General features: G+C 67.8%; 59 protein-coding genes (2 of these 59 only partly in view). 35 read left to right on the top strand and 24 right to left on the bottom strand.

The annotated features are described in order from the left end of the window. The 6 genes from G154_RS17635 to G154_RS17610 form a co-directional block, all read left to right on the top strand. Positions 1-1700: the 3' portion of an AAA family ATPase gene (locus G154_RS17635; protein ID WP_019510513.1), read on the top strand. It extends 1063 nt beyond the left edge of the window; 1700 of the gene's 2763 nt are visible here — the last part of the coding sequence; its start codon lies off the left edge, out of view; the stop codon is at positions 1698-1700. A 97-nt stretch (positions 1701-1797) separates the two neighbouring features. Further along, positions 1798-2556 carry an SDR family oxidoreductase gene (locus G154_RS17630; protein ID WP_023986130.1) on the top strand — a complete coding sequence of 253 codons (759 nt, stop codon included), beginning with the start codon at positions 1798-1800 and terminating at the stop codon, positions 2554-2556. 13 nt (positions 2557-2569) lie between these two features. Further along, positions 2570-3118 carry a sigma-70 family RNA polymerase sigma factor gene (locus G154_RS17625; protein ID WP_019510511.1) on the top strand — a complete coding sequence of 183 codons (549 nt, stop codon included), beginning with the start codon at positions 2570-2572 and terminating at the stop codon, positions 3116-3118. Next, positions 3118-3834 carry an SDR family NAD(P)-dependent oxidoreductase gene (locus G154_RS17620; protein ID WP_019510510.1) on the top strand — a complete coding sequence of 239 codons (717 nt, stop codon included), beginning with the start codon at positions 3118-3120 and terminating at the stop codon, positions 3832-3834. Before G154_RS17625 ends, G154_RS17620 begins: the two co-directional genes overlap by 1 nt. A gap of 40 nt (positions 3835-3874) precedes the next feature. Next, positions 3875-4282 (top strand): cupin domain-containing protein, encoded by a 408-nt coding sequence (locus G154_RS17615; RefSeq protein ID WP_031601639.1) that lies wholly within the window; start codon positions 3875-3877, stop codon positions 4280-4282. Positions 4283-4465: 183 nt separating this feature from the next. Next, positions 4466-5008 (top strand): YceI family protein, encoded by a 543-nt coding sequence (locus G154_RS17610; protein ID WP_019510507.1) that lies wholly within the window; start codon positions 4466-4468, stop codon positions 5006-5008. An 81-nt stretch (positions 5009-5089) separates the two neighbouring features. Here the strand turns inward: G154_RS17610 and G154_RS17605 are convergent, their stop codons facing one another. Together G154_RS17605 and G154_RS17600 are read right to left on the bottom strand one after the other, a co-directional pair. After that, positions 5090-7138: an NADPH-dependent 2,4-dienoyl-CoA reductase gene (locus tag G154_RS17605; protein WP_019510506.1), complete on the bottom strand. Its 2049-nt coding sequence runs from the start codon at positions 7136-7138 to the stop codon at positions 5090-5092. Further along, positions 7135-7692 (bottom strand): PadR family transcriptional regulator, encoded by a 558-nt coding sequence (locus G154_RS17600; protein WP_019510505.1) that lies wholly within the window; start codon positions 7690-7692, stop codon positions 7135-7137. The genes G154_RS17605 and G154_RS17600 overlap by 4 nt, the downstream gene beginning before the upstream one ends. Positions 7693-7955: 263 nt before the next feature. Between G154_RS17600 and fdxA the strand changes: the two genes are divergently transcribed. Beyond that, entirely contained in the window at positions 7956-8276 is a 321-nt protein-coding gene (fdxA, locus tag G154_RS17595; protein WP_019510504.1) for a ferredoxin, read from the top strand. 17 nt (positions 8277-8293) lie between these two features. Continuing rightward, a complete protein-coding gene (gene dapC, locus G154_RS17590; protein WP_031601638.1) occupies positions 8294-9382 on the top strand; it encodes a succinyldiaminopimelate transaminase in 1089 nt (362 codons plus the stop codon). A gap of 16 nt (positions 9383-9398) precedes the next feature. Here dapC and G154_RS17585 read toward each other — a convergent pair whose 3' ends face one another. Further along, the gene (locus G154_RS17585; protein WP_234713100.1) at positions 9399-10202 is read right to left on the bottom strand and encodes an endo alpha-1,4 polygalactosaminidase; all 804 of its coding nucleotides are present in this window, start codon (positions 10200-10202) and stop codon (positions 9399-9401) included. Positions 10203-10235: 33 nt separating this feature from the next. Next, on the bottom strand, positions 10236-11789 hold the full coding sequence (locus G154_RS17580; RefSeq protein WP_019510501.1) for a CdaR family transcriptional regulator: 1554 nt from the start codon (positions 11787-11789) through the stop codon (positions 10236-10238). Positions 11790-11873: 84 nt separating this feature from the next. Here G154_RS17580 and pruA point away from each other — a divergent pair, with 84 nt between their 5' ends. Both pruA and G154_RS17570 read left to right on the top strand, forming a co-directional pair. Next, positions 11874-13514, top strand: a complete 1641-nt coding sequence (gene pruA / locus G154_RS17575; protein WP_019510500.1) for an L-glutamate gamma-semialdehyde dehydrogenase — start codon at positions 11874-11876, stop codon at positions 13512-13514. Continuing rightward, positions 13514-14461 (top strand): proline dehydrogenase family protein, encoded by a 948-nt coding sequence (locus tag G154_RS17570; RefSeq protein WP_019510499.1) that lies wholly within the window; start codon positions 13514-13516, stop codon positions 14459-14461. Before pruA ends, G154_RS17570 begins: the two co-directional genes overlap by 1 nt. Positions 14462-14473: 12 nt before the next feature. Here G154_RS17570 and G154_RS17565 read toward each other — a convergent pair whose 3' ends face one another. Both G154_RS17565 and G154_RS17560 read right to left on the bottom strand, forming a co-directional pair. Beyond that, positions 14474-14968, bottom strand: coding sequence for a hypothetical protein (locus tag G154_RS17565; protein WP_019510498.1), 495 nt, complete (start codon positions 14966-14968; stop codon positions 14474-14476). A gap of 121 nt (positions 14969-15089) precedes the next feature. Further along, positions 15090-15629 carry an NUDIX hydrolase gene (locus tag G154_RS17560; RefSeq protein ID WP_019510497.1) on the bottom strand — a complete coding sequence of 180 codons (540 nt, stop codon included), beginning with the start codon at positions 15627-15629 and terminating at the stop codon, positions 15090-15092. A 23-nt stretch (positions 15630-15652) separates the two neighbouring features. Between G154_RS17560 and G154_RS17555 the strand changes: the two genes are divergently transcribed. Together G154_RS17555 and G154_RS17550 are read left to right on the top strand one after the other, a co-directional pair. Next, positions 15653-17053 (top strand): acyl-CoA synthetase, encoded by a 1401-nt coding sequence (locus tag G154_RS17555; protein WP_019510496.1) that lies wholly within the window; start codon positions 15653-15655, stop codon positions 17051-17053. A gap of 170 nt (positions 17054-17223) precedes the next feature. Continuing rightward, positions 17224-17562 carry a VOC family protein gene (locus tag G154_RS17550; RefSeq protein ID WP_019510495.1) on the top strand — a complete coding sequence of 113 codons (339 nt, stop codon included), beginning with the start codon at positions 17224-17226 and terminating at the stop codon, positions 17560-17562. A gap of 129 nt (positions 17563-17691) precedes the next feature. Here the strand turns inward: G154_RS17550 and dapD are convergent, their stop codons facing one another. Continuing rightward, a complete protein-coding gene (gene dapD, locus G154_RS17545) occupies positions 17692-18636 on the bottom strand; it encodes a 2,3,4,5-tetrahydropyridine-2,6-dicarboxylate N-succinyltransferase (protein ID WP_019510494.1) in 945 nt (314 codons plus the stop codon). Between the two features lie 34 nt (positions 18637-18670). Between dapD and dapE the strand changes: the two genes are divergently transcribed. Beyond that, positions 18671-19738, top strand: a complete 1068-nt coding sequence (gene dapE, locus G154_RS17540; RefSeq protein WP_019510493.1) for a succinyl-diaminopimelate desuccinylase — start codon at positions 18671-18673, stop codon at positions 19736-19738. Between the two features lie 108 nt (positions 19739-19846). Further along, on the top strand, positions 19847-21433 hold the full coding sequence (locus tag G154_RS17535) for an ABC-F family ATP-binding cassette domain-containing protein (protein WP_031601636.1): 1587 nt from the start codon (positions 19847-19849) through the stop codon (positions 21431-21433). Positions 21434-21445: 12 nt separating this feature from the next. Here the strand turns inward: G154_RS17535 and G154_RS17530 are convergent, their stop codons facing one another. Together G154_RS17530 and G154_RS17525 are read right to left on the bottom strand one after the other, a co-directional pair. Further along, on the bottom strand, positions 21446-22228 hold the full coding sequence (locus G154_RS17530) for a type VII secretion target (RefSeq protein ID WP_019510491.1): 783 nt from the start codon (positions 22226-22228) through the stop codon (positions 21446-21448). Positions 22229-22296: 68 nt separating this feature from the next. Continuing rightward, the gene (locus G154_RS17525; RefSeq protein ID WP_019510490.1) at positions 22297-23517 is read right to left on the bottom strand and encodes a hypothetical protein; all 1221 of its coding nucleotides are present in this window, start codon (positions 23515-23517) and stop codon (positions 22297-22299) included. A gap of 60 nt (positions 23518-23577) precedes the next feature. On the opposite strand from G154_RS17525, the gene G154_RS17520 reads away from it, so the two are divergent. The 7 genes from G154_RS17520 to G154_RS17490 all read left to right on the top strand — a co-directional run bounded on the left by G154_RS17520 (position 23578) and on the right by G154_RS17490 (position 29226). Beyond that, positions 23578-24132 carry a TIGR00730 family Rossman fold protein gene (locus tag G154_RS17520; RefSeq protein WP_019510489.1) on the top strand — a complete coding sequence of 185 codons (555 nt, stop codon included), beginning with the start codon at positions 23578-23580 and terminating at the stop codon, positions 24130-24132. A gap of 9 nt (positions 24133-24141) precedes the next feature. Beyond that, positions 24142-25914 (top strand): long-chain-acyl-CoA synthetase FadD6, encoded by a 1773-nt coding sequence (gene fadD6, locus G154_RS17515; RefSeq protein WP_019510488.1) that lies wholly within the window; start codon positions 24142-24144, stop codon positions 25912-25914. A 102-nt stretch (positions 25915-26016) separates the two neighbouring features. Next, positions 26017-26841, top strand: coding sequence for a dihydropteroate synthase (gene folP, locus G154_RS17510; RefSeq protein ID WP_192817336.1), 825 nt, complete (start codon positions 26017-26019; stop codon positions 26839-26841). 163 nt (positions 26842-27004) lie between these two features. Continuing rightward, positions 27005-27913 (top strand): glucosyl-3-phosphoglycerate synthase, encoded by a 909-nt coding sequence (locus G154_RS17505; protein WP_174241791.1) that lies wholly within the window; start codon positions 27005-27007, stop codon positions 27911-27913. 44 nt (positions 27914-27957) lie between these two features. Further along, complete coding sequence (locus G154_RS17500; protein ID WP_023986126.1) at positions 27958-28314, top strand: DivIVA domain-containing protein; 357 nt, start codon at positions 27958-27960, stop codon at positions 28312-28314. 11 nt (positions 28315-28325) lie between these two features. Continuing rightward, the gene (locus G154_RS17495; protein ID WP_110807276.1) at positions 28326-28892 is read left to right on the top strand and encodes a DNA-3-methyladenine glycosylase I; all 567 of its coding nucleotides are present in this window, start codon (positions 28326-28328) and stop codon (positions 28890-28892) included. Between the two features lie 166 nt (positions 28893-29058). After that, the gene (locus G154_RS17490) at positions 29059-29226 is read left to right on the top strand and encodes a DUF3117 domain-containing protein (protein ID WP_019510482.1); all 168 of its coding nucleotides are present in this window, start codon (positions 29059-29061) and stop codon (positions 29224-29226) included. A 32-nt stretch (positions 29227-29258) separates the two neighbouring features. Here G154_RS17490 and glgA read toward each other — a convergent pair whose 3' ends face one another. After that, positions 29259-30422 carry a glycogen synthase gene (gene glgA / locus G154_RS17485; protein ID WP_023986125.1) on the bottom strand — a complete coding sequence of 388 codons (1164 nt, stop codon included), beginning with the start codon at positions 30420-30422 and terminating at the stop codon, positions 29259-29261. 155 nt (positions 30423-30577) lie between these two features. Here glgA and glgC point away from each other — a divergent pair, with 155 nt between their 5' ends. Further along, positions 30578-31792 (top strand): glucose-1-phosphate adenylyltransferase, encoded by a 1215-nt coding sequence (glgC, locus tag G154_RS17480; RefSeq protein ID WP_023986124.1) that lies wholly within the window; start codon positions 30578-30580, stop codon positions 31790-31792. After that, complete coding sequence (locus tag G154_RS17475) at positions 31783-32988, top strand: sensor domain-containing diguanylate cyclase (protein WP_019510479.1); 1206 nt, start codon at positions 31783-31785, stop codon at positions 32986-32988. The genes glgC and G154_RS17475 overlap by 10 nt, the downstream gene beginning before the upstream one ends. On the opposite strand, the gene G154_RS26525 is transcribed toward G154_RS17475, so the two are convergent. From G154_RS26525 to G154_RS17445, 7 genes are all read right to left on the bottom strand, one after another. Next, positions 32985-33182, bottom strand: a complete 198-nt coding sequence (locus tag G154_RS26525; RefSeq protein WP_131701320.1) for a hypothetical protein — start codon at positions 33180-33182, stop codon at positions 32985-32987. The genes G154_RS17475 and G154_RS26525 overlap by 4 nt on opposite strands. A 20-nt stretch (positions 33183-33202) precedes the next feature. Next, positions 33203-33865, bottom strand: coding sequence for an isoprenylcysteine carboxylmethyltransferase family protein (locus G154_RS17470; RefSeq protein ID WP_019510478.1), 663 nt, complete (start codon positions 33863-33865; stop codon positions 33203-33205). Next, positions 33862-35469, bottom strand: a complete 1608-nt coding sequence (locus tag G154_RS17465) for an ABC transporter permease (RefSeq protein WP_019510477.1) — start codon at positions 35467-35469, stop codon at positions 33862-33864. Before G154_RS17465 ends, G154_RS17470 begins: the two co-directional genes overlap by 4 nt. Beyond that, entirely contained in the window at positions 35469-36362 is an 894-nt protein-coding gene (locus tag G154_RS17460; protein WP_031601633.1) for an ABC transporter ATP-binding protein, read from the bottom strand. The genes G154_RS17465 and G154_RS17460 overlap by 1 nt, the downstream gene beginning before the upstream one ends. Next, a complete protein-coding gene (locus tag G154_RS17455; protein WP_019510475.1) occupies positions 36359-37018 on the bottom strand; it encodes a TetR/AcrR family transcriptional regulator in 660 nt (219 codons plus the stop codon). The genes G154_RS17460 and G154_RS17455 overlap by 4 nt, the downstream gene beginning before the upstream one ends. A gap of 102 nt (positions 37019-37120) precedes the next feature. After that, positions 37121-37996 (bottom strand): type IV toxin-antitoxin system AbiEi family antitoxin domain-containing protein, encoded by an 876-nt coding sequence (locus G154_RS17450; RefSeq protein WP_019510474.1) that lies wholly within the window; start codon positions 37994-37996, stop codon positions 37121-37123. Between the two features lie 157 nt (positions 37997-38153). Next, entirely contained in the window at positions 38154-38795 is a 642-nt protein-coding gene (locus tag G154_RS17445; RefSeq protein ID WP_019510473.1) for an O-methyltransferase, read from the bottom strand. 175 nt (positions 38796-38970) lie between these two features. Here G154_RS17445 and sigE point away from each other — a divergent pair, with 175 nt between their 5' ends. The 4 genes from sigE (at position 38971) to tatB (ending at position 42192) form a co-directional block, all read left to right on the top strand. Continuing rightward, positions 38971-39741: an RNA polymerase sigma factor SigE gene (gene sigE, locus G154_RS17440; RefSeq protein WP_023986123.1), complete on the top strand. Its 771-nt coding sequence runs from the start codon at positions 38971-38973 to the stop codon at positions 39739-39741. A 90-nt stretch (positions 39742-39831) separates the two neighbouring features. Further along, positions 39832-40227, top strand: a complete 396-nt coding sequence (gene rseA / locus G154_RS17435) for an anti-sigma E factor RseA (RefSeq protein ID WP_019510471.1) — start codon at positions 39832-39834, stop codon at positions 40225-40227. Between the two features lie 71 nt (positions 40228-40298). Continuing rightward, complete coding sequence (locus tag G154_RS17430; RefSeq protein ID WP_019510470.1) at positions 40299-41789, top strand: S1C family serine protease; 1491 nt, start codon at positions 40299-40301, stop codon at positions 41787-41789. Position 41790: 1 nt separating this feature from the next. Continuing rightward, positions 41791-42192 (top strand): Sec-independent protein translocase protein TatB, encoded by a 402-nt coding sequence (tatB, locus tag G154_RS17425; protein WP_019510469.1) that lies wholly within the window; start codon positions 41791-41793, stop codon positions 42190-42192. 16 nt (positions 42193-42208) lie between these two features. On the opposite strand, the gene G154_RS17420 is transcribed toward tatB, so the two are convergent. From G154_RS17420 to G154_RS17405, 4 genes are all read right to left on the bottom strand, one after another. Continuing rightward, positions 42209-43351 carry an Mrp/NBP35 family ATP-binding protein gene (locus tag G154_RS17420; RefSeq protein WP_019510468.1) on the bottom strand — a complete coding sequence of 381 codons (1143 nt, stop codon included), beginning with the start codon at positions 43349-43351 and terminating at the stop codon, positions 42209-42211. Positions 43352-43426: 75 nt separating this feature from the next. Beyond that, complete coding sequence (locus G154_RS17415; protein WP_019510467.1) at positions 43427-44740, bottom strand: lytic transglycosylase domain-containing protein; 1314 nt, start codon at positions 44738-44740, stop codon at positions 43427-43429. Positions 44741-44889: 149 nt separating this feature from the next. Further along, positions 44890-45447: a DUF1003 domain-containing protein gene (locus tag G154_RS17410; RefSeq protein WP_019510466.1), complete on the bottom strand. Its 558-nt coding sequence runs from the start codon at positions 45445-45447 to the stop codon at positions 44890-44892. Between the two features lie 37 nt (positions 45448-45484). Beyond that, on the bottom strand, positions 45485-46777 hold the full coding sequence (locus tag G154_RS17405; protein WP_019510465.1) for a CBS domain-containing protein: 1293 nt from the start codon (positions 46775-46777) through the stop codon (positions 45485-45487). Between the two features lie 25 nt (positions 46778-46802). Between G154_RS17405 and G154_RS17400 the strand changes: the two genes are divergently transcribed. After that, positions 46803-47762, top strand: a complete 960-nt coding sequence (locus G154_RS17400) for a CoA ester lyase (protein ID WP_023986122.1) — start codon at positions 46803-46805, stop codon at positions 47760-47762. A 4-nt stretch (positions 47763-47766) separates the two neighbouring features. On the opposite strand, the gene G154_RS17395 is transcribed toward G154_RS17400, so the two are convergent. After that, a complete protein-coding gene (locus tag G154_RS17395) occupies positions 47767-48162 on the bottom strand; it encodes a DUF4190 domain-containing protein (protein ID WP_019510463.1) in 396 nt (131 codons plus the stop codon). Beyond that, entirely contained in the window at positions 48159-48869 is a 711-nt protein-coding gene (locus G154_RS27310) for a DUF4190 domain-containing protein (protein ID WP_019510462.1), read from the bottom strand. Before G154_RS27310 ends, G154_RS17395 begins: the two co-directional genes overlap by 4 nt. A 127-nt stretch (positions 48870-48996) precedes the next feature. Here G154_RS27310 and G154_RS17385 point away from each other — a divergent pair, with 127 nt between their 5' ends. The 6 genes from G154_RS17385 (at position 48997) to G154_RS17360 (ending at position 54516) form a co-directional block, all read left to right on the top strand. Further along, positions 48997-49497 carry a general stress protein gene (locus G154_RS17385; protein WP_019510461.1) on the top strand — a complete coding sequence of 167 codons (501 nt, stop codon included), beginning with the start codon at positions 48997-48999 and terminating at the stop codon, positions 49495-49497. Positions 49498-49647: 150 nt separating this feature from the next. Beyond that, a complete protein-coding gene (locus G154_RS17380) occupies positions 49648-51015 on the top strand; it encodes an ABC transporter substrate-binding protein (protein ID WP_019510460.1) in 1368 nt (455 codons plus the stop codon). Continuing rightward, entirely contained in the window at positions 51012-51914 is a 903-nt protein-coding gene (locus G154_RS17375; protein ID WP_019510459.1) for a carbohydrate ABC transporter permease, read from the top strand. Before G154_RS17380 ends, G154_RS17375 begins: the two co-directional genes overlap by 4 nt. An 8-nt stretch (positions 51915-51922) precedes the next feature. Beyond that, complete coding sequence (locus G154_RS17370) at positions 51923-52747, top strand: carbohydrate ABC transporter permease (RefSeq protein ID WP_174241790.1); 825 nt, start codon at positions 51923-51925, stop codon at positions 52745-52747. A gap of 3 nt (positions 52748-52750) precedes the next feature. Next, positions 52751-53923 carry an ABC transporter ATP-binding protein gene (locus G154_RS17365; RefSeq protein ID WP_019510457.1) on the top strand — a complete coding sequence of 391 codons (1173 nt, stop codon included), beginning with the start codon at positions 52751-52753 and terminating at the stop codon, positions 53921-53923. Next, positions 53923-54516: a suppressor of fused domain protein gene (locus G154_RS17360; RefSeq protein ID WP_019510456.1), complete on the top strand. Its 594-nt coding sequence runs from the start codon at positions 53923-53925 to the stop codon at positions 54514-54516. Before G154_RS17365 ends, G154_RS17360 begins: the two co-directional genes overlap by 1 nt. A 65-nt stretch (positions 54517-54581) precedes the next feature. On the opposite strand, the gene corA is transcribed toward G154_RS17360, so the two are convergent. Continuing rightward, complete coding sequence (gene corA / locus G154_RS17355; RefSeq protein ID WP_019510455.1) at positions 54582-55688, bottom strand: magnesium/cobalt transporter CorA; 1107 nt, start codon at positions 55686-55688, stop codon at positions 54582-54584. Between the two features lie 121 nt (positions 55689-55809). Between corA and G154_RS17350 the strand changes: the two genes are divergently transcribed. Beyond that, on the top strand, positions 55810-56515 hold the 5' portion of the coding sequence (locus G154_RS17350) for an NADP-dependent malic enzyme (protein ID WP_019510454.1). Its footprint extends 464 nt past the window's final position; 706 of the gene's 1170 nt are visible here — the first part of the coding sequence; the start codon lies at positions 55810-55812; its stop codon lies beyond the right edge, outside the window.

Raw genomic sequence — 56515 nt, 5'->3', positions numbered from 1 at the left:
CCAACGCCGCGGCAGAGCCCGATGATGCGGTAGCGGCGGAACTGGAGGCGTCGGCAGACCGTGCGCAGCGGCGCGGTGGCATGGCGGCCGCGGCCGCGTTCTTGGAGCGCGCGGCGGTGCTGACCAGGGATCCGCACCTTCGCGGAGCCCGTGCCATCGCCGCGGCCCAGGCCAAACGCGAGGTGGCCGAGTCGGATTCGGCCTTCACCCTGCTGGCGATGGCGGACTCCGCGCCGCTGGATGCGGTGCAGAAGGCCCGGGTGGACAGGATGCGGGCGCAGATGGACTTCGCCCGTAGCCGGGGCGGAGCATCGGGCGCGCCACCGGTAGGCGAGGCCGCATTGGGACTACTGACCGCCGCACGTGGTCTGGCCGGCCTCGACGACGAACTCGCCAGAGAAACCTACCTGGAGGCGCTCGCGGCGGCGATGTACGCCGGGCGGCTTGGGCCACCGACGTTGCTGACGGAGGTGGCCACCGGCGGCGCCGAGGCCGCACGCAACGCCCGTGAGCCGGCACGGTCGATCGATCGTCTCCTCGCCGGCATGTGTGCGCGCATCATCGACGGTCCCGGTGCCGGATCGGCGGAACTCGTCGCCGCATTGGAGATGTGGAATGCCGATGCGGAGCAGAACCCGGCCCGCCGGCTCTATTGGCCGTTCCCGGTGATCCAGGAATCGGCCGCCCACGAGTTGTGGGACGACGCGGTGCTCGACCGCATCGCCACCGACACCGTGCGACGCGCCCGTGACGCCGGTGCCTTGGCGGCGCTGCCGCCGGCACTGGGTTACCGGGCCGGCGTGCACTTCTACCGAGGTGAGTTCGGCGCTGCCGCGGATGTTCTGGAGGAGTCCGCGGCGCTCGCCATCGCCATGGGTCAGGTGCCGGTGCGATATCACTCGCTGAATGTGGCGGCCTGGCGAGGCGTACCGACGGAGGCCCTCGGGCTCATCGAGAGTGCGGCCGCCGACGGTGCGGCGCGCGGTGAAGGCCGGCTGATCGGACTGGCGTCGTTCTGCGGCGCGGTGCTGCACAACGGCCTCGGTCGGTACGCGGAGGCGTTGGCCGCCGCCCGACACTGTTGCGAGTACGAAGATCTCGGGTTCCACAGCTGGTGCCTGTACGAACTGATCGAGGCCGCTGTGCACGTCGGTGACCGGACGACCGCCGCCGCGACGCTCCCGAGTTTCGTCGAACGTGCCACCGCCGGCGGCACCCGGTGGGGCTGGGGTGCGGTGGCGGCCGCGCAGGCACTGCTGGCCGATGATGCCGACGCCGACGCGATGTTCCTCGATGCGATCGAGCTGTTGGATCGCGCCGGTATCACGCTGCTGCTGTCCCGGGTGCGGCTGTCCTACGGCGAGTGGCTTCGCCGTGCGAACCGCCGCACCGACGCCCGGTATCAGCTCGGTGCCGCTCATGACCTGTTCACCGCGATGGGCGCGCAGGCCTTTGCGGAGCGCACGCGGCGCGAGCTGGTGGCGGTCGGTGACAAGGTGCGCACCCAGTCGTTCGGGGCGGGGGACGCGCTCACTGCACAGGAGGCGCAGATCGCCGGGCTGGCCGCCGACGGGCTGACCAACGCCGAGATCGGCGCCCAGCTGTTCATCAGCACCCACACGGTGGAGTGGCATCTGCGCAAGGTGTTCGTGAAGTTGGGTATCAGGTCGCGCCGGCAGCTGCGCACCGCCACCCGTTGACCACGTGGTCGCGCAGACTACGGACTTTCAAGGGCTCGGTGCGCCACCGCATCGCGACAGTCTGGTTCCGGACAAATACTCGGAACTGGAGGAACTTGTGAAAATCGTGGTTATCGGTGGCACCGGGCTGATCGGCTCACGGGTGGTCACCGAACTCCGCAGGCAGGGCCACGACGTGCTGTCGGCATCCCCGGCGTCGGGGATCGACATCCTGACCGGCGCGGGGTTGGCCGATGCGCTGACCGGCGCCGATGTCATCGTCGATGTCGCCAACTCGCCGTCCTTCGAGGATGCGCCCGCGCTGGACTTCTTCACCCGTGCCGGTGAGAACCTGCTCGCTGCAGGCAGGGCCGCGGGGGTCTCGCATTACGTCGCACTGTCGGTGGTGGGGACCGACCGTCTTCAGGACAGCGGCTACTTCCGCGCGAAATTGGCCCAGGAGAAGTTGATTCGGGACGGGGGGATTCCCTTCACCATCGTGCGGGCCACCCAGTTCTTCGAATTCGTCAGCCGCATAGCGGATTCGGCCACCCAGGGTGGGTCGGTTCGGATCACCTCGGCGGCGAGCCGACCGATGGCCGCCGACGATGTCGCGACGGCGGTGGCCGGTGTCGCGGTCAGTGCACCCGCCGACGCCATCATCGAGGTGTGCGGACCGGAACTCATCGGACTCGACGAGCTGGTGAGCCTGCAGCTGCGGGCGACCGACGATGACCGCGAGGTCGTCACCGATCGCGCGGCGCCCTACTTCGGGGTGGTGCTCGAGGAGACCACGCTGGTTGCCGGTGCCGAGGCGACGGTTTTCCGAACCCGGTTCGCCGACTGGCTGGCCGATTTTGCGCCGGTGCACCGGTAGGGGGCCGGCCGATATGACACTGACATCGGTACCCGACCCATACCTCGCGGTACGTTTTGCGGCGGAGACCCGACCGCTGTTGGAGATGCTGCAACGCGGTGCCCGACGGTTGACCCGCTCCGAGGCCGACGCCGAGGATTTGTTCCAGGACACCTTGTTACACGCCTACGCGGGGTATCCGAGATTCCAGCCCGGAACCAACCTCAAGGCGTGGTTGTTCAAGATCATGTACAACCGGTGGGTCAGCAACCACCGTGCCCAACAACGTCGACCCACCGAGACACCGGTCGACGAGATCACCGACCGGATGCTGGCACGTGCGGGTGCCCATGTGTCGGCCGAGGCCGAGGTGCTGAGCGCGCTGGCGCATCCCGAGCTCAGCGATGCGCTCGGTGAACTGCCGGACGGCTTCACCAACGTGTTGTTCTACGCGTTCGTCGAGGGCTACACCTACGCCGAGATCGCCGCGATCATGGACATCCCGGTGGGAACGGTGATGTCGCGCGCGTCGCGTGCCCGGCAACGGCTTCGCCTGGCGCTGGTCGACCAGGAGGTCGCCTGATGGAACTGGCAGGGCAACGGGCACTGGTCACCGGGGGCACCGCGGGTATCGGGCTGGCGTCGGCACGGCTACTCGCCGAGGCCGGTGCCGCCGTCGTCATCACCGGGCGCGACGCCGATCGCGGTGTGGCGGCAGCGGATCAGTCGGGCGCGCATTTCGTACAAGCCGATCTCGGCGCGTCCAGTGGGGTGGAGCATCTGATCCAGACCGCGGGGGAGGTCGACATCCTGGTCAACAACGCGGCGTACTTCCCGGCTGCGCTGACCGTCGACCAAGATCCGGACTCCTTCGACGAGACGTTCGGCATCAATGTCCGCGGACTGTATTTCCTCACCGCGGGGATCGTCCGCGGCATGCTGGACCGTGGCCGCGGCAGCATCGTCAACATCACCACGATGGTCGCCACCAAGGGCGTCGCTCGGGCGTCGGCATACAGCGCGTCGAAGGCGGCGGTGGAGTCGCTGACCCGTACCTGGGCCGTCGAATTCGGCGCCTCGGGCGTCCGGGTGAACAGTGTGGCACCGGGACCGACGAGAACCGAAGGGGTGCAGGCGGAGTGGGGCGATTCCAATGAGGAGTTGGGTCGCTCGATGCCGTTGGGCCGCACCGCGGACCCGATGGAGATCGCGCAGGCGGTGTTGTTCCTCGCCTCGCCGCGATCGAGCTTCATCACCGGTTCGACCCTGCACGTAGACGGCGGCGGTGCCGCCCTGTGACCCGGCGGCGGTGCTGCCTTATGACTACCGAGGAGTGAAGGTGACCGTGAAGTACGACCCAGGTTGGGAAGATGCCCTCACCGTGGTGGGTGAGGCGATACCGCCGGCCATAGCGCAAGGCGCACATGCCATGACGGTGGTCATCGAGTATCCGCCCGGCAGTGCCGGGGCGCCGCCGCACAAGCACCCCGGCGGACCCGCTTTCGGCTATGTGCTCGACGGGGAGGTGCTGTTCGAGTTGGAGGGATCGGCGCCACGTGTCGTGCGAACCGGTGAGACGTTCTGGGAGCCCGGCGGTGATGTCATCCACTACAGCGATGCCAACAACCGGGACGATATCCCGTGCCGGTTTCTCGTCACGATGTTCTGCACGCCGGGAACGCCGATGCTCGTACTCGTCGACACCGACGAGTTGGCGGCCCGGGCGCACTTGCGCGTCACGGAGTGAGAACGATGGCCAGGATCCTGCTCCAGACCACGATTCCGCTCGATGCGCAGGATTGGCCGGTCGAGCGCTTTTCCCTGCTGGCCTACGTGCTGCGGGCCGCGGGGAATTAAATCGGACCGCGGTCCGTTTATCTCCCTGAGAGGTGTCCGGAGAGCCGGCCCGACGACGCGAGGAGACGACATCATGACCGCAGCCACCGACCTGACCACCGGGACCTGGGCAATAGATCCCGTGCACTCCTCGGTGAACTTCTCGGTCCGCCACCTGATGGTCAGCAAGGTGCGCGGCACCTTCGACTCGGTTGCCGGCGCCATCACCGTCGCCGAGGATGGCACGCCGTCGGTCACCGCCACGATCGACATCGCCTCGATCAACACCCGCAACGAACAGCGTGACGCGCACCTGAAGGCGGCCGATTTCTTCGACGCCGAGCAGTTCCCGACGGCCACGTTCACCTCGACCGGCGTGCGCGCCGACGGGGACGATTACGTAGTCGACGGCGATTTCACGCTCAAGGGTGTCACCAAGCCGGTGACGCTGAACCTTCAGTTCAACGGCGTGAACCCGGGTATGGGCCACGGTGCGGTCGCCGGGTTCGAGGCATCGGTGGTGCTCAACCGCAAGGACTTCGGGATCGACTTCGACGCCCCGCTGGAGACCGGCGGCGCCGTCGTCGGCGACAAGGTGACCGTCACCCTGGAGATCGAAGCCCTCAAGCAGGCCTGATTCCTGCCGCGAGCGTGCGGAAACTCTGTGCTGGACACGGCGTGTCAGGGTGCAGACACGCACGCTCGCGGGGAACGGGAGTCAGAGGCGGGCGGCGAGTTCGGTGCCCTGACGGATCGCGCGCTTGGCATCCAACTCCGAGGCCACGGCCGCCCCGCCGATGACGTGCGGCTCGACACCGCGTGCCCGCAGGCCGTCCTCGAGATCGCGGACAGATTCCTGTCCGGCGCAGATCACCACATTGTCGACGGCCAGCACCCGAGGTCGCACATGCTCGGATCCGAAGCTGATGTGCAGGCCCTCGTCGTCGATGCGCTCATAGTTCACGCCCGAGAGCTGTTCGACACCTTTGGCTTTCAACGACGCGCGGTGCACCCAACCCGACGTCTTGCCCAACCCGCGGCCCTGGGGCCCCTTGCTGCGCTGCAACAGGAACACCTGGCGCACGGGCGGCAGCGGCACCGGCGTGGTCAACGCGCCGCGCACCGCGGGCGCCTCGAACGGATCGAGTGCGCCCCACTCGGCCTTCCACTCCTTGACGTTGAGCGTGGGGGACTGGTCGGTGACGAGGAACTCGCTCACGTCGAAACCGATCCCGCCGGCCCCGATCACCGCCACCGCGTTGCCCACCGGTGCGCCCGCAAGCACCTCGGCGTAGGTCAGCACCATCGGATGCTCGATCCCGGGAATGCCCGGCACACGCGCGGTCACCCCGGTGGCCAGCACCACATCGTCGAATCCGGTCAGTGTCTCCACCGTCGCCCGCACGCCCAGACGCACGTCGACACCGTGCACCTCCAGCATCCGGGTGTAGTAGCGCACGGTCTCGTTGAACTCCTCCTTGCCCGGCACCCGCCGGGCGAGGTCGAACTGGCCACCGATCGTCGACCCGGCCTCGAAGAGGGTCACACGGTGCCCACGCTGCGCGGCGCTCACCGCGGCCGACAGCCCGGCCGGTCCGGCTCCGACGACCGCGACGGAGCGGGCCCGCCGGGTCGGTCCCAGGATCAGCGTCGTCTCATGCCCCGCCCGCGGATTGAGCAGACACGACACCGTCTTGTGCACGAACGCGTGGTCCAGGCAGGCCTGATTGCAGGCGATACAGGTGTTGATCTGGTCGGCGGCATCCTCGGCGGCCTTGCGCACCCAGTCCGGATCGGCGAGCAACGGGCGCGCCATCGAGATCAACTGCACGTGCGACTCGGCGAGGATCTGCTCGGCCGCCTCGGGCATGTTGATCCGGTTCGACGCCACCACCGGGACACCGACATGTTCGGCCAGCGCGCTGCTGGTGCCGGCGAACGCCCCGGATGGCACCGAGGTGACGATCGTCGGGATCCGGGCCTCGTGCCAACCGATTCCGGTGTTGATGATCGTCGCGCCGGCCTCCTCGACCTCGGTCGCCAGCGCCACGATCTCCGCCCAGGTCTGGCCGTCGGAGACATAGTCGGCCATCGACAGCCGGTAGACGATGATGAAATCGTCTCCCACCGCCTCACGCACCCGGCGGACGATCTCGACGGCGAAACGTCGCCGTTTCTCCGGCGTCCCACCCCAGGCGTCGGTGCGCTTGTTGGTACGCGGCGCGAGGAACTGGTTGATCAGGTAACCCTCGCTGCCCATGATCTCGACGCCGTCGTAGCCTGCGGATCGCGCCAGCAGCGCGGCGTGCACGAAATCGCCGATGGTGCCCTCGACATTGCGCAATGCCCGCGGCCGGAACGGGTTGATGGGCGCCTTGATCGAGGAGGCACTGACCGAGAGCGGATGGTAGGCATAGCGTCCGGCGTGCAGGATCTGCAGCGCGATCTTGCCGCCCTCGGCGTGTACGGCCGCGGTGATCTTCCGGTGCCTGCGCGCATCGGACTCCGAGCGCATCTCGGCGGCGAACGGCAGCAGCCACCCCGTGCGGTTCGGGGCGTACCCGCCGGTGATGATCAGGCCGACCCCGCCACGGGCGCGTTCGGCGAAGTAGGCGGCCAGCCGGTCGGTATCGCGGGCACGATCCTCCAGGCCGGTGTGCATGGAGCCCATCACCACCCGGTTGCGCAGCGTGGTGAAGCCCAGATCCAACGGCGAGAGCAGGTTCGGATACGTCGCTTTCGGATACGTCGCTTTCGGATACGTCATTGCACACCTCCGAGTGCCGACACGACTTCTGACAACCATTCGATGGCGCCCTCTTCGGCGCGGATACCACCGCGCAGGACGAGGTACTGGTGCAGCTCGGCGCCGGTGAGCCGGGCCGGGTCGGGGAACTGGCGCTTCTCGAAACCGCGGTAGGTGTCCAGCAGTGCCGCCCGCTCGGCACGCAGCGCGACCGCCTGCGCCCGGACGGCCTCGATATCGCCGTAGCCGCAGCCTCGGATCTTGACCGCCAGGTCGCGGGTGCGGTTGTCCGCCACGGTCGAGCCCCGTCCGGACAGTGGCGCGGCGATCCAATGCGCCAGCTCGGCCCGGCCCGCCGGGGTCACCGAGTACACCTTCTTGTCCGGGCGACCGCGCTGCGCGACCTCGCGGACCTGCACCCACCCCTCGGACTCCATGGTGCGCAGCGACCGATAGATCTGCTGATGTGAGGCCGACCAGAAGTACCCGATGGAGCGGTCGAAGCGGTGGGCCAGCTCGTAGCCCGAACCCACCTGTTCGCACAGCGAGACGAGGATGGCGTGCGGCAAAGCCATGAGCGAAGGCTAGACGGTACCGGTGGTTCTATGCAACAAGTTGCAGAGCCGCAATGCTGCGCGTGGTGACTAGGCCTTCTGTATGTGCGACGTCTAGTATCAGTAACCGCGCGCCGCCGCGGTGAGGGTGGCGTGTGAAGTTAGGGCACACTGAGACGCACGTCCAGTTACGGGCCGTTCATACTGGCCCGCGGGCGTTCGCTGAGCGTGCCCACCCAGTACTGAAACCCGGACCAGCAGCCCACTGGACAGGAGAAACATCAGTGACGTACGTCATTGCCGAGCCCTGCGTCGACGTCAAAGACAAGGCGTGCATCGAGGAGTGCCCGGTCGATTGCATCTACGAGGGTGGCCGGATGCTCTACATCCACCCGGACGAGTGCGTCGACTGCGGCGCCTGCGAACCGGTGTGCCCCGTCGAGGCCATCTACTACGAAGATGACGTGCCCGACCAGTGGAGCAGCTACACGCAGAGCAACGCCGACTTCTTCAGTGAGCTCGGCTCGCCCGGTGGCGCGTCGAAGGTCGGCCAGACCGACAACGATCCGCAGGCCATCAAGGACCTCGAGCCCAAGGGCGAGTGACCGCGTCACGATCGGCCATATCGGCCACGTTGCCGGTGTTCCCCTGGGACACGCTGGCTGACGTCACCGCAGCGGCGAAGGCACACCCCGACGGCATCGTCGACCTCTCGGTCGGCACGCCGGTCGACGAGGTGGCCCCGGTCATCCGCGATGCGCTGGCCCAGGCCAGTGGCGTGCCCGGATACCCGACGACCGCGGGCACATCGGCGTTGCGTTCGGCGATCCACGCCGCGCTGGCGCGTCGGTTCGGCATCACCGATATCGCGGCGGAGGCCGTCCTGCCGGTGATCGGCAGCAAGGAGCTCATCGCCTGGCTGCCCACATTGCTCGGCGTGGGCGCCGAGGACACCGTGGTGATCCCCGAACTCGCCTATCCGACCTATGACGTCGGCGCCCGGCTGGCGGGTGCGCAGGTCATGGCGGCGGACTCGTTGACCCAGATCGGTCCGCAGGTCCCGGCGTTGATCTACCTGAACTCGCCGAGCAATCCCACCGGCAAGGTCTTGGGAGCCGACCACCTGCGCAAAGTGGTGGGCTGGGCGCGCGAACGCGGTGTGCTGGTCGCCTCCGACGAGTGCTACCTCGGCCTGGCCTGGGACGCCGAACCTCTGTCGGTGCTGCATCCCTCGATATGCGGCGGCGACCACACCGGCCTGCTGGCCATCCACTCGTTGTCCAAGACGTCATCGCTGGCCGGATACCGCGCCGGATTCGTCGCGGGCGATCCGGCGGTGGTCACCGAGCTGCTGGCGGTGCGCAAGCATGCCGGGATGATGGTGCCCGGACCGGTGCAGGCGGCCATGGTCGCCGCACTGACCGATGACGAACACATCGCCGTGCAGCGCGAACGCTACGCGCGCCGGCGGGCCCTGCTGCTACCCGCGCTGCTGGCGGCCGGCTTCACGGTCGACCATTCCGAGGCGGGCCTGTACCTGTGGGCCACCCGTGGGGAGCCGTGCCGCCAGACCCTGGCATGGCTGGCGCAGCGGGGAATCCTGGTGGCACCCGGCGAGTTCTACGGCCCGGCAGGCGCCCAGCACGTGCGCGTCGCACTGACCGCCACCGACGAGCGCATCGCCGCGGCCGTGCAGCGGCTGGGGCAGTAGCCCCTGGGCGCGCGACTCACGGGCACTGCTGATACACGTGGCCTGCCGCACCCGGCGGGGTGAGGTCGCGGTCGCGAAGAATGGTCAGTGGGGCTCGATCCGGCGCGGCGCACACCGCCGCGAACGGGGCGGGCAGGTTGTCGACGTACTCGATCTGCAGCACGTGCGGTCCGTACGGTCCGGTGTAGGCATTGCACTCGTCGTAGGCGGCGCACTCCTCGGTGACGGCGAAGTCGAAACCCAGCTGTCCGCGCCCGATCCCGGCCAGTTCGGCGGCATTCTTCTGCCCGATCGCCAGTCCGCGGCCGTGGGCCAACGCGATATAGCTGCGGGCCAGCTCCATCGCGCCGGCCCTCTCGATGGCGGGAAAGCGGGTGAAGGTATCCAGGTTGTCGATCTCGACGGCATCGAATCCGTTGGCCGCGCAGCGGTTCAGGCCGGGGGTGAGCACCTGCAGGATGGTGGTGCGCTGCGAGGGGGTAGACGGATCGAGGATGTACTCGTCGGGCCAGTCGGCATCGGCGACGGGCGTGCCGGACTCATCGCGCAACAGTGCCGAACCACGGTCGCCGGACCAATCCGCTCCCGGCTGGGTCTGAAAACCGTTGAGATAGCAGATGTTGTATGCCCCGGCCAACGGCTGCGCGGTGGAATCGCGCACCACGACTGCCAGAGCCGGGACGTCCGACGCTCCGCCCAGTTGGTAGTCGAACCCGCCCGTGGTGGGCGGGAGCGCGGCCGGCGCCGCGGACGCGTGCGGCCCGACGACCGTGGTCGACACGGCCAAGCTCGATACGGCGACGGCCAGCAAGCGTCTCACCCTGGCAATCCTGCCCCACGACGGTCGTCCCGGTCAGGCCGTGGCGCGCAGGCTCAGCGTCATCAGCAGGCGCACGTCGGGCTCGGCCAGGGACGCGCCGAGGATTCCCTCGATGCGGCGCACCCGGTAACGCACGGTGTTGGGGTGCACGTGCAGCGCCGCGGCGGCGGACGCGACATCGCCGAAGCTGTCCAGATACACGGTCAGGGTGTGCGCCAGCACCGGTTCGTCGGCGCGCAATGCCCTGATCCGCGGATCGACGAGGCGCCCGTCGGCGGCGATCATCGTGACGATCTCGTCGAGCAGAACGGTGGTGCGCGCCTCGGCCGGGGAGGTGATCGCCGCCAGGCTGCCCGGCCTGCGCGCAGCGCTGTCGAGCACTCGATCGACCTCGGCTCGCGCGGCGGCCGCACCGGCCAGACCCTCGAGCTGCGCGGCGGTCACCGCCCGTAGCTCCAGGCCCAACTCGGTCCGTAGCGCGGACACCGTGCTGCGCACCCACGAGGGCAGGCCCTTGCCCGCATCCGGGAACAGTACGTACACTCGGCCACCGGCCGCGGCGACCTGGGCGTCGGGTCGAAAAGCGCTGGCGCTCAGGGCAAGGACGTCGGCCAGCCGGGTGCCCTCGGTGGTGGAATCGATGCCGATGACGGCCGCCCGCCCGGTGGCCGGGATACCGAGCTCGCGACTGATCGCCTCGATCTCGGGCGGGTCCCCGGTCAGCCCGAGCATGTCCTGGACCAGCACCGCGTGACCGGATGGTTTGGCCGTCAGCCGGGTGATGAGCCGACCCGCCAATACCGCGGCGCCACGCAGCACCTCCTCGGTATCCTCGGCCAGCGGCCGATCACCCTGCTGCAGCCAGATGGTGCCGAGAAATGCCGGTGCGCGCCGGGTGTCGCCGGTGGCAGCGAAGATCCCGATGGCCAGCCGCGGCCGCAGCCCGAGCTCGGGGCGTTCGGCGACCCGGACCGGATCGGGCTTGGCATGCAGCGCGTCGAAGATGCCGCGCCGGGCGATCCAGGCCAGGTGTTCCGGCGGACCCGCGCGGCCGAGGATCGACAACCGGCGCAACTCGTCGGCCTCCTCGTTGGACGCCGAATAGGCCAGCACATGCGATTCGGCGTCCTCGATGCTGACCATGCCGCGGGTGCGCTCGGCGATCGATTGGGCCAGGCCGAACAGGTCGGTGCCCGAGTCGTGTGCCGAACCCGCGCCGTGATGGTCGAAGACGTGGTCGACCAACCGGTACAGCCGTTCCCAGCGGGCGCGGGGTTCGACCGCCACCACCGCGATACCCGCGCGGGTGGCTCGCCGAATCACCTCGGGACTGGGGTGCTTGGCGAAGATGGCGACGGGGGAGCGCCCGTGCTGGTCGAGCCAGCGGATGGTATCGGGGTGGTCGATGCCGAGAAGGAAGAAGACGTCGGCGGATCCGAAGGCCGGGGCCACGCCGAGCTGGATGTCCTCGCGGTCCAACAGTGCGGCCGAGGCCACCGGCAGATCCAGGCCGCGCGGCGCCTCGACGAGCGACACCAGGGTGGCATCCAATGCCAGCAGCAACTGGCCGAGACGGACGCCACTCATGCTGTCCGATCGTACTATCGAGCGGAGGATGTGTTGGCCGTTCGGCCAAAAGATTCCGTACCTCGCCACGTCATCCTGAGGGTCATGAACGCCATCACCGGCATCGCGCAGGTGCCCGCACCCACCAACGAGCCCGTGCACGAGTACGCACCCGGTTCCCCCGAACGCACCCGGCTGACCGCAGCGCTGAACGAACTGTCCGGCAACGCGATCGACCTGCCCCACGTGATCGCCGGTGTCCATCGGATGGGCGGCGGCGAGTCCATCGATGTGGTGCAGCCGCATCGACACCGCGCGCGGTTGGGCACCATGACCAACGCCGGGCACGCCGAGGCGCAGGCTGCCATCGAGGCCGCCGAAGATGCAAAGGCGCAGTGGGCGCACCTACCCTTCGAGGAACGGGCGGCGGTGTTCCTGCGGGCGGCCGACCTGCTGGCCGGACCGTGGCGGGAGAAGATCGCGGCGGCAACCATGCTGGGCCAGTCCAAGACGGCGTATCAGGCCGAGATCGACGCGCCCTGCGAACTCGTCGACTTCTGGCGGTTCAACGTGGCGTTCGCGCGGGAGATCCTTGCCCAGCAACCCGTGAGCGGTCCCGGAGTGTGGAACCGTACCGATCACCGGCCGCTGGAGGGTTTCGTCTACGCGATCACCCCATTCAACTTCACCGCCATCGCGGCCAACCTACCCACCGCGCCCGCTCTCATGGGTAACACGGTGATTTGGAAACCCGCACCCACCCAGACGTTCTCGGCATACCTCACCATGCAGCTGCTGGAGGCAGCGGGACTGCCGCCCGGCGTGATCAACCTGCTCACCGGTGACGGGCAGGCCGTATCGGAGGTGGTGCTGGCCGACCCGCGGCTGGCAGGCATCCACTTCACCGGATCCACGGCGACGTTTCGACACCTGTGGCGGCAGGTCGGCACGCACGTCGAGCGCTACCGCAGCTATCCGCGCCTGGTGGGCGAGACCGGCGGCAAGGATTTCGTGCTGGCCCATTCCAGCGCCCGGCCGGATGTGCTTCGCACCGCGCTGATCCGGGGCGCCTTCGATTATCAGGGCCAGAAATGCTCGGCGGCATCGAGGGCGTATGTGCCGCGGTCGGTCTGGCAGCAGATGGGCGATGACCTGCTGTCGGCCACCGAGGCGCTGCGCTACGGCGATGTCACCGATCTGAGCAACTATGGCGGCGCGCTGATCGATGCCCGCGCCTACGCCAAGAACACCCGCGCCCTGCAGCGGGCCAAGAGCACACCCGGGCTGACCATCGCCGTCGGCGGCGAATATGACGACAGCGAAGGGTATTTCGTGCGGCCGACGGTGCTGCTGGCCGACGACCCCAGCGACGAGTCGTTCGCCACGGAGTACTTCGGACCGATTCTTGCCGTCCACATCTATCCCGATGGGGAGTTCGACCGCATCCTGACCGTGGTGGATCAGACCGCGCCGTACGCGTTGACCGGCGCGGTGATCGCCGATGACCGCACCGCCATCGTCACCGCCCAGGATCGCCTGCGGCATACGGCGGGCAACTTCTACGTCAACGACAAACCCACCGGTGCGGTGGTCGGCCAGCAACCGTTCGGTGGCGGGCGCGCCTCGGGCACCAACGACAAGGCCGGATCCCCACTGAATCTGCAGCGCTGGACGTCACCGCGATCCATCAAGGAGACGTTCGTGCCACCCACCCGGCATGAGTATCCGCACATGGGAGACCTGTGATGAGTGTGTTCACCCGGGTGGCGCGCCCGGCGATCCTGGCCGCCGGCCGGCGCGACGGTCTACGCCGCACCGCGCAACGATTACCGATCACCCGTGCGGTGGTGCACCGATTCGTGCCCGGTGACACCGTGCAGGACGCCATGGCATCGGTGGCAGACCTCCGGGATTCCGGCCGGATGGTGTCCATCGACCATCTCGGTGAGGATGTCGACGATATCGCGACCGCCCAGGCCACCGTGCGGGCCTATCTCGGCCTCCTGGATGCGCTGCACGCCCGCGCCGAGACCGCCTCGGCGATAAGGCCGTTGGAGATATCGCTGAAACTGTCCGCCCTCGGACAGGCCCTCGAACGCGACGGTGAGAAGGTGGCGCTGGAGAATGCCAGGGTCATCTGCGAGCGGGCCGCCGCGGCCGGGGTATGGGTGACCGTCGATGCCGAGGAGCACACCACCACCGACTCGACACTGACGATCGTGCGCGATCTCCGGGCCGACTTCGGGTGGGTGGGCACGGTGCTGCAGGCCTATCTGAAACGCACCCCGGCCGATTGCGCCGATCTGGCGGATTCTCGGATCCGGCTGTGCAAAGGCGCTTATGACGAACCGGCCTCGGTGGCCCATCGCGATGCCGGGGAGGTCACCGAGTCCTATCTGCGGTGCCTGCGGATCCTGATGAAGGGACCCGGCTATCCGATGGTCGCCTCTCACGATCCGGCGATCATCGAGAGGGTGCCCGGTCTGGCGGCCGAATACGGCCGTGGCAACGATGATTTCGAGTATCAGATGCTCTACGGCATCCGCGACGATGAGCAGCGCCGGCTTGCAGGCGGCGGCGGACGGGTTCGGGTGTACGTGCCCTTCGGCTCGCAGTGGTACGGCTACTTCGTGCGTCGCCTTGCCGAACGACCCGCCAACCTCATGTTCTTCCTGCGCGCATTGCGGGACTGATCGTCAGCGGTGTCAGGGCGCGGGGAATGCCGCGGCCGGAATCAGCACGTTACCGCGGCACGGGCCACTGAGGATGTCGGTGTACCAACTGCCCTGCAATGAACCGTCGGGCTGCGGTGTGTAGGTGACCCACGACTGTGCGGGGCTGTATAACCGCGGTAACCCCTCACCGCGGAAGCACTCCCACTGCCAGTTGTAGCTGAAGGTCCACTTGCCTGCGCTCCAGGTGTAGCGCTGCGGTTGCGGGATGGTGGGATTCGACGGTGCCGGCCCGTCCACGACGGTCGCCACACAGGCGGTGCCGCAGGCGGTGGCGAATGTGTAGAGCGCCGTCAGGTCACCCTCCGGCTGGCGCGCCGCGACGCTGGTGCCGTTCTTCTGCGACGCGTAGCTCACGACCTGATAGCGACCGTTCCACCACTGGGCTGCAGCGCCGGCCGAGGGTGCGGGAAAGAGGCCGGCCACCATCAGGGCGGCAAGCGCGGCGCACAGTCGACGGACCAACATCCCTTTCCCATTTCAGTCGTGGAATCAGCTCTGTCCAACCGTAACTGCGGATTCTGACAAAAATGCGGATCGTCATATCCGCTGCGTCAATTAGAGACCACATTGTGACGCAATTCCGGTGTCAATTCCGTTCGGACAGCAGGACCATGGCCCATGCCGCAATGGTCTGCGCGTCGGTGATCGCGCCGCCGCGGATCATCTCCTCGATCTGGGCGGCCGTGAACCACTCGCTGCGCATGTCCTGCTCTTCGTGCTCACGCTCATGAGCGCCTTCGTGCAATCCGGTGGCCAAGAAGACCCAGCCGCGTTGGCTGCTCATCCCGGGGGCCACGTCCAGCATGCCCAGCCGCACCAGGGATTCGGCCCGCAGCCCGGTCTCCTCTCGCAACTCGCGAGCGGCCAGTTCCTCGGGTTCCAGGTCGGCCAGATCCGGTGCGGTCCCTTGCGGGAATTCCCAGCGCCGCAACCCGATCGGATATCGATACTGCTCTACCAGGTGGAACCGGTCCGAGTCGCGGGCGATCACGAGTGCGTACGTGGGCTTGTCGATGACGCCATAGATGCCCTCGCTGCCGTCGGGCCTGCGGATGGCATCCTCGCGCACCGTCATCCAGTTGTTGCGGTATACCTCACGACTGGACAGTCGTTCGATGCGGGCCATGGCCCAAGAGTAACCTCGCATGGGTGTTGCTGACCTCGTTGGACCCGGCCGCGGTCGCCGCCGGGCACGACCTTGCCGACGCCGTGCGCATCGATGGTGTGAGCCTGAGCCGCAGCGACCTGGTGGGCGCGGGAACCTCCGTCGCCGAACGGGTCGCGCGAGCACAGCGGGTCGCCATCCTGGCCACCCCGACGGCCACCACGGTGCTGGCTGTCGTCGGGTGTCTCATCGCGGGTGTGCCGTTCGTCCCGGTGCCGCCCGACGTCGGTGCCACCGAACGCGCGCATTTGCTGTCCGATTCGGGTGCGCAGGCCTGGCTCGGTGAGCTGCCCGCCGAAACCGAAGGCCTGCCCCATATTCCGGTGCGCATGCACGCGCGGTCCTGGCATCGCTACGCCGAGCCTGCGCCGCAGTCGACGGCGATCATCATGTATACGTCGGGAACCACCGGGCTGCCCAAGGGCGTGAAGATCAGCAGGCAGGCCATCGCCGCCGATATCGACGGACTCGTGCAGGCCTGGCAGTGGACAGCCGAGGACACCCTGGTGCACGGGCTGCCGCTGTTTCACGTGCACGGTCTGGTCTTGGGTCTGCTGGGCTCGCTGCGGATCGGAAACCGGTTCGTGCACACGGGGAAACCGTCACCGGCCGGTTACGCCGAGGCGCGCGGTTCGCTGTACTTCGGGGTGCCCACGGTGTGGTCGCGGATCGCCGCCGACGAGCGGGCCGCGCGCGCACTGGCAGGGGCGCGGCTGCTGGTGTCCGGCAGCGCGGCCCTTCCGGTGCCGGTGTTCGAGGAGTTGGTCCGGCTGACCGGGCATGCGCCCGTCGAGCGGTATGGCAGCACCGAATCGCTGATCACGCTGAGCACCAGGGCCGACGGTGAGCGGCGTCCCGGATGGGTCGGGCTGCCGCTGGACGGGGTGCAGACCCGCCTTGTCGACGAGGACGGTGCGCTCGTGCCGCACGACGGCGAGACGATCGGGCACCTGCAGCTCAAGGGTCCCACCGTGTTCACGGGCTATCTCAACCGCGAGGATGCCACCGCCGAGGCCTTCGATCCCGAGGGTTGGTTTCGTACCGGTGACGTCGCGGTGATCGATGCCGATGGCATGCATCGCATCGTCGGCCGCGAGTCGGTGGATCTGATCAAGTCCGGTGGATACCGGATCGGTGCCGGTGAGATCGAGACCGTCTTGCTCGGGTATCCCGGCATCGACGAGGTGGCGGTCGTCGGGCTGCCCGATGCGGATCTGGGACAGCGCATCGTCGCCTTCGTCGTCGGGGATGTCGAGCCGCAGCAGGTGATCGACTTTGTGGCCGAACAGCTTTCGGTGCACAAGCGGCCGCGTGAGGTGCGCATCGTCGAGAGTCTGCCGCGCAATGCGATGGGCAAGGTGCTCAAGAAGGAGCTGGCCAAGTGACCCGAGAGTCGACCGAATGTCGCGGGAGACGGGCGTGAGTGAGGATCGCAGCGAGGGACGAGCGAGGACCAGAGCGAACGCGGGAGTCGACCGATGTCGCGGGAGACGGGCGTGAGTGAGGATCGCAGCGAGGGACGAGCGAGGATCGGAGCGAACGCGGGAGTCGACCGATGTCTTTGACGTTTGACGAGATCTGCATCGACGCCCATGACCCGGAGGCGCTCGGCCAGTGGTGGTCACGGGTGCTGGACTGGCCCACACACACCGACGCCGACGGCGATGTGGTGCTGACCCCGACACCCGGCCAGGGCCCGAAGTGGCTGTTCCTTGCCGTCGACGACGACAAGGTGGTCAAGAATCGCATCCATCTGGACTTCCGGCCCGACGATCAGGCCGCCGAGGTGGCCCGGGTGCTCGCGCTGGGCGCCACCCATGTCGACATCGGTCAGGGCGAGCAGAGCTGGGTCGTGCTGGCCGACCCGGAGGGCAACGAGTTCTGCATCCTCTGATCCCCGGCGAGCAGACGTAGAACTGCTGCTTTCAGCGCGAAATCGACAGTTTTACGTCTGCTCGCGGGTTTACGTTCCCCCGCAAGCGGGAGGTGCCCCCAGCTCGCGGGAGAAATCCGGTCGCGACGATCAGTTGGCGTGCAGCGCCTCGTTCAGCGTGATGCCGGTGCCGTCGCGCTTGACGACCTCCACCGCGCCGGACACCGAGTTGCGGCGGAACAGCAGGTTGTTCGACCCGGACAGCTCCTTGGCCTTGATGGTCTGGCCGTCACCGGTGGTGACCTTGGTGCCGCCGGTGACATACAGCCCGGCCTCGACGACGCAATCGTCGCCCAGCGAGATGCCCACACCGGCATTGGCGCCCAGCAGGCAGCGCTTGCCGATCGAGATGACCTCTTTGCCGCCGCCGGACAGCGTGCCCATGATGGACGCGCCGCCGCCGACATCGGAACCGTCGTCGACGACCACACCGGCGGAGATACGTCCCTCGACCATCGAGTTGCCCAGCGTGCCCGCGTTGAAGTTGACGAAGCCCTCGTGCATCACGGTGGTGCCGGGGGCCAGGTGCGCCCCCAGACGGACGCGGTCGGCATCGGCGATGCGCACCCCCGCGGGCAGCACGTAGTCGACCATCCGCGGGAACTTGTCGACCCCGTAGACCGCGACCGCGCCGCGGTTTCGCAGCTTGGCGCGCACCAGTTCGAAGCCCTCGACCGCGGCCGGGCCGAAGTTGGTCCAGACCACATTGGCCAGCAGTCCGAAGATGCCGTCGAGGTTGGCCTCGTGCGGCTTGGTCAGCCGGTGGCTGAGCAGGTGCAGCCGCAGGTAGGCGTCATAGGTGTCGACGGGCTTGTCGTCCAGATCGGCGATGCTGGTGCGCACCGCCACGACCTCGACATCGCGATCGGCATCCGGGCCGGTCAGTGCGCCGAGGGACTCGGGCAACTCGGCCACCGACAGTCGCACGGTGCCGGTGCTGCCGTCGCCGGTCAGCTCGGGGGCGGGAAACCAGGTGTCCAGTACGGTTCCGTCGGCGGCGATGGTGGCCAGGCCGACGCCAGATGCGGCAGTCACGTCGCCCTACGTTACTGGACTACGGTTGACCGTCATGGGGCTAGACCTGCGCGCCGACCCGATCACACTGACCGCCGCCCTGGTGGACATCCCCAGCGAGTCGCGTCACGAGCAGCGCATCGCCGACGAGATCGAGTCCGCACTCCGGGCGCAGGCCCCGCACTTCGAGGTCATCCGCTCCGGCAACGCGGTGTTGGCGCGCACGAACCTGGGCCGCAGCTCCCGGGTGCTGCTGGCCGGGCACACCGACACCGTGCCCGCGGCCGACAATGTGCCAAGCCGTCGCGACGGTGACCTGATGTACGGCTGCGGCACCTCGGACATGAAATCCGGGGACGCGGTGTTCCTGCACCTCGCCGCCACCATCGCCGAGCCCGCCCATGATCTGACCCTGGTCATGTACGACTGCGAGGAGATCGAGTCGAGTGCCAACGGACTGGGCCGCATCGAACGCGACCTACCCGCCTGGCTGGCCGCCGATGTGGCGATCCTTGGGGAGCCCTCCGGCGGTTTCATCGAGGCGGGCTGCCAGGGAACCATCCGCGTCGTGGCCACGGCCGCCGGAACCCGAGCGCACTCGGCACGATCATGGCTGGGCGACAACGCCATCCACAAACTCGGCGCCGTGCTCGACAGGCTTTCCCGGTATCAGGCCCGCAGCGTGGACATCGATGGCTGCGTGTACCGCGAAGGGTTGTCGGCTGTGCGGATCGACGGCGGTATCGCGGGCAATGTCATCCCCGACGCGGCGTCGGTGACCATCAACTTCCGCTTCGCGCCCGACCGCAGCGTCGAGCAGGCGGTGGCGCACGTGCACGAGGTGCTCGCGGGCCTCGACGTGACCTGCGAGACCACCGACGCGGCCGCCGGCGCGCTGCCCGGACTGGCCAACCCCGCTGCGGCGGCACTGGTCGCCGCGGCCGGGGGACAGGTGCGCGCCAAGTACGGCTGGACCGATGTGTCCCGCTTCGCCGCGCTGGGCATCGCCGCGGTGAACTACGGGCCGGGCGACCCGAACCTGGCGCACAAGGTCGACGAACATGTCGACATCACCGCGATCACCGCGACCACCGAGACGTTGCGGGCGTACTTAACCGCTTGACCCGATGGGTAGCATGATTTTCGTGCTGGGAATCGACGACATCTCCGGGTAAGTCCCCGAGATTTCTGCTGTCGTCCACCATCCTCTTCGTCTCCGTGGAGTTCCCGCATGTCTATTGTGCTGTCCCATCTTTCGTTCAACTGGCCCGATGGCACCGTCGTGTTCGACGAGCTGTCGTCTGCGTTCGGCCGTGGCCGTACCGGCCTCGTCGCGCCCAACGGCGCGGGCAAGACCACCCTGTTGCGGCTCATCGCCGGAGAACTGACACCGACCGCCGGCAGCCTCACGGTCGACGGGGTGCTCGGCTACCTGCCGCAGAATCTGCCATTCCTGGCCCGGCACACGGTGTCCGACGTCCTCGGCATCACCGCGGTGCTGACGGCGCTGGATGCGCTGGCCGCAGGCGATGCGAGCGAGCAGGTGTTCGCCGCGATCGGTGACGACTGGGACATCGCCGAACGGTCGCGCGCCCAGCTCGACCGGCTCGGCCTTGCGGACCTGGAGCTGGACCGGCCGCTGTCCACACTCTCCGGTGGGCAGGTGGTCTCACTCGGGCTGACCGCGCAGCTGCTGCGCCACCCTGATGTGCTGTTGCTCGACGAACCCACCAACAATCTGGATATCGATGCGCGGCAACGTCTCTACGCGGCTCTCGACGATTTCGGCGGATGCCTGCTCGTGGTGAGTCACGACCGGGTGCTGCTGGACCGGATGGACGGTATCGCCGAACTGCGGAACGGTGAGGTGTCGCACTTCGGTGGCGGTTTCACCGACTACCAGATCGCGGTGCAGTCGGCACAGGAATTGGCCGAGAACAACATCCGCAATGCCGAACAGGAGCTCAAACGGCAGAAGCAGCAGATGCAGCAGGCCAGGGAACGCGCCGACAAGCGGGCATCCACCGCCAAACGCAATCTCAAGGATGCCGGCCTGCCGAAAATTGTTGCGGGCAAGTTGAAAAGGGATGCCCAGCAGTCCGCGGCCAAGGCCGACGATGTGCACGCACGGCGCATCGGCGACGCCCGAAGTCGCCTCGACGATGCCGAGCGTGCCTTGCGTGAGGATGACCTGGTCGCCCTCGATCTGCCGGAGACCGAGGTAGCCGCCGGCCGGGTGTTTTTCAGCGGAACCGGCTTGTCGTCAAGGGTTTTCGCGGATATCGATCTGGACATCCGTGGCCCGGAGCGCATCGCACTGACCGGTGGCAACGGGGCCGGAAAGTCGACGTTGCTGCGCATCATCGCCGGTGATCTCGAACCCGGTGGCGGCGTCGTGCAGCGTGGCGACGGACGGATCGCCTACCTGTCCCAGCGTCTGGACCTCCTCGAGGAGCGGGCCACGGTGGCCGACAGTCTGGCGGTCTCCGCGCCCGGTCTGTCGATCACCCGGCGGCGGCACCTGTTGGCGCAGTTCCTGTTCCGGGGTGACCGCATCGACCTGCCGATCGCCGCGCTGTCCGGTGGCGAGCGGCTGCGGGCAACCCTGGCGTGTGTGCTGTTCGCCGAGCCCGCGCCCCAGCTATTGCTGCTCGACGAGCCGACCAACAATCTCGATCTGGCCAGCGTCGCGCAGCTGGAGTCCGCCCTGAACGCCTACCGCGGCGCCTTCGTCGTGGTCAGCCACGACCGGACCTTCCTGGACAACATCGGCATCCAGCGGTGGTTGCGGCTGGCTGACGGGGTGTTGGCGACGTAGTCGACGGCCGGCCTAATCCACCTGGGGACGCGTCGGCGCGGGCTGCGCCGGGGCGGGGGCCTCCACCGGCGCCCGCCCGGAACCGTCCTGCCCGCCCTGCGCGTCGGTGGCTTCGGTGCGCTCGCCGGTCTCACCGCGTTCGGCCCGATCGGTCTCCTGGGCCGTATCGGCCTTCTCGGCGACGGCCTTCTCTGCGTCCTTCAATTCGTCGCCGGACGGTAGTTTCACGCCCGCGCCGCCGGCAGCACCCGAGGCACCGGCACCGCCGGCCGCCTGGACGGCCTGCTGGACACCCTGCATGATCTGCTGCGGAACCTGTTGCAACCCTTGGGCCAGGCCCTGCAACGGTGCGGTGACGGACTGGGCGAGCTGGCCGACCTGCTGGCCGACCTGACCCATGATCTGGCCCATCTGGCCCATCGCGTCGGCCCCACCGGCGCCCGCCGCGCCGGCGGCACCCGCCCCGCCGGCACCGGGCTGCCCGCCGTCCAATGCGTCGGCGGCTGCCCGCAATCGTCGGCCGCCTTCCTTGTCGCCACCGGCGTAGGCCCTGGCCGCCTGCTGCAACAGATCCGAGATCGTCGATGCCGAGGTGGAAGTGGCGCCCATGGCACCGCCGCGCCCGCTCAGTGCCGTTCCCAACGCGGTGCTGACCGACGCCGCGATGGCGCCGTGGCTGTTGTTCAGGCCGGTGCCGTCGAGAGCGGGCAGCCCGACCAGCCCCGAGTTGACGTCCGAATGCGTCTGCGCATAGTTACGCACCCCGTCGGTCTGGACGGAAAACTGATCGGTCATGAGCGGCCCCCGTTCGATATCGCCATAATTCTATGGCGGCACCACGGCGGTGAGCTGCACGAATCTGGTCAGCTCCGACCGGCCTGCCGCGCCGCGTCGCGGGCGGCCGCACCCCAGCCCAGGCCATCCCACCGCGCGGCCACAGATTCGAGTCCGGCGATATCGCCTGACGACAGCGCCTGCGCATGCTCGGCGGTCAGCCTGCCGAACACACATTCACACGACACACCGGCGACCGCCTCGGCGGCGCGGGTGTCACCGAGACGGACCGCATCGTGCAGCGCCCGCAACGCCACCGCGTGTTGCCCGCCGCGCAACGCCGCGCGCGCCGCCTCGCGGGCGGCCCGCACCGCGCCCGGCTGATCCCGTCGGGCCGCCGCCGTCCAGGCCTTGGCGAGCGCCAACTCCGGGGCGAACAGCATGGACTTCAAACCGTGCCGGGACTCTGCCCGCGACAGGGCCTTGGCGGCGTCGACCGCCCGCCCCTGCTGAGCGTGCGCCTGCGCCAACAACATCCACGCCAGCTGCCCCCACGAGTATCCGGTCGTCGACAGCGCCGGCGCCGCTTCCCGCAACGCCTCGACCGCCTCATCGAGCACCCCGCGTGCCAGTGCGATATCGGCGCGCAGCACCAGCGCGATCGCCCGCGACGGCCCGGTATCGCAGACCAGCCCGTCGGCCACGTCGTCGGCGGCACCGATGTCACCGGTCAGCAGCCGCGCGGTGATCTGGCCATAGGTCGAGGTGAAGCGCAGCACTCCGGGGTGCCCGGCCGCGCCAGCCCGGGCGGCCAGTCCATCGACCTGGTCGAACCGGCCCATCCTGGCCGCAGACAGCCCGGCGGCCGCCGCGGCCCAGCCGACCGCACGATCCTCGGCGTGGTCGCAGGACAGCACCGACTCGGCGATGTCCAGCGCCCGCTGTGGGCTACCGGCGTTCATCGCGAACGTGCACAGCAACGCATCGATCGTCACCGCCGAAGACAGCCGGCCACGGATCGCCCGCAGGAATGCCGTTGCTCGTTCTGGCTGGTCGAGCATCCAGAACTGATTGGCCGCCCGCGGCAGCGCCCACGCGATGAGGTCTGCGTCGCCGAGACCAGCGGGATCCACCCGCGCCAAGACCGTGTCGGCATCGGTGCCGCGGCCCTGCCAGGCCAGCGCCTGGGCCAGGATCAACAGGGCGGGTAACGACGTGCCGTCGGCCAGCGCGCTGCGCGCCTGTTCCTCCGCAACGGCCAGGTCACCACGGGCCAGCGCCGCAGCGGCAGCGTCGACCAGATCCGGCACAGCCGCAGTCTAGGGCGAATGTCGATGGAACCTCGGCGAAACCGTCGGTACGTTCTACCCGTGCCCGAAACCCGCCCCTGGGCCGTCTGCGTGTACTGCGCATCCGGCCCCACCCATCCCGAACTGCTCAAACTCGCCGGCGAGGTCGGACGGTCCATCGCCGACCGGGGCTGGACCCTGGTCTCCGGTGGCGGCAACGTCTCGGCGATGGGCGCCGTCGCCGACGGTGCCCGCCAGCACAACGGAGCCACCATCGGGGTCATCCCGAAGGCGCTCGTCCACCGCGAACTTGCCGACGTCGACGCCGACGAACTGGTCGTGACCGACACCATGCGGGAACGCAAGCAGGTCATGGAGGAGCGTGCCGATGCCTTCATCGCGCTGCCCGGCGGGATCGGCACGCTCGAGGAGTTCTTCGAGGCATGGACGGCCGGCTACCTGGGCATGCACGACAAGCCCATCATCATGCTCGACCCGTTCGGCCACTACGACGGTTTGCTGACCTGGCTGCGCGGCCTTGTCGCGACCGGTTACGTCAGCGAAGGTGCGCTGGACCGATTGGTGGTCACCGCCGATGTTGAGACGGCTCTCAGCGCATGTAGCCCGAATCACTAAGGTGTGGTCATGAGTGACGACACGACGCGCACCAGCGTGGGACTGCTGGAAATCGCCACCAAACTCCCAGGCTTCCTCCGCGATGCGCCTGCCATTGCCCGCGGCGTCCTGACCGGCATGAGTGCCCGGCCTTCGGCCAAGACGTCCATCGGCAAGGTGTTCCAGGAACGCGCCGCACAGTACGGCGACAGGGTGTTCCTGAAATTCGACGATCAGCAGATCACCTATCGCAAGGCCAACGAGACGGTCAACCGATACGCGGCGGTGCTGGCGGCCAAGGGTGTCGGCCACGGCGACGTGGTCGGCATCATGCTGCGCAACTCGCCCGACTCGGTGCTGTTGATGCTGGCGACGGTCAAGTGCGGTGCCACCGCGGGCATGCTGAACTACCACCAGCGCGGCAACGTGCTGGCGCACAGCATCGGTCTGCTGAACGCCAAGGCGATCATCGCCGAGTCCGATCTCGTCGAACCGATCACCGAGAGTGGGGTTCAGACAACCGGTCTGACCACTCTGGAGGAGATGCGCCAGGCCGCCACCACCGCGCCCACCACCAATCCGGCGACCACCGCCGCGGTGCTGGCCGGGGACAAGGCTTTCTACATCTTCACCTCCGGCACGACCGGTATGCCCAAGGCCAGCGTCATGACGCACTACCGCTGGCTGCGCGCGTTGGCCGGCTTCGGCGGACTGGGGCTGCGGCTCAACAGCAGCGACACCCTGTACTGCTGCCTGCCGCTCTATCACAACAATGCGCTGACGGTCTCGGTCGGTTCGGTGCTGAACGCGGGAGCCGCACTGGCCCTTGGCAAGTCGTTCTCGGCATCACGCTTCTGGGATGACGTCATCCGGTTCGACGCCACCGCGTTCGTCTACATCGGCGAGATCTGCGGATATCTGCTCAACCAGCCGCCCAAGCCCACCGACCGGGCGCACAAGGTGCGCGTCATCGTCGGCAACGGGTTGCGGCCGGCCATCTGGGACCAGTTCGTCGAGCGGTTCGGCATTCCGCGGGTCTGCGAGTTCTACGCGGCCAGCGAGGGCAACACCGCCTTCGTCAACGTCTTCAACGTGTCCAAGTCCACCGGTATCTGCCCCAGCCCGGTGGCCTACGTCGAATACGACCTGGAATCCGGCGAACCCGCCAGGGGCCCCGACGGGCGGCTGCGCAAGGTCAAGCGCGGCCAGCCGGGTCTGCTGCTGTCCAAGGTCAGCAGTTTCCAGCCGTTCGACGGTTACACCGACAAGTCCGCCTCGGAGAAGAAGCTGGTCCGCGACGCGTTCAAGGACGGCGACGTGTGGTTCAACACCGGCGATCTGATGCGCGCGCAGGGATTCGGCCACGCCGCCTTCGCCGACCGGCTCGGGGACACCTTCCGCTGGAAGGGCGAGAACGTCGCCACCACCGAGGTGGAGGCCGCCATCTCGGCCGACAGCCAGGTCGAGGAGGCAACCGTCTTCGGCGTCGAGGTGCCCGGGGCCGGCGGGCGCGCGGGCATGGTGGCGCTGCAGCTCAAGGACGGCCAGGAATTCGACGGCGCGGCGCTGGCCAAATCGGTCTACGCGCACCTGCCGGGGTACGCCGTGCCGCTGTTCGTCCGGCTCGTCAAGGAGTTGGCGCACACCTCGACGTTCAAGAGCCAGAAGGTCGAGCTACGCAAACAGGGCTACGGCGAGGAGGTCGAGGACCCGCTGTACGTGCTGGCCGGCAAGGACGAGGGTTACGTGCCGTTCTACCCCGAGTACGTCGACGAGGTCGTCGAGGGCAAGCGTCCCAAGTAGGTGATTCGGCGCGCGCCGGGGGCAGTCCTCGCGCACGGCTAGCCTGGTCGTGTGCAGCGGACCTTCCTCGGCCGCCCGGTCGCCGGTGACCGGGCCCTGATCATGGCGATCGTCAACCGCACACCCGACTCCTTCTACGACCGCGGGGCCACCTTCTCCGACGAGGCGGCCAAGGAGGCCACCCACCGCAAGATCGCCGATGGCGCCGACATCATCGATATCGGCGGGGTCAAGGCCGGGCCCGGTCAGACCGTCGATGCGGACGAGGAGATCGCCAGGGTCGTGCCGTTCATCGAATGGCTGCGCGGTACCTACCCCGATCAGCTGATCAGTGTCGATACCTGGCGTGCCGCGGTGGCCAAACAGGCCTGTGCGGCGGGCGCCGACCTGATCAACGACACCTGGGCCGGTGCCGATCCGGGCCTGCCCGAGGTCGCCGCCGAGTTCGACGCCGGGCTGGTCTGCTCACACACCGGTGGCGCGGTTCCGCGCACCCGGCCGTTCCGGGTCCACTACGGCGTCACCGAGCGCGGTGTGGTCGACGATGTCATCGCCGAGGTGACCGCCGCGGCCGAACGGGCGCAGGCGATCGGTGTCGCCAGAGATCGGATCTTGATCGATCCGACCCACGATTTCGGGAAAAACACTCATCACGGTCTTAGTTTGTTGCGCCACGTAAAAGATCTTGTAAACACGGGATGGCCGGTCCTGATGGCCCTGAGCAACAAGGATTTTGTCGGGGAGACTCTGGGTGTGGGACTGACCGAACGCCTGGAGGGCACGCTGGCGGCGACGGCCTTGGCCGCCGCCGACGGAGCCGCCATGTTCCGGGTGCACGAGGTCGGCCCCACTCGACGCGTACTGGAGATGGTCGCGTCGATACAGGGATCGCGTCCGCCGACGCGCACGGTGAGGGGACTGGCATGACGTACAGCGAGCAGCCGAACGCGAGATTGCACATGACACCCAGCGAGCAGCCGAAGGTGGGCTTGCGCATGACACCCAGCGAGCAGCCGAAGGCGGATCGCGCATGACTCTGATATCTGAGCTGACACCAGAACTGACCGATATCGACAAGACTGATGCGGTGGTGGGACACCCGTGGTTCGCAGACCACAGCTTCGGCCGTCCTGCGTGGACGGTCGAGGAACTCATCGAGGCCAAACGGGGCCGCACCATCTCGGTGGTGCTCCCGGCGCTCAACGAGGAGGAGACCGTCGCATCGGTGGTCGAGACCATCACCCCGCTGCTGGGCAACCTGGTCGACGAGCTGATCGTGCTGGACTCCGGTTCCACCGACGACACCGAGATCCGCGCGGTGGCCGCTGGTGCCCGGGTGATCAGCCGCGAAACCGCCCTGCCCGAACTGGCGCCGCGGTCCGGCAAGGGTGAGGTGCTGTGGCGCTCACTGGCCGCCACCACCGGTGACCTGGTGGTCTTCGTCGACTCGGATCTGATCGATCCCGACCCGATGTTCGTCCCCAAGCTGTTGGGTCCGCTGTTGACCGTCGACGGCGTGCACCTGGTGAAGGGTTTCTACCGGCGCCCGCTCAAGGTCAGCGGCAGTGAGGACGCCAACGGCGGCGGGCGGGTCACCGAACTGGTCGCGCGCCCGTTGTTGGCCGCCCTGCGCCCCGAGTTGACCTGTCTGTTGCAGCCGCTGGGCGGCGAGTACGCAGGCACCCGTGAACTGCTGACCTCGGTGCCGTTCGCACCCGCCTACGGTGTGGAGATCGGCCTGCTGGTCGACACCTACAACCGGTACGGGCTGGACGGTATCGCGCAGGTCAACCTGGGGGTGCGGACACACCGCAACCGCCCGCTGACCGAACTGGCCAGCATGAGCCGACAGGTGATCGCCACCCTGCTCAACCGCTGCGGGATCGAGGACTCCGGGATGGGGCTGACGCAGTTCTTCGCCGACGGCGACGACTACACGCCCCGCACGTCGGGGGTGTCGCTGGCCGACCGGCCCCCGATGAACACACTGCGCCCGTAGGTCGTCGCACAGGCTTGTCACACCGGTAGGGCAGTATCGATATCGTGACGCTGATATTGATGTACCTGGTGGTGCTGATCCTGGTCGGCGCGGTGTTGTTTGCCATCGGAAGTGTGCTGTTCGGTCGCGGTGAGCAGCTGCCGCCGCTGCCGAAGGCCACGACGGCGACGGTCCTGCCCGCCTCGGGTGTCACCGGCGCCGATGTCGACGCGGTGAAGTTCACCCAGACCCTGCGCGGATACAAGACCAGCGAGGTCGACTGGGTGCTGGACCGCCTCGGTGCCGAACTCGAGTCGGTGCGTGGCGAGTTGGCGGCATTGCGGGCCGCCTACGGTGTCGAGGACCCGACCACGTTCCCGGCCGAGCACGAGGCCGCCCACGCGCGCAGCGAGCAGTCGTGACCGCCGCGGAGGTGGACACCCGGGTTCGATGCGGTTGGGTGCCAACGGATTCGGCGCCGAATTCGGTGCTCTACCGGGAATACCACGACACCGAGTGGGGCGTGCCGTTGCGCGGCGAGCGTGCCTTGTTCGAGCGCGTCAGCCTCGAGGCGTTCCAGAGCGGGCTGTCCTGGTTGACCATCCTGCGTAAGCGTGACGGGTTCCGCCGCGCCTTCGCCGGGTTCGACCCCGAACAGGTCGCGCGCTTCACCGATGCCGATATCGCGCGCCTGATGGATGATGTCGAGATCGTGCGCAACCGCGCGAAGATCGAGGCCACCATCAACAACGCGCGTGTCATCGGCGATCTCGACGTCGACTTCTCGGATTTGCTGTGGTCTTTCGCGCCGGCCCGGCGGCCCCGCCCGGAGGTGATGGCCGACGTCCCAGCGGTCACTGCGGAATCGACCGCGATGGCCAAGGAACTGAAGCGTCGCGGCTTTCGCTTCGTGGGGCCGACGACGGCCTATGCGCTGATGCAGGCGACCGGGATGGTCGACGACCATATAGCGACGTGCTGGGTGCCCGGTGCAGGCTAGCTCGCCTCGATCCGGTCACGTTCCGTCAGTTTTGCCGGGTCTTTTCACACCGCGCCGTCGCGATAGGGAACAATAGGATGAGTTCACTGGCAATTCTGTGCCGGCACACGCCGGTCTTGATCGGGTCCGTTTCACAGCGGGCCGGCTCACGCGGAGGGAGCACACGATGGCGGCGATGAAGCCCCGGACTGGAGACGGTCCATTGGAAGCGACCAAGGAGGGGCGCGGCATCGTGATGCGGGTACCACTGGAAGGCGGTGGACGGCTCGTCGTAGAGCTGACCCCCGCTGAGGCGGCCGCCCTCGGCGACGAACTCAAAGGCGTCACCAGCTAGGGCTACGCCCTCGGTATCGCGCTGACCGTAGGTCAGCGCGATACAGCTTCGTAGATGCGAAGCGTCTGCTCGGCGATCTGCGCCCAGGAGAATTCCTCGATGCACCGCTGTCGACCGGCTGCGCCGTAGCGCCGGGCGCGCTCGGGATCGGCGACGAGGGCGTTGACGGCACGGGCCAAGCCGTCCTCGAAACCGCGGGCATCCGCGGCGTCGTAGTGGACCAGCAGCCCGGTGCTGTTGTCGGCGACGACCTCGGGGATGCCGCCGACATCGGAGGCGACGACCGCGGTCCCGCAGGCCATCGCCTCCAGGTTGACGATTCCCAGCGGCTCGTAGACCGACGGGCAGACGAAAGCGGCTGATGCGGAGAGAATTTCGCGGATCTTGGGTACCGGCAGCATTTCGCGCACCCAGAACACCCCGGATCGCGCGGCGCCGAGCTCCTGCACGGCCGCGCTGACTTCGGCGGCGATCTCTGGAGTGTCCGGGGCACCCGCGCACAGCACCAATTGAATCGCGGGATCGAACTTGTGGGCGGCGGCGACCAGGTGTGCCACGCCCTTCTGCCTGGTGATGCGCCCGACGAATGCCACGATCGGGCGGGACGGATCGACGCCGAGCTCGGCGAGTACCGAGGCGCCCGGTTCGGGCGCGGCCGGATACCAGACCTCGGTGTCGATCCCGTTGCGCACCACGTGCACCCGGTCGGAGTCCAGCGCCGGGTAGGTGGCCAGAACGTCGTTGCGCATCCCGGAGCTCACGGCGATCACCGCGTCGGCCGCCTCCACGGCGGTGCGCTCCACCCAGGAGGACACCCGGTATCCGCCGCCGAGCTGCTCGGCCTTCCACGGCCGCATCGGTTCCAGCGAATGGGCGGTCAGCACGTGCGGAATGTCGTGGAGCAGCGCCGCGAGGTGCCCGGCCATGCCGGTGTACCAGGTGTGCGAATGCGCCACCGTTGCAGACGCGGCGGCGTTGGCCATCACCAGATCCGCCGACAGCGTGGACAGCGCGGGATTGGCCGACTGTAGTGCGGGGTCCGGCTGGGCGACGATCGCGGTATCGCGCGGAGCGCCCATACAGTGCACGTCCACCTCGCACAATCGGCGCAACTGCGAGACCAGCTCCGTCACGTGCACACCGGCTCCACCGTAGATCTCCGGCGGATACTCCCGAGACATCATCGCCACCCGCATGGTGTGCACGGTAACGGGCAGGGGCGGGCCGGCGCACCCCTGTGCGCTTTCTGGACATCGCGTGGATGTCGCGACGGGCCCAAACACCTTGACATGCAGCCTGTTGTTCGGGCGATTGGCTAGCCGCACCGCGGTCAGCCCGATAGGTTGGGACCATGAGGGAAGCGCCACATGTGCTGGGCATCGTCCTCGCTGGGGGGGAGGGTAAGCGCCTTTACCCTTTGACGGCGGACCGGGCGAAGCCCGCGGTGCCTTTCGGCGGCGGATATCGGTTGATCGACTTCGTACTGTCCAATCTGGTGAACGCGCGGTTCCTCCGCATCTGTGTACTCACGCAATACAAATCGCACTCGCTGGACAGGCATATCTCGCAGAACTGGCGACTGTCCGGATTGGCCGGTGAATACATCACCCCCGTTCCGGCGCAACAGCGTCTTGGACCGCGGTGGTACACCGGATCGGCCGACGCGATCTATCAATCGCTGAACCTGATCTACGACGAGGACCCGGACTACATCGTCATCTTCGGTGCCGACCACGTCTACCGGATGGATCCCGAACAGATGCTCGCGCATCACATCGAGAGCGGTGCCGGCGCGACAGTCGCCGGCATCCGGGTCCCGCGGTCGGAAGCGTCGGCGTTCGGCTGCATCGATGCCGACGAATCGGGTCGCATTCGCAGCTTCATCGAGAAGCCCGCCGACCCGCCGGGCACCCCGGACGATCCGGAACAGACCTTCGCCTCGATGGGCAACTACATCTTCACGACCAAGGTGCTCATCGACGCGATCCGCGCCGATGCCGACGAGGACCATTCCGACCACGACATGGGCGGGGACATCATCCCGCGACTGGTGGCCGACGGGATGGCTGGCGTCTACGACTTCGACGACAACGAGGTGCCCGGCGCCACCGAACGTGACCACGGGTACTGGCGTGACGTCGGAACGCTGGACGCGTTCTACGACGCCCACATGGACCTGGTTTCGGTGCACCCGGTGTTCAACCTGTACAACAAGCGCTGGCCGATTCGCGGGGGCTCGGAGAACCTGGCGCCCGCCAAGTTCGTCAACGGCGGTTCCGCTCAGGAATCGGTGGTCGGTGCGGGAAGCATCATTTCCGCGGCGTCGGTGCGCAACTCGGTGCTGTCGTCGAATGTGGCCATCGAAGACGGCGCGATCGTCGAGGGCAGCGTGCTGATGCCCGGGGTGCGGATCGGTCGGGGCGCGGTGGTGCGGCGAGCGATCCTGGACAAGAACGTCGTCGTCGGCCCCGGCGAGATGGTCGGTGTCGACCTGGACAAGGACCGCGAGCGATTCTCCATCAGCTCCGGCGGTGTGGTGGCCGTCGGCAAGGGTTTGTGGATCTGACCGACCGAGGCGCGTCGTTCCTCGACACGCTCTGCCGAACGGTCCGGACGGCACTGGATTGTCGGCATGCGATGGTGCTCGGCGATCGGACCGACATCCCATCGAGCGCGGTGTTCATCGACGACGCGTCGGGTCAGGGGTACCCGGTGCCGAGCGCGCTGGGCGAGGCCAGGTTCGTCGCCGCCGTGCCGGTGATCATCGATTCGACCGCCGAGCGCGCGCTCTGGGTCGCCGACCCGCAGCCGCGCACCATCACCGCCGGTCTGCGGGACCAACTCGAGGCGTTCGGATCGTTGGCCGCCCATCACCTGCAGCTGACGGCCGCCGCGGGCCTGTACCGGCTGGTTGCCGAGAACTCGGCGGACACGCTCATCCGCGGCAGCATGGACGGCATCCGCCGCTACGTCTCGCCCTCGATCCGCTCGCTGCTGGGCTACGAGGCCGCCGAGTTGGTCGGTGAACGGGCCAGCGATATCACCCACCCCGATGACGTCGGCGCCTTCGGGCGCAAGATGCTGGCGATGCGAGAGGGTCAGGTCGACAGCTTCACCACCGAGCACCGGATGCGGCACAAGGACGGCGGCTGGGTGTGGATCGAGGCATTCGTCCGCGTCACCCGGGATGCCGTTACCGGTGAGCGTGACGGTTACGTGGTGTCGGTGCGCGACACGTCGCGCCGTAAAGAGCTCGAAGAACAATTGGTGCACAACGCCTCCCATGACCCGCTGACCGGCCTGCCGAACCGGGCGCTGCTCTACCAACGTCTCGCCGAACACATCGAGCGGGCCGCACCGTTCGCGCTGCTGTGCATCGATCTGGACGGGTTCAAGCAGGTCAACGACCAACTCGGGCACAGTACGGGCGATATCGTCCTGACCACGGTGGCGAAGCGGCTGGTTGCCGGCGTGCGGACCGGCGATACGGTGGCGCGCCGAGGCGGTGACGAGTTCGTGGTCATCCTGTGTGACGCACCGCTACCCGAATCCGCAATGGCACTGGGACGCAGGCTCATCGACACCGTTTCGGCCCCGATGACGGTCGGCGATTGGACCGGTGCCGTGGGTCTGAGCGTCGGGATCGCCATCGCCCGCGCGGCGGACGACGCCGAGGAACTCCTGCTTGCCGCCGACCGGGCGATGTACGAGGCGAAGGCGGCCGGCCGCAACGGGTGTCGGCTCGCCGACATCGGTCACTAGTACGTCGGTGACTGGTTCGCCGTCCGGGCTGCGCGAGCAGGCTTGTCGTGCCGCGGTACCTGGGGCAGGTCCGTGATCTTGCGGCCCCGGCCCGCCACCGTGGCCAGCGAACGACGGCATTTCGGGCAGATCGGCTTACCGGCGATGTCGACCGTCCACTTCTTGCCGCTGCCCGGACACGCTCTGTCTGCCATGCCGGCAACTCTATCGACGCTCACCACACGTGCGGAATCAGCCTGAACCGCACCGTGTCCATGTACTCGCGGTACCCGGCCAGCTCGGCGGCGAGCAGCTGTTCCTCGTCACGGATGCGGGCGACGATCACCGGTGCCGCCGCCGCGACGCCGAGCAGACCCCACAGCGAATCCAGCGCAAGGGGCGTGCCGAACATCATGATCGCGGCCCCGGTGTACATCGGGTGGCGCACCCAGCCGTAGAGACCGGTCGAGACCAGCGGTTGATCGGCTTCCACCCGCACGGTGGCCGCGGCGTAGTTGTTCTGTACGACGACCAGTTGCGCGATTGCCAGTCCGACCGCGACCAGGATGTTGCCGATGAGGACGAGCCACACCGGCACCGACGACCAACCGAACCGGTGATCCAGCGCGCACAGGACGAACGTCACGGTCACCGACACCAGGATGAGCGACATGATGATCCGTTGAGCGGGTCGGCTCTCGGCGGTCGGGCCCGCCTGCATGCGGCGGGCCAGCGCCGCCGGGTATCGCACGGCCAGGTAGATGCTCGGCAGCGTGGTGGTGGCCACGAACACCGCAAGAAACACCCAGGCCTGCCAATAGGCGAATGTGCCTGCGGGCCAGAACAGGACGGCGACGAAGAACAACAGGCCCGCACACGTCTGGATCGCGAATCTCATGCGACGTCCCGACGACGATAGATGGATCCGGCGGCCGCGGTGAGCCCTGCTGCCACGACCACCATGACCGCGAGGGCGAGGGTGGGCACCTCTGTTGGTGCGGTCGTCTGCCCCACCGGGGAGAGATCGACAAGCCATCGGGGCAGCCGCAACAAGGCGCCGAGATACAGCGCCACCACCACGAAACCCACAGCGAGCCAGCCGATCAGCGGTCGCCGCAACGCCGCGGCGAGGGCGGCGATACCTGCCAGCACCGCCATCGCCGGCAACTGCGCCAGTGCGGCGCCGGTCAGCCGCCAGACCTCGGCCGGCGCACCGGTTGCGATGCCGGCGCCCAGACCGTTGCCCAGTCCGGCGGCTGCCAGCAAGACGGTGGTGCTGACCAGTGTCGCGGCCACCGCGCTCAGCAGCCAGGCCCAGCGCGAAACCGATGCCGCCAGGACCGGCTCGGCCAGGCCCCGCTGTTCGTCGGTGTGGATGCGCAGCACGGCGGCAACCACGAAAGCGCCTGTGGCGGCGGCCAGGAACTGCGTCATGGTGGTGTAGGCGCCGTCGGCGCCGGCGTCGGTCAACACGCGGGCCAGCAGTTCATTGCCGCGGGCCGCGTCGAGCAGCGATCGGGTCATCGATCCGAACGTCAGGCCGGCCAGGAACAGCGCGACACCCCAGCCGATGCGCTGCCCCCGTTGCAGAACGAGGTTCAGCACGAACAGATTCGGGATGGTCATCGCACGGGGACGCTCACCGGTCGAGGTGATGATGCCCGCGTCGTACTCGCGACGGCCCTCGCATGCCAGCGCCACGGCGACCAGCGCGGCGGCCAACCCCGACAGCATCGCCAGGGGCCACCAACGCAGTTCGACGAAAGACCTCATCTGCTGCGCCCAGGCGATGGGGGACAGCCAACTCACCGCGCTGCCCGAATGCTCGATGACATCGCCGATGCCACGGATCAGGGCCGCGAGCGCCAGTCCGCCCATGGCCGCGCCGGTGGCGGTCCGCGACTGACGCAGGAGTTGGGCGGTGACGGCGGCGAGGGCGCCGAACACCATTGCCGTCACACAGATGCCGAGGCTGAACGCCGCGCTGTCGGCGACGTCGAACCCGCCGAGGATCAGCGCCGCGGTCATGGTGAGCGCGAGCACGGCGTTGGTGGCGGTGACCAGAAGCAGCGCCGCGACGGTGCGGGCGTGGCGTCCCACCACCGAGGACTGCACCAATTCGGCCGTCCCGTCCTCCTCTTCGGCGCGGGTGTGCCGGATCACGGTCAGGATGGCCAGAATCGAGGTCGCGATGATGAGGGTGAGCATCAGCTCGTTGGCGATCATCGCGCCCAGCGCGGTGTGGTGGGTCCCGAACATCGGACCGCTGAGCATGATTCCGGCGGGGGTCTGCATCAACTCGATGCGGGCCAACCGTTGCTCGTGGTCCGGATAGGTCATGGCCAGTGCGGCGGGGGTGTAGGCCGGCAGTGCGGTCAGCAGCACGATCCATACCGTCAGCCGAATCCGGTCACGGCGCAGGGCAAGTCGCAGCAGCGTGGCGACACCCGTCAGTGACCCGGTCGCGGTATGGCGGCCGGTGCGCTCGATGACGGCGTTCATCAGCCGGCCGCCTGATACTCACGCATGAACAGGTCTTCCAATGACGCCGCGGCGACCTGTAGCTCGGTGATGCCCAGTCCGGTGAGGTGTTCCATGGCGATGTCCAGGTCGGCGCGATCGACCGAGAAGCAGACCTGGCCGTCGTGCTCGGCGAAGTCGTGGACGAACGGCAGGTCCGCCCACCCGGTGCCCGCGGTACGGGTACGCGCGGTGACCGTCGTGCGCATCAGATGGCGCAGGTCGGTGAGCGACCCGGAGCGCACGGTCTTGCCGGACCTGATGATCGTGACGGTGTCACAGAGCTGCTCGACCTCGGCGAGGATATGGCTGGACAACAGCACTGCCGCGCCACGGTCGGCGACCTCGGCGACGCACTTTTGAAAGTTCTTCTCCATCAACGGGTCCAAGCCGGAGGTCGGTTCGTCGAGGATGTAGAGCTCGGCGTCGGTGCTGAAGGCGGCGACGATGGCGACCTTCTGCCGATTGCCCTTGGAGTAAGTGCGCGCCACCTTGTCAGGGTCGAGTTCGAAGCGCTCGATGAGCTCGTCGCGGCGACGGGTGTCGACCGCGCCGTTGCGCAGCCGGGCCAGGAAATCGATCGCCTGTGCGCCGGTGAGGTTGGGCCACAACGTGACATCGCCGGGGACATAGGCGATGCGCCGGTGCAGGGCGACGGCATCGCGCCAGGGATCGCCGCCGAGCAGTCGGACGTGTCCGCCGTCGGCGCGCAACAGGCCGAGCAACACCCGGATGGTCGTCGATTTCCCTGCGCCGTTCGGGCCGAGGAATCCGGTCACCTCCCCGGGCGCCACCGTCAGGTCCAAGCCATCGAGTGCGATGCTGCGGCCGAACCGCTTCGTCAGTCTCTGGATCTGTACTGCGTCGGTCATCATCGACTCCCTTCGGTGGGATGGCTGAACGGGATGCCCTGTCGGCGTTGGGCGATGAAGGCGTCGTACATGGTGGTGTCGGTCAGCAGGCCGCGGGTGTAGATCTCCAGGGCGGGCAACACCATGTCCTCGGCGTAATCGCGCAGTACTGCGCGGATATCGGTGGGGTTGTCGTGTAACTGGAGGTAGAGCAGGAATCCGCCGCCGCCGAGCATGCCGAGGAATCGTGCCCGCGCCTTGGGGTCGTCACTGGGTTTGATGGTGCCTGCGCGCACACCGTCGTCGAGGTACTGCTCGGTGTTGTCGAGCATCCGCTGCCAGAACGCCTTGGCCAGGTCGCCGCCGGTCTGCATGCTGCGCACCAGGTAGACCATCAGCGGTGCGTACTCCTCGATCTCGGCCATCTGCGCGAGCCAGGTGGCCGGGTCCGAGGACTGGATGGACTCGGATTTGGCGGTGCGGATGTACTCGGCGATGTAGTCGTCGCATGCCTTGCGAAGGCCGTCCTTGGAGCCGAAGTGGTGGATCACCAGACCGGGGCTGACGCCGGCCGCGGCGGCGATGGCGCGAACCCCGGTGGTGAACCCGTGCGTGCCGAACTGCTCGATCGCCGCGTCGCGGATGCGGGCCGCGGTGGTCAGGTCCTCGCTTGAACGCATGTTCAACAGATTAAACGCCCGTTCAGTCGGTGGTCAAGGTTCTCCCGCGAGCAGACGCGTTTACCCCCTGAAAAGCCTGTCAACGGGGGTAAACGCGTCTGCTCAGCTCGCGCGCTGCGCCATATGGAGGCCCAGTCGCGCCACCAAGTCGTCGGGATGGCGCCGGACGTCATCGACGACCAGTGGGCTGGTCAGCCAACCGCACTCCTGCAGTCGCGCCACCTTCATCCGGTCGTGGCGCAACGAGACGGGGTTGGCGTGCCATTCCATGCTTTCGTACTCGGCGACCAACCTGAACTCGGGCCACGCGAAGTCGACGCGCCACAAGCGCCCGTGCAGGTCGACGATCTCGTATTGCACTTGCGGTGCCGGTAGGCCGCCATCGTGAAAGGCCAGACGGGCTTCGCTTTCCATGGGTGATTCGGCGCGACCGTCGGCGAGCGAGACCAACTCACGCACCTGCACGATGCCGCGTCGGCCGCGCTGCTCGTCGATGGCAGCGGTGAGAGCGCCCGCATCGCAGGTACGCGAGCGTAGGGCCGAGTCGAGGACGGCAAGCGCTCGCGGACGCCGAACCGAACGCGCGATCTCGACGGCTGTCCATGCCGGGGCGGTGCACAATCGGCCACCGACGAGTTTCAGTGGTGCACCAATTCGTTGATGCACCATGACATCTGGAGTCGGACGCAATCGAATGCCAGGGTCGAGCACATGGATGCGATCGTCGGGCTCGGTGTTGAAGCCATAGAGCTCGGCCGCGGTGTTCATGCACGCGACGACCCGTTCACCGGCGCAGATGTCCAATGCGGCGAGGCGCGCAGCGACGTCGGGAGTGTGCAACGCGTAGATGCCACGGCGGACGCGTATCAACTCGCCTTTGCCCAACATGACTTCGACGCGCTTAGGTGTGGCCACGCTCAGGATCTGCTGTCGTGTCACGACTCCGCCGCACGCGGCGAAGAGCTCGTGCAACGACATGACGTGATACTTGCCGTCGTCGCCCGGAGATGCCAGGCACCGGCCACGATGCCTGTTGATAACTCCACGAGCAGACCCATGTACCCCTGGAGGGGGTCACATTTGGGGGAATATGCGTCTGCTCGCGGGAGGAAAGACTCGCGGGAGTAGGGGAGGGTCAGTCGCGGGCGGCGGCGAGCAGCCCGTCGCCCAGCGGCACCAGCACCGGGGTGAAGCGCTCGTCCTCGGCGATCAGCCTGGCTGCTTCGCGGACCGCGCTGACCTCGGCGTCATTGGCCGACGCGTCACCGGCCCGGCCGCCGAGCGCCGCGCGATGTACCACGATGGCCCCACCGGCCCGCAGCAGGCGCACACCCTCGGCGACGAACTGGGGTTGGTCGGCGGGCGCGGCGTCGATGAAGACCAGGTCGTAGGACTCGTCGGCCAGCCGGGTCAGCACCTCTTGGGCGCGGCCGCCGATCAGCCGGGTGCGCGAGGCGCCGACGCCCGCTTCTGTGAACGCCTGCTTGGCCAGGCGCTGGTACTCGGGCTCGACGTCGATGGTGGTCAGAACGCCGTCCTCACGCATGCCGGCCAACAACCACAACCCGCTCACGCCCGCGCCGGTGCCCACCTCGACCACGGCCTTGGCGCCGGTCAACCGCGCCAACACCGACAACAGAGCGCCGACCGCGGGGGTGACGGCGCCGGCCCCGCTGTCGACGGCGCGCTCGCGGGCCGCGGCGGTCACGGCGTCCTCGGTGATCGACGCCTCCGCGTGCGAGACGATCGACTGGGCGGCGTCGTCGGTGCTGGCCATGCCCGCAGCGTAGAGCAGCGGTGCTCAGACGCCCGCCGACACGCCCGCCCCTGATGCGGAGATCACAACGAAAATGTGCCCGTTTTGCCTGGTTGCGGCGTGGGTATCTGCTTTCTCAGGAATTGTTCAGTTTGCTCATATGCCTGGCACACCCCGGCGGGAGAACGTACTACGCATGGAACACGGCGACAGCTTGCGTCTTCGGAATACGGCCGATACCGGCCACGTTTCCCCTAGCAACGAGCAGACGTCCGCCTGCCATCTCGATTTGGAGGATCCGATCACCGCTTCAGTGAGCACCACGAGCAGCCCGGCTGCCAGTCCCGTCACCATGCCCCACCTGGAGCAGTTCACCGACGGCGAGTGGGTCGAGCCCTCCGACGAGCTGACCGGCACCGCGGTGTTCGACGCCACCGGCGACAAGGCGGCCATGCCGTCTTGGGATGAGCTGGTGCGCCAACACGCCGACCGCGTCTACCGGCTGGCCTACCGCCTTTCCGGTAATCAGCAGGACGCCGAGGACCTGACCCAGGAGACCTTCATCAGGGTCTTCCGCTCGGTGCACAACTACCAGGCCGGCACCTTCGAGGGCTGGTTGCACCGCATCACCACCAACCTGTTCCTCGACATGGTCCGTCGCCGCACCCGCATCCGTATGGAGGCGCTGCCCGAGGACTATGACCGGGTGCCCGCCGAGGACCCGAACCCGGAGCAGATCTACCACGATTCGCGGTTGGGCCCCGATCTGCAGGCAGCGCTGGACTCACTGCCGCCGGAGTTCCGCGCCGCCGTCGTGCTGTGCGATATCGAGGGTCTGTCGTATGAAGAGATCGGCGCCACCCTCGGCGTGAAGCTCGGCACCGTCCGCAGCCGGATCCACCGCGGTCGCCAGGCTCTTCGTGAGCACCTGGCCAAGAACTCCGACCAGCTGAGCGCGTCGGCCTGAGCGGTCGTGGGTGTGCGCTGCGGCGTACCGCGCTACATTCAGATGAGTGTTGTCGGTGTGACGATGCGGCGATCCGGAAGGAGCGGGGCGATGGCCGACCCTGGCGATGTATTCCGTCGCGCATTCTCCTGGCTGCCGACCCAGTTCGCGTCGCAGAGCAGCGCCCCGGTCGGCCCGCGCCGGTTCGGCTCCACCGAGCATCTCTCGCCCGAGGCAATTGCCGCCTTCGTCGACGGTGAGCTCCGGATGACGGCACATCTGCGCGCCGGCCACCACCTCTCGCTGTGCCCGATGTGCGCCGACGAGGTCGAGGCCCAGCGTCAGGCCCGTACCGCATTACGCGATTCCTGCCATATCGCGATGCCCAGCTCTCTACTCGGCCTGTTGTCCCAGATCCCGGACCGGGATCCACCGGAGCAGCCGTCCAATGAAGACCCACAGCGCGTCGCAGACGGCGTCGCCAGGGCGCGCCGTAAGCGCCGGTAGGGTTGCAATCGAGACCAGTAGTCGCGCGTGCCAACCGAGGATGCGTGCTGTGACCGGGGAGTGATGCACGGGTGAGCAACAAGGACGAATCGGGTAACAACCCTCGGTTGGCTCCGCGCCCGGTGTCGCGTCCGCCGGTGGATCCCGCCTCGCAACGTGCCTTCGGCCGCCCCGCCGGTGTGTCCGGTTCGTTCCTGGGTGCCGACAAGCACGTCGACCAGGGGGAGTACACCCCCAAGAGCCTGAACCCGGACCCGGTACTGGCCGAGGCCTTCGGCCGGCCGTACGCCGGCGGCGACTCGTTGCAACGTCATCCCGCCGACGCCGGTGCGTTGGATGCCGAGAACCTCTCCGATGAAGACGACACCCCTGACCCGTGGCGCGACCCGTCCGCGGCCGCAGCGCTCGGTGCGCCGGCCGTCGTGGCCTCCGCGCCGGTGGTGGTGCAGGCGCCCCAGGGCAAGCTCGGGGTGCGCGACGTGCTCTTCGGTCGCAAGGTCTCGGTCGTCGCGCTGGTGATCCTTGCGCTGATCGCCCTGCTGATCGGCGCGCTCGGCGGTCTGGTCGGCAACAAGACCGCCGAGGTCGTCGAGGCCTTCACCACCTCCAAGGTCACCCTCGAAACGAGCGACCTACCCGCTCAACCCGCGGGCCGGCTCGCCGAGGTGGCTGCCGCGGTGGCCGATTCGGTGGTCACCATCGAGGCCACCAGCGATCAGTCGGGATCCCAGGGATCCGGTGTGGTGGTCGACGGCCGCGGTTACATCGTGACCAACAATCACGTCATCTCCGAGGCCGCCAAGAACCCGGCCAAGTTCAAGATGTTCGTCGTCTTCAACGACGGCAAGTCGGTGCCCGCCAACCTCGTCGGCCGCGATCCCAAGACCGATCTCGCGGTGCTCAAGGTCGACAACGTCGACAATCTCACCGTGGCCCGGCTCGGTGACTCCGAGAAGCTCCAGGTCGGCGAGGAAGTCATCGCCGCCGGTGCGCCCCTGGGCCTGCGCAGCACCGTCACCAGCGGCATCATCAGCGCGCTGCATCGGCCGCTGCCGCTGTCCGGCGACGGTTCGGACACCGACACCGTGATCGACGGCGTGCAGACCGACGCCTCGATCAACCACGGCAACTCCGGTGGCCCGCTGATCAATATGAACGCTGAGGTCATCGGCATCAATACGGCAGGAAAGTCGTTGTCGGACAGCGCCAGTGGCCTCGGCTTCGCCATTCCGGTCAACGAGGTCAAGGATGTCGTCCAGAAGCTGATCGAGGCGGGCAAGATCGAGCACCCGTCGCTGGGCCTGACGGCCCGTTCGGTCAGCAACGATCTGGCCTCCGGAGCCCAGATCGCCAACGTCAAGGCCGGTGGGCCTGCCGAGCGGGCGGGCATCCTGGAGAATGACGTGGTGATCAAGATCGGTAACCGCAAGGTGGCAGACGCCGACGAGTTCGTCGTCGCGGTCCGTCAGCTGAAGATCGGCGAGCCGGCGCCCGTCGAGGTGCTGCGCGACGGACGCCCGGTCACGTTGACCGTCACGCCGATCGGCGACGGCACGGCCTGAGATGTTCGCCAATGTCGGCTGGGGCGAGATGCTCATCCTGGTGGTGGCGGGTCTTGTCATCCTCGGCCCGGAACGGTTGCCCGGAGCGATCCGGTGGACCTCCAACGCGGTGCGCCAGGCCCGCGAGTATCTCAGCGGCGCAACCAATCAACTGCGTGAGGATCTCGGCCCCGAGTTCGACGACCTGCGTCAACCGTTGAGCGAGTTGCAGAAGCTTCGCGGTATGACGCCGCGGGCCGCGCTGACCAAGCATCTGCTCGACGGTGACGATTCGTTCCTGACCGGCAACTTCGACAAGCCGGTCAAACCGGTCTCTCCCGACGCGCCCACACCGGCCGTCCCGGAGACCCCGCCGAAGCCGCGGGAACCCGGGCCCACCAGATTCGACGCGGACGCGACCTGAGGCGGTCGGTGTCCGGCTAGCGTCCGGCCGGGTCCAGACCCAGTGACATACCTGCCAGTCCGCGCTTGCGCGCACCGAGGGCGTCGGCGACCTTGCGCAGTTCCCTGCCCGCGGCGGAATCGGGCGCCGACAAGACCAGCGGCACCCCGGAATCACCCGCGGAGACCAGCTCGGGCTCCAGTGGCACCTGTCCCAACAGTGGCACCTCGGCACCGACCGAACGGGTCAGCGACTCGGCGACCTGCCGGCCGCCGCCCTCACCGAACACCCGCATGACGGTGCCGTCTGGCAGTGTCAGACCGGCCATGTTCTCGACGACGCCCACGATGCGCTGGCGGGTCTGCAGCGCGATGGCACCGGCGCGTTCGGCGACCTCGGCGGCGGCGGACTGCGGCGTGGTGACGACCAGGATCTCCGCGCCGGGGATCAACTGGGACACCGAGATGGCGATGTCACCGGTGCCCGGCGGAAGATCGAGCAGCAGCACGTCCAGGTCGCCCCAGTAGACATCGGCGAGGAACTGTTGCAGTGCCCGGTGCAGCATTGGACCGCGCCACACCACCGGCGTATTGCCCTGGGTGAACATCGCGATCGAGATGACCTTCACGTCATGGGCGATCGGCGGCAGGATCATCGAATCGACCTGGGTCGGTCGATCGACGATGCCCATCATGCGCGGCACCGAATGGCCGTAGATATCGGCGTCGAGGACACCGACCTGCAGCCCGCGTGCGGCGAGCGCGGCGGCCAGGTTCACCGTGACACTGGACTTGCCGACGCCGCCTTTACCCGAGGCGACGGCGTACACCCGGGTCAGCGAGTTCGGCTGGGCGAACGGGATCACCGGCTCACGTGAATCGCCGCGCAGCAGCTTGCGCAACTCGGCCCGCTGTTCGTCGTTCATCACATCGAGGGCGACGCTGACCGCGCCGGTACCGGGCACGTCGGTCACCGCGGCGGTGACCTTGTCCACGATTTCGGTCTTCTTCGGGCAGGCCGAGGTGGTCAGGTAGATCTCGACGGCGACGGAATGGTCGTCGGCGATGGAGACGCTTTTGACCATTCCGACCTCGGTGATCGGACGGCGCAGTTCGGGGTCGACGACCTTGTTCAGCGCGGAGCGCACCGCGGCTTCCAGGTCGGTATGTGTCGAGGACATTGCCACCGAGTCTAGGCCGCTGTCGCCGACCGTCGGACCGCCGGGCCGACTCGTCGGTTGGTGACCTCGGGTGCCTCAGGCCGCCGGACCGGGCGCGGGGCCCGGAGCCGGACCGGGTGCCGCCGGGAGCGCCGGTGCGACCGGGGCCGGTGCGGGCGGCGGCGGAGCGAACGGATTGAACGGCGCGGGCGGGGCAGCCGGGGGCGCGAACGGATTGAACGGCGCGGGCGGGGCAGCCGGGGGCGCGAACGGATTGAACGGCGCGGGTGGGGCGGCCGGGGGCGGCGCGAACGGGTTGAACGGTGCGGCCGGTGGAGGGGGTGCGAACGGGTTGAACGGTGCCGCCGGGACGGGCTTGTTCTCCCCGATGCAGAAGACGGCGCAATTCGGCACGGCCGCAGGCTGATCCGGTCCTGGCGGAACCGGCAACCGGTCGGCGACGTTGGCCCGGCCCAGATCGAAGAAGGGCATCACGGCCATCGGATCGGTCGACGGCAGTCCCAGTGCGTTGAGCGGCAGGCCCGGCCCGAGCCCCTCGGCGTTGGTCGCGAGGTGGACGTTGGCGTCGCGCAACTGCGGCACGGACCCGGTGATCGGCGGCAGATCCACCGGCACCACCCCGGTGGCGTAGGCCGCCGCCCAACCGAGCACGTTGCGGGCATAGGCCACGGAGTTGTTGTAGCGCAGGATCGCCGTCATCACCTGGCTCTGATCCCGCATGTTCAGTCCGCCGCTGCACAGGTAGCGGGCCGCGGCCAGGGTGGCGTCGAAGAGATTCTGCACCTCGACCTTGCCGTCACCGTTGCCGTCGGAGGCGTACCGCGACCAGGTCCCCGGCAGGAACTGCATCGGACCCATCGCCTGGGCGTAGGTGATCCGGTCGTTGTTGCGGCTCTGCACGATGACCTCGTTGCCGGGCAGCGAGCCGTCCAGCGCCGGGCCGAGGATCGGCCGCACCGCGGTGCCGTTGATATCGGTCGCGCCGTTGCTGGCGTGCATGGACTCGATGCGGCCGATACCGGCCAGCAGGTTCCAGCTCATCCCGCAGTTCGGCGCGGCAGCGGCCATCATGCGTTCGGCGTTGCGGTAGGCGTTGAGGGCAACCGTCGGGATCCGCAGGCTGCCCGGCGAGCTGACCACCGCGGCGGGCGGGGGAGCCGTCAGCGCGGTGCCGGCAGTCTGGAACGGACGCGGCGCCCGGTAGACCGGAACCACGACCGCGCCGGCACTTTCGTCGGGCGTGGGCACCACCGCGGCCAGCGGGGTGACGGTCGCCTCGAGTACGGGTTTGACCGACGGCCCGGACGCGCCGACGCCGAGCGTCAGCACCAGCGGGGCGAGCACGGCGACGCCCAACAACCCGCGTGAGCTGGGAGCCGAATCGGCCACGGACCGGAGCGCCTGATCAGCGCGGCGCCGCGCCGCTGCGAGGGCGGCGCTTCCCCGTTTTGCCACTCAACCGTCCTAAATCCGTTACCCGACCGTTGTGAACCAGGTCACCATACCCATTGCGAGGTCGGCGTGGTGGGCCAATGGGTTCACTGATCCTGTTCGGAGTCGTCGGCACCGTCCGGCTCGGCGCTGTCGGCCACCGCTCGTTTGCCCTTGTTCTTCTTCGGTTTCGGCGGCACAAGTTCGACCAGCATGTCGCGCAGGTCCTCCAACTCGCGTCGCATGTAATCGCGGGTGACCACCTCGCCGACGGCCAGTCGCAGTGCCGCCAGCTCCCTGGCCAGGTACTCGGTGTCGGCCTTGGTCTGCTCGGCGCGCCGGCGGTCCTCCTCGAGCGACACCCGGTCCCGGTTTTCCTGGCGGTTCTGGGCCAGCAGGATCAGCGGTGCGGCATAGGCCGCCTGGGTGGAGAACGCGAGGTTGAGCAGGATGAACGGATACGGATCCCACTGCCAGGCGAAAGCGCCGACATTCAACAGGATCCAGACGATCACGACGATGGTCTGGATGGCCAGATAGCGGCCGGTGCCCAGGAACCGCGCGATGCGCTCGCTGACGCGCCCCACCGCCTCGACATCGAAGCGGGGGCGCAGCGAGCGTGATCGGCGTGGTGTGTCGAGACGCTGGCGTGCCGAGTCGCTCATGCGACGCCTTCCCTGGACGCGTTGCTGTCGGTCCGGGTCACGTCGTGGACTCCTTCATGATCACCGGCTCACCCTCGTGCTCGCGCCAGTCATCGGGCAGCAGGTGGTCCAGCACGTCGTCGACCGATACCGCGCCCAACAGGTGGTTTTCCTCGTCGACCACCGGCCCGCACACCAGGTTGTAGGCGGCGAAGTAGCGGGTCAACGCGCCGAGCGGTTCGTCGGGGCGCAGGCTCGGCAGGTCGGTGTCGACGATGCCGCTGACCAGCGCCGCCGGCGGTTCACGAAGCAGTCGCTGCAGGTGCACACAGCCCAGATAACGGCCGGTCGGGGTGGCCGTCGGCGGGCGCACCACGAACACCAGCGAGGCCAGCGCCGGGGTGAGATCCGGGTCGCGGACCCGGGCCAGCGCCTCGGCGACGGTGGTGTCGGGCGCCAGCACCACCGGTTCGGAGGTCATCAGACCGCCGGCGGTGTTCGGCGAGTGGCTGAGCAGGCGTCGGACGTCCTCGGAGTCCTCGGGATCCATCCGGCGCAGGAACTGTTCGGCATCGGCGGGTGCCATCGACCCCAGCAGGTCGGCGGCGTCGTCGGGATCCATCGCCTCCAGCACGTCGGCGGCGCGATCGGTCTTGAGCTGGCGCAGCACGGTGGCCTGCTCGTCTTCGGGTAGTTCCTGGAGTACATCGGCCAGCCGCTCGTCGTCGAGGGCGTTGACGACCTCGAACCGACGTTTCGCCGGCAGGTCGCGGATCGCGTCGGCGACCTGGACCGGGCGTTGGCCCTGGAACTGTTCGAGCAACTGGGCGACGCCCTGATCCGGCATGGCCAGACCGGATGGTGTCAGGCCGTGCACATGCTTCCAGTCCACCGAGTAGACGTTGCTGCGCCGGCCCAGGCGGCGTTGCGGGCGGACGGCGACCTTGGTCACCATCCAGTCCCTGGTGCGGGTCTGTTCGATACCCAGATCGACGACGACGACGTCCATCCCGGCCAGCTGCTCCAGATCGGGATCGTCGACCCGCACGCGGGTTTCCAGCACCTGGCCCAGTGCCAGCACCTCACCGGGGCGCTGGGAGAACCTGCGCAGCGAGACGTTTCCGGTGGACAGCGTCACGGTGCCGGGCTCGATCGCGGTGACACGCAGAATCGGTACGAAAATCCTTTTGCGGGTGAGCAATTCGACGACCAGGCCGAGAACGCGTGGTTGTTGGCGGACGATGCTGATGCTCACCACGATGTCGCGGACCCGCCCGACGGATTCGCCGTCCGGGCCCAGCACGACCATGCCCGCAAGGCGGGCCGCATACACCCGGGTGACCGCAACCATGGGACAAAGCGTAGAGACTTGAGCCGTGGACAACCTGTATCGCCCCCGCCGAACCTGCCTGTCCGTTCCGGGTAGCAGCGACAAAATGATCGAGAAGGCCAAAACGCTCGCCGCCGACCAGGTGTTTCTGGATCTGGAGGATGCGGTGGCGGCCGACGCCAAGACCGAGGCGCGCTCGCGCGTGGCCGCCGCGCTCGCCGAGCCGGGTTGGTCGGACCAGGCGCTGCGCGGGGTGCGGGTCAACGACTGGACCACGCCGTGGACGCATGCCGATGTCATCGAGGTCGTCGCCGCCGCCGGCGCGCAGCTCGATCTGATCGTGCTGCCCAAGGTCTCCGACGCCACCCATGTCCATGCCCTGGATCTGCTGCTGACCCAGCTGGAACGGTCGCATGACCTGCCCGTCGGGCGCATCGGTATCGAACCGCAGATCGAGGACGCCAAGGGCTTGGTCAACATCAACGCGATCGCCGCCGCACCGCGGGTGCAGGCGCTGGTGCTGGGCCCCGGTGACATGGCGGCCAGCCTGAACATGCGGACCCTCGAGGTTGGTGGGCAGCCCGACGGCTATGACATCGGCGACGCGCACCACCATGTGCTGATGACGATCCTGGTCGCCGCCCGTGCCCACGGCATCAACGCCATCGACGGCCCGTACGTGAAGGTGCGCGATGTCGAGGGTTTCCGCCGCGTCGCGGGCAGGTCCGCCGCCCTGGGGTACGACGGTAAGTGGGTGCTGCATCCCGACCAGATCGCCGCGGGCAACGACTTGTTCAGCCCGCGCCAGGCCGATTACGACCGTGCCGAACTGATCCTGGAGGCCTATGCGTGGCACACCTCGCGGGCCGGCGGTGCGCGCGGGGCGGTGATGCTCGATGACGAGATGATCGACGAGGCCAGCCGGAAAATGGCATTGGTGGTGGCGGGCAAGGGCCGCGCGGCGGGTATGGCCCGCACCGGAGAGTCCTATCGGCCGCCGGCGTAGCGCCTCAGTGCAGGGCCACGCTGCCGGCGATCAGTCCGATCCACAACAGCGCTCCGAGGACCATGACGACGGTCGCCAGCGCGCCGACGATCGTCGCGGCCAGTGCCAGCCCGTAACCGTCCTGACCGGTTCTCTTGGTCTGGCGCATGGCGATCACCCCGAGGATCAGCCCGGCCACCGACGGAAGTCCGCAGAAGACCAGCCCGGCCAGTGCGCTGACCAGTGCCGCGATCGCCATGCCGTTCGTGCCCGGCGGGCGGTGGGGCGGATAGCCCGCGTACGGCGGGTAGCCCGGGTAGGGCGGATACGGCGCCCAGGTTGCGGGCGGGTAGCCCTGTGGGGGCAGCGGCGGCGGAAGGCCGGGATCGTCGGGATGGCCGTACGGGTGACCGCCGGTCATGGGGAGACGCTGGCGAGCGCGCCGATGAAGATGCCCAGCGCTATCCCGGCGGCCAAGACCAGACCGCCGAGGACGATGCCGGAGATGGCCAACTCCTTGCCGCGCTGTCCGGTCCGTTTGATCTGGTTGAGCGCGACGATTCCCAGCACGATGCCGGCGATCGTTGCGGGGATCCCCATGATGAAGCACAGGAAGAACAGCGGGACGGCCAGCCCGGAACAGACCAATGAGGCGACCGCCATGCTGTTCTGCGGGACCGCCGCGGGCCCGCCGTAGGGTGCCGGATATCCCGGGGGATAGCCGCCAGGGCCGCCATAGGGTGGCGGTGTGCCGAACTGGGCCTGCGGCATGGGCGGTGGGCCGAACCCCGGCGGCGGATACGGCGAGCCGATGCCTTGCGGGGCGCCGTAGCCCGGTGGCGGCGGCGGGTATCCGGTGGCCGCGTAGTCAGGGGTCGTGTATCCGGGGTTCGCATATCCGGGGGTGGCATAACCCTGCTGCGGATAACCCGGCGGCTGGACCGGTGGGGGCGGCTGGCTGTACCCGTATGCGGGCGGCGGGGTGTAGTCCGGGTAGCCCGGCGTCTCGGCTGGACGCTCGATCGGTGGCGCCTCGTATCCGGAGGCGGACGGTTGCGAACTCGACTCGGCCTGCGAACCCGGCTCCGACGGCGGGGTGGCTGGTGCGTCCTCTCCCGGATTGCTCATGCCCCAAACGTAGCGTACGTGCTGGTGGTGGTGTTGATTCGGCGATCGGGACGCGGGTACCCATGATGGCGCGCAGCGGCATAGGGTTGTTCGCATACCGGCTTGTCTACGTGAGGAGAGCAGAGTCATGACGGGTCCCCTTCGACCAGGCCAAGATCCGGGTGCTCGCGGGCCCGCCGCGCTGCCGACACCACCCAAGGGCTGGCCCATCGGCTCCTACCCGACCTACGCCGAGGCCCAGCGTGCGGTGGATTACCTCTCCGATCAACAGTTTCCGGTGGAGCAGGTCACGATAGTTGGCGTCGACCTGATGCAGGTCGAGCGCGTCACCGGCCGGCTGTCATGGCCCAAGGTGCTCGGCGGCGGTGTGCTGTCCGGGGCGTGGCTGGGGTTGTTCATCGGTTTGATCCTCGGCTTCTTCAGCCCGAGCCCGTGGGGTGCACTGGCCACGGGTCTGATCGCCGGCGTGTTCTTCGGCCTGATCACCTCGGCCATTCCGTACGCGATGGCGCGTGGCACAAGGGATTTCAGCTCGACACTACAGCTGGTCGCCGGCCGCTACGACGTGCTGTGCGACCCGCGCAGTGCCGAGCAGGGGCGGGATCTGCTGGCACGCTTGACGATCTGATGGGCCGACGCGCCCGGCAAGTGGTTGCATAGTACGCGCCTATGGCTCTACGTTGGCCCCGCGGAGGTTTCTCCTGCAGGTCGCCACGGCGGCGACATCGGACGCAAACGGAGGCCGGTAGTGCGCACACGACGGCTTTGTGCGGCGGTGATGGCTGCATTGACGGCCGGGTCGGTCATGACGGCGTGTGGTTCCGCCGACGACGGCATCGTCATCAGCTATTACACACCCGCCAATGAGATGGCAACGTTCACCGCTGTTGCGCAGAAGTGCAATGAGCAACTCGGCGGCCGCTTCACGATCAGGCAGGTGTCGTTGCCCAAGGGCGCCGACGACCAACGCCTGCAGTTGGCCCGCCGGCTCACCGGCAACGACAAATCGCTGGATGTGATGGCCCTCGACGTGGTGTGGACCGCGGAGTTCGCCGAAGCCGGTTGGGCACTTCCACTCTCGGACGATCCGGCCGGGCAGGCCGAGGCCGACGCCACCGAGAACACGCTGCCCGGGCCGTTGGAGACCGCCAAGTGGCAGGACAAGCTGTACGCGGCACCGATCACCACGAACACCCAATTGCTCTGGTACCGAGCCGATCTGATGCCCGCTCCGCCGACGACATGGGATCAGATGGTGGCCGAGGCCAAGCGCCAGTACGCCGCGGGCGGGCCGAGTTGGATCGCGGTGCAGGCCAAGCAGTACGAGGGTCTGGTGGTGTGGTTCAACACGCTGCTGGAAAGCGCCGGGGGACAGGTGCTCTCCGATGACGGTCAGACCGTCACCCTGACCGACACCCCGGAGCACCGTGCCGCGACGGTGAAGGCGCTGCAGACCATCAAGGACGTTGCCACCGCCCCGGGTGCGGACCCGTCGATCACCCAGACCGACGAGGGCACCGCGCGGCTCGCGCTCGAACAGGGCAAAGCCGCGTTGGAGGTCAACTGGCCGTTCGTGTTGCCGTCCATGCTGGAGAACGCGGTCAAGGGCGGCGTGCCGTTCCTGCCGCTGAACCAGGACCCGGCGTTGACCAGTGCGATCAACGATGCGGGCAGCTTCTCGCCGTCCGACGAGCAGTTCAACATCGCCTACGACGCGAGCAAGAAGGTATTCGGGTTCGCCCCATTCCCAGCCATGGTCGACGGTGAGCAGGCCAAGGTCACCCTCGGCGGGCTCAATCTGGCCGTCGGCAAGAACACCCAGCACAAGGCCGAGGCCTTCGAGGCCATCCGTTGCCTGCGCAATGTCGACAACCAGCGCTACACCTCGGTGGAGGGCGGGCTGCCCGCGGTGCGGGCCTCGCTCTACGACGACCCGGCCTTCCAGCAGAAGTACCCGCAGTACGAGATCATCCGGCAACAGCTGACCAACGCCGCGGTGCGTCCTGCGACGCCGGTGTACCAGGCGCTGTCGACCCGGATATCGGCAACGCTGGCCCCGATCACCGATATCGATCCGGAGCGGACCGCCGACGAGCTGACCGAACAGGTGCAGAAGGCGATCGACGGGAAGGGGCTCATTCCGTGAGCGCGAAGACGGGCACGGATGACCTCGCCGCGCAGCGACGACTTGCCTTCTGGTTGATCAGCCCCGCGGTGTTCCTGATGTTGGCGGTCACCGCATACCCGATCGGCTACGCGGTCTGGCTGAGCCTGCAGCGCTACAACCTGGCCGCGCCCGACGATGTCGAGTTCATCGGCCTCGGCAACTACCAGACCATCCTCACCGACCGGTATTGGTGGACGGCCTTCGTGGTGACGGTCGGTATCACCATCGTCTCGGTGGTCATCGAGTTCGTGCTCGGCATGGCGCTGGCACTGGTCATGCACCGCACCATCTTCGGCAAGGGCACGGTGCGCACCGCGATCCTGGTGCCCTACGGCATCGTCACCGTCGCGGCGTCCTACAGCTGGTATTACGCATGGACGCCGGGGACGGGATATCTGGCCAACCTGCTGCCCGACGGCAGCGCGCCGCTGACCGAACAGCTTCCCTCACTGGCCATCGTCGTGCTGGCCGAGGTCTGGAAGACGACGCCGTTCATGGCGCTGCTGTTGCTCGCCGGGTTGGCCCTGGTGCCCCAGGACTTGCTGAATGCGGCCCAGATGGATGGCGCCGGGCCGTGGAAGCGGCTGACGAAGGTGATCCTGCCGCTGATCAAACCGGCAATCCTGGTCGCCCTGTTGTTCCGCACCCTGGACGCGTTCCGCATCTTCGACAACATCTATGTGCTCACCGGTGGCGCCAATGACACCGGGTCGGTGTCGATCCTGGGCTACAACAACCTTTTCAAGGCATTCAACCTCGGGTTGGGCTCGGCGATCAGCGTGCTGATATTCCTGTGCGTCGCGATCATCGCGTTCATCTTCATCAAGATCTTCGGAGCTGCGGCGCCGGGTAGCGACGAGGAAGGGGCGCGCCGATGAGCGAGCAGGTGAATGCCCGCCGCGCGACCGGGTGGGCGATCGTCAACGTCATCGTCGTCCTGTATGCACTGATCCCGGTGCTGTGGATCCTGTCGCTGTCGCTCAAGCCGACATCGTCGGTCAAGGACGGCAAGTTCATCCCCGAGCAGATCACCTTCGACAACTACAAGGCGATCTTCGAGGGCAACATCTTCACCTCAGCGCTGGTCAACTCGATCGGCATCGGGCTGATCACCACGCTGATCGCGGTCACCATCGGTGGGATGGCCGCCTACGCGATCGCCCGGTTGGCCTTCCCCGGTAAGAAGCTGCTCGTCGGGGTGGCGTTGCTGATCGCGATGTTCCCGCAGATCTCGCTGGTGACACCGATTTTCAACATCGAGCGCCGGCTCGGGCTGTTCGACACCTGGCCCGGCCTGATCATTCCGTACATCACGTTCGCGCTGCCGCTGGCGATCTACACCATGAGTGCCTTCTTCAAGGAGATCCCATGGGATCTGGAGAAGGCGGCCAAGATGGATGGCGCCACGCCGGGCCAGGCGTTCCGCAAGGTGATCGCGCCGCTGGCCGCGCCGGGCATCGTCACCGCGGCCATCCTGGTGTTCATCTTCGCCTGGAACGATCTGCTGTTGGCGCTGTCGTTGACGGCGACCGAGCGGGCCATCACCGCACCGGTGGCGATCGCCAACTTCACCGGCAGCTCGCAGTTCGAGGAGCCCACCGGCTCCATCGCGGCGGGCGCGATGGTTATCACCATCCCGATCATCATCTTTGTTCTCATCTTTCAGCGACGGATCGTGGCCGGGTTGACCTCCGGCGCGGTGAAGGGGTAAGTCATGGCCGAAATCGTGCTGGAAAACGTGTCGAAGAGTTATGCCGGTGGCGCCACCGCGGTCAAGGACCTGTCGCTGACGATCGCCGACGGTGAGTTCATCATCCTGGTCGGGCCGTCCGGTTGCGGGAAGTCGACCACGCTGAACATGATTGCGGGGCTGGAGGACATCAGTTCCGGTGAACTGCGCATCGGCGGCGAGCGGGTCAACGACAAGGCGCCCAAGGACCGCGATATCGCGATGGTGTTCCAGTCCTACGCGCTGTATCCGCACCTGTCGGTGCGGCAGAACATCGCCTTCCCGCTGACGCTGGCCAAGGTCGGCAAGGACGAGATCAATCGCAAGGTCGAGGAGACCGCCAAGATCCTTGATCTGGCGAACCTGCTGGACCGCAAGCCCGCTCAACTGTCCGGCGGGCAGCGGCAGCGAGTTGCCATGGGGCGGGCCATCGTCCGTAACCCCAAGGCGTTCCTGATGGACGAGCCGCTGTCGAACCTCGATGCCAAGTTGCGCGTGCAGATGCGGACCGAGATCGCGCGGCTGCAGAGCCGGCTGGGCACCACCACGGTCTATGTCACCCACGATCAGACCGAGGCGATGACGCTCGGTGATCGCGTCGTGGTGATGCTGGCCGGTGTCGCGCAGCAGATCGGCACCCCCGAAGAGCTGTACAACACCCCGGCCAATCTCTTCGTCGCCGGGTTCATCGGCTCGCCGGCTATGAACTTCTTCCCGGCTTCGCTCACCGACGGGGGCATCGAGCTGCCGTTCGGTGAGGTGATGCTCTCCGACGAGGCGCAGCGGGTGTTGGAGCAGCATCCCGCGCCCCGCAACGTCATCGCCGGTATCCGGCCCGAGCATTTCGACGATGCCGCGTTGATCGACACGTACTCGCGGATCCGGGCGGTCACCTTCGAGGTCGACGTCGACCTGGTCGAATCGCTGGGCGCCGACAAGTACCTGTACTTCCGCACCGAGGGTTCCGGGGCCAAGTCGGCGCAGCTCGAGCAGCTGGCTGCCGAATCCGGAACCGGTGAGAACGAGTTCGTGGCTCGGGTTTCCGCGGATTCGAAGGTGCGCGCGGGAGGCAAGGCCGAGCTGGCGGTGGACACCTCCAAGCTGATGATCTTCGACGCCGACTCCGGGGTGAATCTGTCGATCCCGCCGGTGGGCTAGTGACCGACGTTCTGGCCGAGGTGCGCCGGGGGGTGCGAGAGCACTTCGCCGATGCCGGTGTGCTCGGCGACCCCGGCGAGGCCAGCGTGACCTTTCTCGGCGCCGACCGGATCGACATCCTGCGCTTCGGTCCCGACGGCGCTGGTGTCAATCACTATGTGTCGCTGGGCTGTTCGCGATATCCGATGGCCGATCCGACGGATCTGGTCGCCGACGGGGTGCGCGGGCCGCGTGCCGAGGTGATGGTGTCGTTGCGCCCGCCCAGCCCGGTCGGCTTGGCCAAGTCCATCGCCATACTCGCCGCCGCCCCCGCGGTCGAGGGTCTGGTGCTCGAACCCGACGCATTGATCGATCTGAGCGGCCCACTGTTCGAGGCCGCGCCGTTCACGGCATTCCTGTTGAGTGCCGGCCCGGTTGCCGATATCGAGCTGGGGGAACCGTTGTCGGCGGTGACAGTGCTGCAGGCCACGCCGATCACCCCCACCGAGGCGGCCTGGGTGCGGCTCAAGGGCGCCGAGGCGATGCGTGAGGCCTGGCGCACCGACGGCGTCGACGTGTTCGACCCGCACCGCCGGGCATCCGAGCCGTCCTGATTTCGGTGATTTGTGGAGCCGCAGCCGCGTCGGTCACGGCTCAGACTCCACAAATCGCAGGAAAACTAGAGCCAGTGGTTGCGGCGGAACTGCCGATACAGCAGCGTGCAGATGGTCAGCATCGTCAGCAGCACGGCCGGGTAGCCGTAGGTGGCCTTCAGCTCCGGCATGTTCTCGAAGTTCATCCCGTAGATGCCGGCCATCGCGGTGGGCACCGCGGCGATGGCCACCCATGCCGAGATCTTGCGCATATCGGTGCTCTGCTGCATTCCGACCTTGCCGACGGCGGCCTGCACCAGTGAGCTGAGCACCTCGTCGTAGCTGGCGATGCGGTCCGAGGCGCTGGTGTTGTGGTCCAGGACATCGCGCATGTAGCGACGGACCTCTTTGGAGATCAGGTCGTTGTGGTCGGATCCCAGTCGCTGCAGGGCCGTCGTCAGCGGACTGACCGCGCGACGCAGCTCGACGATCTCGCGCTTGAGCATGTAGATGTTCTCGATATCGGTCGGCGAGCTGGGGGAGAAGACGTTCTCCTCCATGGCGTCGATATCGGTCTCCACCCGATCGGTCACCTCGAGATAGCCGTCGACGACATGGTCGGCGATCGCGTGCATCACCGCGTACGGGCCGAGCGCGCAACTGGCCGGCGAGTTGTCCATCGCGCGGCGCACCCCGGCCAGCCCGCTGTGGTCGCCGTGGCGGACCGTCACGACGAAATCGGTACCCACGAAGATCATGATCTCGCCGGTCTCCACGATCTCGGGGGCGCTGGCCACCGAGTCGTGCTCGACGTAGTTCACCGTCTTGAGCACCAGGAACAGGGTGTCGTCATAGCGCTCCAGCTTCGGGCGCTGATGGGCGTGCACGGCATCCTCGACCGCCAGTTCGTGCAACCCGAACACGTCGGCGACGGCTTGCATCTGGTGTTCGTCGGGTTCGTGCAGACCGATCCAGACGAACGCCGTGGTTCCGGTGGCCTCGATCTCGCGGACCTTGTTCAGGGCCGCGGCGTGGGTGTATTTGCCGGGCAGGCGCGCGCCGTCGCTGTAGACCCCGCAATCGACCATCGCTTGCGAGACCGGCACGTGGATGCTGCGGGCATCCGGCTCGGCGGTGGCGCGGCGCGCGGCAGGGCGCAGCTTGGACGGTGACGGCGTGCGGAACGTCGGCATCGCTACCTCCCAGCATCACAGGACAATCCGGGCAGAATGTTACTCGTCGGTCGCATTTCCAACCTCTCACCAGCGGGGTTGGGGTGCCGGTGAGTTGAATGGATGAAGTAGCGTCGAGCGCATGTCCGAACTGGTGCGAACCCCACAGGTTGTCGTCGACGACGCCGAGATCTTTGCCGCCCACGAGGGTGGAAAGCTCTCGATCGATCTGAAAGCGCCGCTGGATACCCAGCGTGCACTGTCGATCGCCTACACCCCGGGCGTAGCCCAGGTCAGCCGCGCGATCGCTGCCGATGCGACGCTGGCCAAGAAGTACACCTGGGCCAACCGGCTGGTGGCCGTCGTCAGTGACGGCAGCGCCGTGCTGGGCCTCGGCGATATCGGCCCGGCCGCCTCGCTGCCGGTCATGGAGGGCAAGAGCGCGCTGTTCAAGACCTTCGGCGGCCTGGACTCGATCCCGATCGTGCTGGACACCAAGGACCCCGACGAGATCGTCGAGACGCTGATCCGGCTGCGCCCGACGTTCGGGGCGGTGAACCTGGAGGACATCTCGGCGCCGCGCTGCTTCGAGATCGAGCGCCGTGTCATCGAGGCGTTGGACTGTCCGGTCATGCACGACGACCAGCACGGCACCGCGATCGTGGTGCTCGCCGCCCTGCTCGGTGCGGTCAAGGTCCTCGATCGGGAGATCACCGACCTCAAGGTCGTGGTGTCCGGGGCCGGCGCCGCCGGCGTGGCCTGCACCAACATCCTGCTCAACAGCGGGATCAGCGACATCATCGTGCTGGACAGCAAGGGCATCGTCGAAAGCGGCCGGTCCGACCTGA

This window comes from Mycobacterium sp. VKM Ac-1816D, assembly GCF_000416385.1.
Lineage (GTDB): Bacteria > Actinomycetota > Actinomycetes > Mycobacteriales > Mycobacteriaceae > Mycobacterium > Mycobacterium neoaurum_A.
This window is presented reverse-complemented; position numbering and strand designations above follow the sequence as displayed.

What these genes read in the sequence shown, in the direction of transcription:
- G154_RS17625 (WP_019510511.1), top strand. Translation starts at nt 2,570, where the DNA reads ATGACACTGACATCGGTACCCGACCCATACCTCGCGGTACGTTTTGCG.
- G154_RS17620 (WP_019510510.1), top strand. Translation starts at nt 3,118, where the DNA reads ATGGAACTGGCAGGGCAACGGGCACTGGTCACCGGGGGCACCGCGGGT.
- G154_RS17610 (WP_019510507.1), top strand. Translation starts at nt 4,466, where the DNA reads ATGACCGCAGCCACCGACCTGACCACCGGGACCTGGGCAATAGATCCC.
- G154_RS17605 (WP_019510506.1), bottom strand. Translation starts at nt 7,138, where the DNA reads ATGACGTATCCGAAAGCGACGTATCCGAAAGCGACGTATCCGAACCTG.
- G154_RS17600 (WP_019510505.1), bottom strand. Translation starts at nt 7,692, where the DNA reads ATGGCTTTGCCGCACGCCATCCTCGTCTCGCTGTGCGAACAGGTGGGT.
- G154_RS17580 (WP_019510501.1), bottom strand. Translation starts at nt 11,789, where the DNA reads ATGAGTGGCGTCCGTCTCGGCCAGTTGCTGCTGGCATTGGATGCCACC.
- pruA (WP_019510500.1), top strand. Translation starts at nt 11,874, where the DNA reads ATGAACGCCATCACCGGCATCGCGCAGGTGCCCGCACCCACCAACGAG.
- G154_RS17570 (WP_019510499.1), top strand. Translation starts at nt 13,514, where the DNA reads ATGAGTGTGTTCACCCGGGTGGCGCGCCCGGCGATCCTGGCCGCCGGC.
- G154_RS17565 (WP_019510498.1), bottom strand. Translation starts at nt 14,968, where the DNA reads ATGTTGGTCCGTCGACTGTGCGCCGCGCTTGCCGCCCTGATGGTGGCC.
- G154_RS17560 (WP_019510497.1), bottom strand. Translation starts at nt 15,629, where the DNA reads ATGGCCCGCATCGAACGACTGTCCAGTCGTGAGGTATACCGCAACAAC.
- G154_RS17550 (WP_019510495.1), top strand. Translation starts at nt 17,224, where the DNA reads ATGTCTTTGACGTTTGACGAGATCTGCATCGACGCCCATGACCCGGAG.
- dapE (WP_019510493.1), top strand. Translation starts at nt 18,671, where the DNA reads ATGGGGCTAGACCTGCGCGCCGACCCGATCACACTGACCGCCGCCCTG.
- G154_RS17535 (WP_031601636.1), top strand. Translation starts at nt 19,847, where the DNA reads ATGTCTATTGTGCTGTCCCATCTTTCGTTCAACTGGCCCGATGGCACC.
- G154_RS17530 (WP_019510491.1), bottom strand. Translation starts at nt 22,228, where the DNA reads ATGACCGATCAGTTTTCCGTCCAGACCGACGGGGTGCGTAACTATGCG.
- fadD6 (WP_019510488.1), top strand. Translation starts at nt 24,142, where the DNA reads ATGAGTGACGACACGACGCGCACCAGCGTGGGACTGCTGGAAATCGCC.
- folP (WP_192817336.1), top strand. Translation starts at nt 26,017, where the DNA reads ATGGCGATCGTCAACCGCACACCCGACTCCTTCTACGACCGCGGGGCC.
- G154_RS17490 (WP_019510482.1), top strand. Translation starts at nt 29,059, where the DNA reads ATGGCGGCGATGAAGCCCCGGACTGGAGACGGTCCATTGGAAGCGACC.
- glgA (WP_023986125.1), bottom strand. Translation starts at nt 30,422, where the DNA reads ATGCGGGTGGCGATGATGTCTCGGGAGTATCCGCCGGAGATCTACGGT.
- glgC (WP_023986124.1), top strand. Translation starts at nt 30,578, where the DNA reads ATGAGGGAAGCGCCACATGTGCTGGGCATCGTCCTCGCTGGGGGGGAG.
- G154_RS26525 (WP_131701320.1), bottom strand. Translation starts at nt 33,182, where the DNA reads ATGGCAGACAGAGCGTGTCCGGGCAGCGGCAAGAAGTGGACGGTCGAC.
- G154_RS17470 (WP_019510478.1), bottom strand. Translation starts at nt 33,865, where the DNA reads ATGAGATTCGCGATCCAGACGTGTGCGGGCCTGTTGTTCTTCGTCGCC.
- G154_RS17465 (WP_019510477.1), bottom strand. Translation starts at nt 35,469, where the DNA reads ATGAACGCCGTCATCGAGCGCACCGGCCGCCATACCGCGACCGGGTCA.
- G154_RS17460 (WP_031601633.1), bottom strand. Translation starts at nt 36,362, where the DNA reads ATGATGACCGACGCAGTACAGATCCAGAGACTGACGAAGCGGTTCGGC.
- G154_RS17455 (WP_019510475.1), bottom strand. Translation starts at nt 37,018, where the DNA reads ATGCGTTCAAGCGAGGACCTGACCACCGCGGCCCGCATCCGCGACGCG.
- G154_RS17450 (WP_019510474.1), bottom strand. Translation starts at nt 37,996, where the DNA reads ATGTCGTTGCACGAGCTCTTCGCCGCGTGCGGCGGAGTCGTGACACGA.
- G154_RS17445 (WP_019510473.1), bottom strand. Translation starts at nt 38,795, where the DNA reads ATGGCCAGCACCGACGACGCCGCCCAGTCGATCGTCTCGCACGCGGAG.
- sigE (WP_023986123.1), top strand. Translation starts at nt 38,971, where the DNA reads ATGGAACACGGCGACAGCTTGCGTCTTCGGAATACGGCCGATACCGGC.
- rseA (WP_019510471.1), top strand. Translation starts at nt 39,832, where the DNA reads ATGGCCGACCCTGGCGATGTATTCCGTCGCGCATTCTCCTGGCTGCCG.
- tatB (WP_019510469.1), top strand. Translation starts at nt 41,791, where the DNA reads ATGTTCGCCAATGTCGGCTGGGGCGAGATGCTCATCCTGGTGGTGGCG.
- G154_RS17420 (WP_019510468.1), bottom strand. Translation starts at nt 43,351, where the DNA reads ATGTCCTCGACACATACCGACCTGGAAGCCGCGGTGCGCTCCGCGCTG.
- G154_RS17410 (WP_019510466.1), bottom strand. Translation starts at nt 45,447, where the DNA reads ATGAGCGACTCGGCACGCCAGCGTCTCGACACACCACGCCGATCACGC.
- G154_RS17405 (WP_019510465.1), bottom strand. Translation starts at nt 46,777, where the DNA reads ATGGTTGCGGTCACCCGGGTGTATGCGGCCCGCCTTGCGGGCATGGTC.
- G154_RS17395 (WP_019510463.1), bottom strand. Translation starts at nt 48,162, where the DNA reads ATGACCGGCGGTCACCCGTACGGCCATCCCGACGATCCCGGCCTTCCG.
- G154_RS27310 (WP_019510462.1), bottom strand. Translation starts at nt 48,869, where the DNA reads ATGAGCAATCCGGGAGAGGACGCACCAGCCACCCCGCCGTCGGAGCCG.
- G154_RS17385 (WP_019510461.1), top strand. Translation starts at nt 48,997, where the DNA reads ATGACGGGTCCCCTTCGACCAGGCCAAGATCCGGGTGCTCGCGGGCCC.
- G154_RS17380 (WP_019510460.1), top strand. Translation starts at nt 49,648, where the DNA reads ATGGCTGCATTGACGGCCGGGTCGGTCATGACGGCGTGTGGTTCCGCC.
- G154_RS17365 (WP_019510457.1), top strand. Translation starts at nt 52,751, where the DNA reads ATGGCCGAAATCGTGCTGGAAAACGTGTCGAAGAGTTATGCCGGTGGC.
- corA (WP_019510455.1), bottom strand. Translation starts at nt 55,688, where the DNA reads ATGCCGACGTTCCGCACGCCGTCACCGTCCAAGCTGCGCCCTGCCGCG.